Origin of the sequence: Nonomuraea sp. NPDC050783 (assembly GCF_040802095.1) — a bacterium.
Classification (GTDB): domain Bacteria; phylum Actinomycetota; class Actinomycetes; order Streptosporangiales; family Streptosporangiaceae; genus Nonomuraea.
The window spans coordinates 1-57,671 of record NZ_JBFAHK010000015.1 but is presented as its reverse complement, the minus strand read 5'-3'; the positions used below and the strand labels follow the sequence as shown (position 1 = coordinate 57,671).

Below are 57,671 nucleotides of genomic sequence, written 5' to 3'. Positions count from 1 at the left end.
GTCCCACGCCGACGCCTTCTGCTCCTACTGCGTGGACCGCGACGGCGTCCGGGCGGGCTTCGAGGCCAAGTACCGCCGGCACGCGCCGGAGCTGCGCGCGCTGGTGCGGGCCCGGGTCGCGGAGGTGGACGACGGCCGCGCGCCCGCGCACGTACGCGACTGGCTCGACTACATCGCGCGCAGGAAGGCCATCGCCGAGCCGCTCATCGCGAGCGGGGTGATCGACCTGGAAGCCCCCACCCCCGAGCCCGAGTGGCGGCAGCTCCACACGATCGACTTCCACGAGATCCTGCTGGCCACCGGCCGTTACCGGAGCGAGGTGCTCGGGTCGCCCTGGTTCCTGAGCCACCGCCTGGCCATCAACATGCTCTACACGCACCTGGCCAGGCTCGGCCTCGCTCCGCTCCAGCGCTACCTGTTCTGCCACCTGATCGCCTCCGCCGTGGAGGAGGAGTACGGCGTGTCGGCCGTGGACAGGGCCCGGGCCTGGGCGCGGGGGGCGCGGCCCGCCCCCGTCCCCAGCGCCTGAGCCCCGGTCACCGCCGTGTTCCCGGTCACCGCTGTGTCCCCGGTCCCTCAGGGTCGTCCTCGTCCTCGGTGGCGAAGCCGTGGAGCTGGGCGCGGGTGGAGATGCCCAGCTTCGGGAAGATCCGGTACAGGTGGGTGCTGACCGTGCGGTGCGACAGGAACAGGCGCTCGCCGATCTCCTTGTTCGACAGCCCCCGCGCGGCCAGCCGGACGATCCGCCGCTCCTGCGCGGTCAGCCGGCCGAGCGCCGCCGGCTCCGCGGGCCGGGCGGGCCGCGCCGCCTCCGGGGGCTGCGAGCCGTCCGGCCGCACGCCGCTCGCCTGGAGCTCCGCCCTGGCCCGGGCGGCCCACGGGCGCGCCTCCAGCCGCTCGAAGACGGTCAGGGCTTCGGTCAGCTGCCGCCTGGCCGCGGCGATCCGGCGCCCACGGCGCAGGCGCTGGCCGTACTCCAGCCGGGCGCGGGCGCGCTCGAACGGCCAGGGCTCGCCCGCGGGGTCGTCCAGCACGGCCGCGAAGTGCGCGACGCCCTCCTCGAACGAGGAGGCCAGCAGCCCGCGTGCCGTCCGCGTCAGCAGGTTCAGCCGCGCGTTGGCGCGTACGCGGGGCTCGGCGGCGTCGAGCACGAGCGCGGCGTCCCGCGTGTGTCCCGTGAGCGCCGCCGCGGCGGCCAGGTCGGCGAGCGCGTAGAAGGAGTGGTGGTCGTGCACGGGCGTGCCGTCGGCGGCGAACAGGCGCCGGAAGTGGTTGTGGGCGACCTCGGGGTTGCCCTCCGCGGCCGCGGCCAGGCCGAGCGCCCGCCCGGCGCGGACGGCCACGATGCGGCTCTGGGCGTCCGCCGTGGTCAGCGCCCGGTGGGCCAGGGTACGTGCCTCCTCGCCACGCCCGCGGAGCGCGCAGAGCATCGCCTGCAACGACAGGGCCATCGCCGTGGACAGGCCGGGATTGCTCTCGTGAGAGATCCGGACGGCGTGCGCGGCGACCGACCCGGCCTCGCGCCACCGGCCGGCGTCCAGGCAGGCGAACCCGTAGAAGGTGAGGAACACGCTGTTGCTGTCGGGCAGCGCCGCGTCGCCTTCGGGGTCCAGCAGCGGCCCGAGCAGGTCGATGGCCGCCTCCGGGACGTCGGCCAGCGCCGCCGCCAGGCCCAGCGCCAGGCGACCGGCGAAGTCCCGCCGCGGAGCGGCGCGCTCGCGCTCGACCGCCGCGCGGACCTCCTCCTGGCGGCCGAGCGGATCCGCGCAGACCGAGACCCAGAGCCGGACCGGGTCGTCCGGACCGGACGGCGGCGGCAGGCAGCGCCCGATCTCCTCGCGGTGCCCGCGGAGACCGGAGTGGAACGCGGCCAGGCCGGCCACGGCCAGCATGCCGACCGCCGCGCACGGCATGCCGGCCGCGGCCTCTCGCGCCGCCGGCACCAGCAGGGCCACGGCCGCGTCCTGCCGCCCGCTGTTGGAGATGGCCCAGCCCACCAGCGGCGGCAGCGCGGCCAGCACCTCGGGGTCCTCGGTCAGGGCGGCGGCCGCGGCCGTGTAGTCCTCGACCTTGCCGACCCGCTCGGTGAAGAGGGCGTAGCGGGCCGCCTTGACCAGCCGCCCGGCCTGTGTCGCGCTGTCGGGGGTCAGCCGGGCGGCGCGTTCGGCCGCCGCCAGGGCCCGCGCCGGCGCGCCCCGGCGCCCGGCCCTGTCGCCCGCGGCCTCCAGCAGGCCCGCGATCTCCTCGTCCGGTCCCGCGGCGGCGGCCCCCAGATGCCAGGCCCGCCGGTCGGGGTCGTCCGCGACGCGGGCCAGCTCCAGATGCGCCGCGCGGCGCCGCTCGAACGGCGTGGCCTGGTAGAGGGCCGAGCGGATCAGCGGGTAGCGGAAAGCCGGCCGGTCGCCGCCGAGGTCGAGCAGCCCGGCCCGTTCCGCCTCGGCCAGCGCGTGCGACCGGTCGCCGGGGGCGGCGCGGAGCACGGCCGGCCATTCGGCGTCGTCTGCGGCCGCCATCAGCACCAGCAGGTCACCGGCCGCCGGCGGCACCCGCGCGAGGAGCGTGGCGTAGGTCCGCTCCAGCCGCTCGGTGACGGGGAAGTGCTCGCCCGGCCACAGCGCCGTGGCGCCCGTCATCGCGGCCAGCTCGATCACGGCCAGCGGGTTGCCGCCGGCCTGGCGCAGCAGCCGCCGCCCGAGCGGCCCGGCCGGCGGGTTCGGCTGCCGGCTCGCCAGCAGCTCCGCGGCGTCCGCGGGCAGCGGGCCCAGCTCCACCTCGGCGACCCCGGTGCCGAACGCGCCGGGCACGTCGCCACGGGTGCAGGCCAGAACGGCGATCCGCCGCCCCACCGTCTGCCCGGCCGTCTGCCCGGCCGCCTGTCCGGCCGTCTGCCCCACCGCCTGCCCGGCCGTCTGCCCGGCTGCCTGTCCCGCCACCTGTCCCGCCGCGCAGGCGATCGCCTCCAGCGAGGCTGGGTCGTACCAGTGCAGGTCGTCGGCCACCACCAGGACCGGTGCGCGGCGGGCCAGGCCGGACAGCAGCGCCGCCGTGGCCCGGCCGACCGGCTCAGGCGGCGGCGTCGCGGCGCCGTCCAGCGCGAACGCGGCCCGCAGCGCCTCCCGCGGCCCGTCCGGGAGCCCGTCCAGCTCCGCGAGCACCGGGTGGAGGATCTGGTGGAGCGCGGCGAAGGCCAGCCGGGTCTCGTCCGGGTGGCCGCGCGCCCGCAGCAGGACGTCGCCGTCCCGGCGGTGCCCGCGTACGGCGTGGTCGGCCAGCAGCGTCTTGCCCATGCCCGCGTCGCCCCGTACCACCAGGGCGGCCGGCGAGGAGCGGCCGGCCCGCCACCGCCGCAGGAAACCCTCGATCAGCGCCAGCTCGCGTACCCGGCCCACGATCACTGTTCACCGCCGAAGTCGTCGCGACGATTTCCCCGGGAACCCGACTTACAGTATGGGTGTCGCCGCCCGCCCTGGGAGGAGCCATGGAAACGGGTCTTGTGGGCAGGGACGCCGAGCTGGCGGCTCTCGCCGCCCTCCTGGGGCGGCTGCCCGGCACGGGAGGCACGCTGGTGATCAGGGGCGAGCCGGGCATCGGCAGGACCGCGCTCCTGGCGGCGGCGGAGGAGGGCGCGCACGCGGCAGGCTGCCGCGTCCTGCGCGCGGCCGGGGTGGAGTCCGAGGCCGGGCTGCCGTACGCCGGGTTGCACCGGCTGCTGTGGCCGGTGGTCCACGGGCCGGGCCGCTCGCCCGTCCCCGAGGCGGCGGCCCTGCTGCGGAGGCTCGGCGACGGCGCGCCGCCCGAGCCGTTCCGCGCCGGCCTGGCGCTGCTGGAGCTGCTGGCCGGGCTGGCCGGGCTGGCCGGGCTGGCCGGGCAGCACGCGGTGGTCGCGGCCGTCGACGACCTGCACTGGCTGGACGAGCCCTCCCAGCAGGCACTGGCCTTCGCCGCCCACCGGACCGGCCCGCACCCGGTCCTGATCATCGGCACGGTACGCGACGGCCACGCGGGCCCGTTCACCGCCGGGGGCTTTCCCGAGCTGCCGCTCACCGGGCTGGACGACGCCTCGGCCGGGCGGCTGCTGGCCGGCCGGGCCGCCGGGCTCGGCACCGCCGGCCGGGAGAGGATCGTCGGCGCGGCCAGGGGCAACCCGCTGGCCCTGGTCGAGCTCGGCGACGCGGCGCTGACGGGCGAAGGCCCCGGCGCCGCCCGGTCCGGGGCGCTGCCGGCGCGGCTGGAACGCGCTCTCACCGACCGGCTCGCCACGCTGCCGCCCGCGACCAGGGACGCCGTCCTCGTCGCGGCGGCCGCTCACGGCGACGACCTGTCGGAGCTCCTGGCCGCCGCGGCCGACCTGGCGGGCGTCCCGCTCACCGCGACCGTCTTCGACGCCGCGGTCGAGGCCGGGCTGCTGCGGCTGGACGGCACGCGCCTGCGCTTTCGCCATCCGCTCCTCCGGCCGGCCGTCCTCCAGGCCGAGCCGCTGGGACGTAGGCTGGCCGCGCACGCCGCGCTGGCGCGGGCGCCGGCCGGCGACCCCTGCCGCCGCTCCTGGCACCGGGCCCAGTCGGTGCTCGGCCCTGACGACCCGATCGCCGACGAGCTGGCGGCCGGCGTCGCGGTGTCGCTGCGGCGTGGCGCGGTGGCCGCGGCCGTCCAGGGGCTGGAGCGCTCGGCGCAGCTGACCACCGATCCCGTGGCGCGGCGGCGCAGGCTGCTGCTGGCCGCCGAGCACGCGTTCGGGCTGGGACAGGCGGAGCTGGTCTCCCGGTTGCTGGGCGAGGCGGCGGGGGGCGAGCTGTCCGGGCTGGACCGGGCCAGGCTGGAGTGGCTGAGGGAGATCTCCGGCGACGGGGTGCCCGGGGACGCCGGGCGGGTGCTGGAGCTGTGCGCGGCGGCCCGGCGGGCGGCGGGCTCGTCCGACGCCGATCTCGCGCTCAACCTGCTGCACGGCGCCGCGCTGCGCTGCTGGTGGGCCGACCCGGGGCCGCGGGCCAGAGCGGAGGTCACCGCGACGGCCGACGCCCTGCTCGCCACCGGGACGAGCGCCAGGACACCTCCGGAGCACCCCGCCATGCCTTCAGGGAGCCCCGCCATGCTTCCGGAGAACCCCGCCATGACCGCCTCCAGGAGCGTGGCCCGCCAGGTCGTGGCCGTCGCGCTGGCGGAGCCGGTCCTGCGCGGCGCGGCGGTCTCCGGCCGGCTCTCGGCGATCCCGCCGGCCAGTGCCCTGGACGGGGTCGCGCTGTGCCTGCTCGGCCAGGCCGCGTACGCGATCGGCGACCTGCCCAGGGCCGCGGACCTGCTGAGCAGGGCGGAGCTGCGCCTGCGCGAGGAAGGTCGCCTCGGCCTGCTCGCGCAGGCGCTCACCCTCCAGGCCGGCGGCTGCCTCCTCATGGGCGAGTGGGACCGGGCCGGCACGGCGGCCGAGGAGGCGCACCGGGTGGCGACCGGCAGCGGCCAGCCCCTGTGGGCGGCGGGCTCGACCGCCCGGCTCGCCGTCCGGTGCGCGCTGCGCGGCGAGAGCGAGCGCGCCGTGGAGCTGGCGGGCGCGGTGGAGGCGGCGGCCGCGCCGGGCCGGCTGGCCGCCCTGCTGAGCTGGGCGGTGCTGGCGCGCGGCATCGCCCGGCTGGTGACCGGCGAGCACGAGCGGGCCTTCCACGTGCTGCGCCGGCTGTACGACCCGGCCGACCCCGGCCACCACCGGCGCGAGTCGTTCGGCGGGCTGCTCTTCTTCGCCGAGTCCGCGCTGCTCAGCGGCCGGGCCGCCGAGGCGCGGCAGGTCGTGGCCGGGCTGGAGCGGGTGGCGCTCGTCACGCCCGCGCCCCTGCTGCACGCGCAGTTGTTGTACGCGCGGGCCGTGCTCGCCGACACCGACGACGCCGCCGAGCGGCTGTACGGCGCGGCGCTCGGCCACGACCTGAGCCGCTGGCCGCTCGTCCGCGCCAAGGTGGAGCTCGCTCACGGCGGCTGGTTGCGCCGGCGGCGGCGCGCGGCCGAGGCCCGCCTGCCGCTGCGCTCCGCCCAGGTCGCCTTCGGCCTCATCGGGGCCGGCGCCTGGGCCGAGCAGGCGCGTTCCGAGCTGCGGGCGGCGGGCGAGCCGGCGGACGAGCCGCGGCCTCGCGCGCTGGACGCGTTGTCGCCCGTGGAGCTGCGGGTGGCCCGCCTGGCGGCGCAGGGCCTGTCGAACAAGGAGATCGGCAGGCGGCTGTTCCTGTCGCCACGGACGGTCGGCAGCCATCTGTACCGGCTCTTCCCCAAGCTCGGCATCACGGCCAGGGCCCAGCTCGCGGCGCGGCTGGAGCGGCTCGCGGCGGACGAGCCCGGCGGTTGAGGCGGGACGCATGCCACCCGGGCCGCGCGTACGTACGATCGAGGGCAGGCGGCGACGAGGGGAGTGCGATGCGCGGCACGAGCCTCCTGGGGCGGGATCGCGAGCTGGCCGTGGTGGGCGAGCTCCTGGACCGGCTGCCGGCGGCCGGGGGCACGATCGTGCTGGCCGGCGAGCCGGGCATCGGCAGGAGCACGTTGCTGCGGGTCGTGGCCGAGCGGGCCGGGTCGGCGGGCGCGCTGGTGTCGGCCGTCACCGGGGTGCCGGGCGGCACGCCGTACTCGGGGCTGCGCGAGCTGCTGGCCCCGCTCGCCGGCGCGCTGGCGGCCCTGACCGGGCCACCGCGCGCCGTGCTCGACGCCATGCGCGGGGAGGCCCCGGGCGGGGAGGCCCCGGGCGGGGAGGCCGCGCACGGGGAGACCGCGCACGGGGAGACCGCGCGCGGGAGGGCCGCCGGCCCGCCGCAGCCCTACGCGGTCGGGATGGCCACGCTGCACCTGCTGGCGGCGGCCGCGTCCCGGCGTCCGGTGGTCCTGGCGGTGGACGACGCCGACCGGCTCGACGGGCCCACCGCGGAGGTGCTCGGCTTCGTGGGCCGGCGGCTGGGCCACGACGCCGTCGTCCTGATCGAGGCGGTGCGCCCGCCGGGCACCCGCGCCGCGCCGCGGCTCGGCCTGCCCGTGCTGGAGCTGTCCCCGCTCGACGACGAGGCCGCCCGCGTGCTGGTGCGACGCCACGCGCCAGGGGCGACGGTCACGGCACGCGAGTGCATCCTGCGCACCGCCCGGGGCAACCCCCTCGCCCTGACCGAGCTGCCCCGCGCCTGGCGCGACGGCGGCCCGTCCGACTCCTGGACGCCGCCCCGGGTGACCGGCCGCCTGGCGGACGCCTTCGCCGGAGGGCTCGCCGCGCTGCCGCGCGACGCCAGGGACACCCTGCTCGTCGCCGCCGCCGACCAGGTGGGCGACCTGCCGGAGATCCTCGCCGCGGCCGCCGTCCTGGCCGGGCACGCGGTCGCGGTGGACGTCCTGGACGCCGCGGCCGACCTGGTCGGGCTGGAGGGCATCGGCCTGCGCTTCAGCCATCCCGTCGTACGCTCGGCCGTCCTGCGCGCCGAGACCCGGGACCGCCTGCGCGCCGCGCACGCGGCACTGGCACAGGTGCTGCGCGGCGAGCCGTACCGGCGCGCCTGGCACCTCGCCCATGCCACCGCTGCCCCGGCCGGCCCGTCGGTCGGCCCGTCGGTCGGCCCGTCGGCCGGTGAGCCGGCCGGTGAGCCGGCCGATGTGCTGGCGGACGTCGGGTCGGTCGCGTCGCGCCGGTGCGGCGTCGCGCTCCTCGTCCAAGGGCTGGAGCTGTCGGCCAGGCTCACCGGCGACCAGGAGGCGCGCGGCAGGCGGCTGCTGCACGCCGCGCGGTACGCCCAGGAGCTCGGGCAGCCGCACGTGGTGCGCGACCTCCTCGACGCGGCCGAGCGGGCCGGCCTGCCCGCCGGGGAGCGGATCAGGCTGGAGTGGCTGCGCGACGTCTCCGAGGAGGACACCAGTCCTGACCCGGCCCGGGTGGCGCGCCTGTGCGCCACGGCCGAGCGGGTCGCGGCCGGCGACCCCGGCCTCGCGCTCGACCTGCTGCTCGGCGCCGCGCAACGCGTCCAGCGCACCGCGCCGGGCCCGATCGCGCAGCGGCTGGTGGCCGGGACCGCCGACGCGCTGGGCCGGGCGATCCCCGGCGGCCGGGCCGACGCCCGCTGCCTGGCGGCGCTCGCGCTGGCCGAGCCCGTGCTCAGGAACCGCGAGGTGGCCGAGCGGCTGCCCGCGACGGCGGCGGTGGCCGACCTCCCCGACGAGGACGGCCTCCGCCTGCTCGGGCTGGCGGCGCACGCCGTCGGCGATCCGGTCAGGGCCGTCGCGCTGCTCGGCCGGGCCGAGGCCGGCCTGCGTGCCCAGGGCCGGCCGGGCCCGCTGGCCGAGGTGCTCGTCCTGCGGGCGGTGAACCTGTCCCTGCTCGGCGACTGGAACGCGGTCACCCGGGCGACGGAGCAGGCCCGCCGGGTGCTGTCCGAGACCTGCCGGCCCACCTGGGCGGACACGCTGACGGCGGCGGAGGCGGTCGCCGCCGGGCTGCGCGGGGAGACCGAGCGCGCGCTGAAGCTCGCGCTCAGGGCCGACGGCAGCCGCCGCTCCGACCTGGTGGCCGGGGTACGGCTGGCCCGGGGCCTGGGCTGGCTGGCCGCCAAGCGGCACGAGCGGGCCTACGAGGAGCTGCTGCCGCTGCTCGACAAGCCCGCTCGCGAGCTGGGCAGGGCGTCCTTCGCCGCCGTCATGCCGTTCTTCGCCGCGGCGGTGGCCGGCGAGCGGGTGGGCCGGGCCCGCGCCGTGCTGGCCACGCTGGAGGAGGTCGCCCGCCTGGCGCCGGCCCCGCTGCTGCACGTCCAGCTCCCCTACGCGCGTGCCGTGGTGGCCGACGACGCGGCGGCCGAGTCCCTGTTCCTGGACGCGCTCGGCCACGACCTGGCGCGCTGGCCGCTGATCCGGGTCGGGGTCGAGGTCGCCTACGCGGCCCGGCTGCGCCGCGAGCGCCGCGGCGCGGAGGCGGCGGCGCTGCTCGACCGGGCGCGGGTCACCCTCGGCCTGCTCGGCGCCCCGTTCTGGGCCGACGCCGAGGGGGCCGGGGGGGACCGGCGGGCCGACCCCGCCGCCATGCTGTCGCCGCGCGAGCTGGAGATCGCCCGGCTGGCCGCGGCCGGGCTGTCGAACCGGCAGATCGGGGCCGAGCTGCACCTGTCGCCGAGGACGGTGAGCACGTACCTGTCCAGGACGTTCCCCAAGCTGGGCGTGACCTCGCGGGCCGAGCTGCCGGACCTGCTGGTCAACAGGACGAGTACTCAATAGGACGAGTACTCAATAGGACGAGTACATCGTGACCTCGTCGATGGACCACCAGTGGTCGGACGTCCCGGTCTGGGTGATCCTCACGTACCTGGTGCTCTGCGGGGTGACGGAGATCGGGCGTTTCCAGCCGAACCCCGCCCCGGTCCCGACCGTGGTCCAGGTGGTGCCGTCGGTGGAGAACTCCAGCCGGTAGCCGCGCATGTAGTCGGTCGCGGCCGAGGCCGCCGGCGTCTGCACCGTCACCATGGCGACCGTCCGTACGGTGCCCAGGTCGATGCGGTACCACTGGCCGGGCACCTGGTCGGCGCCGCTGTTCCACTTGGTCGCGCTGTTGCCGTCGATGCCGCCCGACAACGTTCCGCTGCCGCCCGTGCCCGAGGCGGTGGCCGTCCAGCCGGTCCTGGGGACGGCGACCGGGTTGAAGGTCGACAGGCCGCCGGCGTATCTGGCGATGGTCGCCACCAGCCGCTCGTTCCGGGTGAAGGTGCTGGTCGCGAAGCGCTGGAGCTTCTCCACGAAGGTGGCGGAGCCGTCACTGTTGATCACGGGGAGGGGGGCGGGCCGGTCGTGGTACATGCCCCAGTAGCCCTGGCCGTCGTCGTCGCCTCCCCTGGTCTTGTAGGCCCAGTTCGACCAGGACTGCTGCTGGGCGTTGAGCCCGGCCATCCAGCGTGCCCACACGTCGTCGTAGTAGTAGAGGCAGTACTCGCCGAACAGGACGGGGACCCCGGGGGCGGCCAGCAGGCCGGGCAGGGCGTTGAGCCGGTCGGTGACGAGCTGGTTCTGGGCGGTCCAGTTCGTGGCGTTCGGCATGTCGTAGGGGTGGAGCTGGTAGACGACGTTGGTCCAGCCGTAGGTGGAGGGCGGTGCGATGGCGTTGTAGCCGAAGAACGCGCCCAGGACGATGACGTGGTCGGGATCGACGGCGCGTACGGCGTCGTAGAGCCGGTCGTAGTAGGCGCTCTTCCTGGCGACGTCGTCGCCGTCCTCGTTGAAGTCCAGGAGCGGCTCGTTGATCAGGTCGTAGCCCGCCACGGCCGGGTTGCCCTCGTACCGGGCGGCGATGGCCTCCCAGATGTCCTCCACCCAGTCCTGGTAGGCCGGCGTGCCCCAGAAGCCGTTGGGGTTGGGGCCGATCCGGCCGCAGCTCGCCCACGGGCAGCCGCCGCCGGGGACGGTGTGCAGGTCGAGCAGGGTGTAGATGCCGCGGTCCGACAGCTCGTCCACCAGCCAGTCGATCTTTTCCCAGGGGTCGGGCTTCCAGGTGCCGTCGGTGTTGAGCAGGGTCGTCCAGCCGATGGGCAGGCGGACGTAGGTGAGGCCCATCGCGTCCACGGCGTCGAGGTCGGCGGCGGTGATCCAGGTGTCCTCGTGGGCGTCGCGGATCGCCTGCGCGCCGCTCGCGCCGAAGCGCTGGTTCAGCGTGAGCTGGAGGTCGTAGTCGTCGTGGTTGAGCGCGACCGACAGCTCGCCGATCGACCACCACTTGTCGCCGGTGCCGGTCTGGGTGACGCGGACGTAGCGGCCCGCGGCGGCGGGGAAGCTGACGTTGGTGGCCTTGACCGTCCCGGTGCCCGAGGCCACCTGCGTCCAGGCGGATCCGTCGTCCGAGAGCTGGACGGTGTAGCCGCGCGGGTAGTCCTCCTCGGCCGTGGTGTTCTTCTCCGTGTCGAGCGTGACGTTGTTGATCGTCATCCGCGCGCCCAGGTCGAGCTGCACCCACATGCCGGGCACCTGGTCCGCGCCGCTCTTCCAGCGCGTGGTGACGGTGCCGTCGATCATGTTCGGGACGTCCACGCCCGTGGAGGCGGTCGCGGTCCACTGGGTGCGGTCGAAGGACGCGGCGTCGTTGAACACGTTGAACTCGCCGACCGACCACGGGTCGGCCGCGGTGGCGTTCTGCTTGACCTTGAGGTAGCGGGCGGTGACCGGGGCGAACGTGGCCGTGGTGACGGTGCCGGTGGCGCTGCCCGTCCCGAGGTAGACGTTCGTCCAGGTGCCGGAGCCGCCGGTGGGGGAGACGTCGATCTGGAACGCGCGGGGGTATTCGCCCGCGCCGAAGCGGGTGTGGTCGAAGGCGACGCGGTCGAAGCGCGAGAGCGCGCCCAGGTCGACGCGTAACCACTCGGAGCCGTTCTGCGGGGCGCCGGTGGTCCAGCGGGTGGTGCCGTCGCCGTCCAGGGCGTTGGCGGCGGTGCCCGCGGAGGCGGTGGCGCTCCAGCCGTTCCTGCTGAGCGCGAACTCCCCCAGAGGGGACATCCAGTCCTCGTGGGTGAGCCAGCCGCCGAAGTTGGTGCCGCGCAGGCTGACGGTGGCGCCCGTTCCCGCGGCGTTCTTCAGCACCGAGCCGCTGACCTTGAGGAAGTCGGCCGATCCGAGGGCGGCGGCCGGTCCGGCGAGCGCGATCAGGCTTCCCGCGGCGATCGTGAGCGTCAGGGCCGCGGCCCGCCATCGAGAGATCATGTCACCCTCCTCCGTGGGTTGCCGCCCTCGATGCTCCGCCCTTGCCACCCCTTTGTCTATGGCTTAGCCTAAGCCAATTGTTAAGAGTTTCCCGGGAGGTGGCGACCGTGAGGCCCGTACGAACCGACGCCGACGCCCTCCCCGCCACGTCCCCATGGAGACCCGGCCCTGCGGACGACCCCCACCGGTGGGAGGCCGCCCTCGACGTGCTCGCCGCGCTGGGGGTGACCGCCTACCGGCTGCCGGTGTCGTGGCCGCGCCTGCAACCGGCCGGGCGCGGGGAGCTGAGCCCGCACGCGGTGCGGCGCTACCGCGACCTGCTGGGCGGGCTGCGGGCCCGGGGCATCGAGCCCTTCGTCAGCCTGTGCCACGGTGACCCGCCGGGCGAGCTGGAGGCCCGGGGCGGCTGGACCGAGCGGGAGACCGCCGTGTCGTTCGCGGGCTACGCCCGCCGTACGGCCGCCGCGCTCGGCGACCTCGTGAGCCACTGGATCACGGTGAGCGAGCCGTGGCGCCCGGCGTTCCTCGGGCACGGGCGAGGGGCCCGCGCCCCGGGCCGCCGGAACCCGGACGACGCCGTGGCCGCCGCGTACCACCTGTGCCTGGCGCACGGCCTGGCCACGCTCGCCGTCCGCGAGGCCGCGCCCGGCGCCGTGGTCGGCGCCGCCAACCGGGTCACCGACATCGTCGCGGCCGGCGACTCCGCGCCCGACCGGGCGGCGGCCAGGCGGCTGGACGCCGTCGCCAACCGCCTCTTCCTGGACCCGATCTACCACGGCCGCTACAGCACCGAGGTGCTCGACTGCGTGGACCCGACCGGCCTGTGGGCGCTGGTGCGCACCGGCGACCTGGAGGTCATCAGCACGCCCACCGACTTCGCCGGCGTCGCCCTGAGCAGGCCGTCGATCGCCCGCCACGATCCGGGAGCGCCGTTCGAGGCGGGCGAGCAGCCGGCGGAGGCGGAGACGGGGGCGGAGGCGGGGGCGGGCCCCACGCACGCGGTGCTGACGCGGATGGCGGCCGAGTTCACGCCGCTGCCGCTGTACATGACCGAGAGCGGCACCACCCGCCCCGGCGGGACCGCTCCGGGGCCCGGGGAACGCGCCGCCCGGCTCGGCGGCGACCTCGCCGCCGCCGCCCGGGCGCTGGCCGACGGAGTGGACGTACGAGGTTGTTTCATCCGGTCGTCCACGGACGACTCCGCATGGACCGAGAGGTACGGCGAACGGCACGGCGTGCTCTACGTCGATTACCGTACGCGGGAACGCGCACCTCAGCTCAGCACGCCCTGGTACCACGACCCCGTCCTCGCGATGGACTCCGTACCCGCAGCTTGAGAGGTCTCCATGAGAAAGCCTCGCCGGGCGCTGGCCACGCCCCTCGCGGCGAGCCTCGTCGCGCTCGCCGCCTGCTCGACCTCCCCGCCGGCCGCCGGCCGGGAGCTCACCGTCTGGATCATGGGCGACGGATCGGCCCGCTTCCAGCAACTCGTCAGCACGTTCACCGCCAGGACCCGCGTCAGGGTGGACGCGGTGGCCGTCCCGTGGAACTCGATCGACCAGAAGTTCACCACCGCCGTCGCCTCCGGCAAGGGCCCCGACGTCCTGCAGATCGGCCTGTCCAAGTTACGCGCCTTCGCCGCCTCCGGCGCCCTGCTGCGCCTCGACCGCCGGACGCTGGACGGGCACCCCAACCTGGCCGCGGCCCGTTTCCTGGACGGCCTCGCGGGCGACGGGACCGCGGCGGGCGTGCCCTGGGTGAGCGACACCCGCGTGTTGTTCTACCGCCGCGACATCCTCGCCGCGCAGGGCATCACCCGCCCTCCGGCGACCTGGGAGGAGCTGCGCGCCACGGCCAGGACGCTGGCCGCGCGGGGCGGGGGCGCCTTCGGCTACCACATCCCGCAGTGGGACAACACGTTGCCCGTCATCATGACCTGGACCCGGGGCGGCGAGATCGTCGACGGGAACGGGAAGATCGACTTCGACACCCCGGAGTTCCACCGGGCCGTCGACACCTACCTCGGCCTCTACGCCGACGGCAGCGTGCCCACCGACGCCGATTTCGACCAGGTCCAGGGGTTCGTCACCGGCGCCACCCCCATGCTGGTCTCCGGACCCTACCTGGCCGACGCGATCGAGTCGGCCGCGCCGCAGCTCAAGGGCAGGTGGTGGGCCGCCCCGGTCCCCGGCGGCCACGCCCACACCTCCCTGCTGGCGGGCTCGGCCCTCGGCGTCTGGCGCGCCGGCGGCCGGAAGGAGGACGCCCTGCGGCTGCTGGACTACCTGTCGGAGCCGAGCACCCAGGTGGCGTGGTACCGGCTCAGCGGCCAGCTCCCCGCCGTGAAGGCCGCCCTCGACGACGCCGCGCTCGCCGCCGACCCGCTCGTGGCGGTCTACTCCCGGCAGCTGCGGGACGCCCGGCCCCTGCCACCGGTGCCCGACTGGGACGGCGACACCGGCAAGGCACTCCTCGACGCGCTGAACTCGATCGTCCTGACCGGAGCCGACCGCGAAGGCGCCCTGCGCGCGCTGTACGCGGCGACCGGCGGCACCGCGGCCCGCCCATGAGAGCCGCCGCCCTCGCCCCCTACGCCTTCATCGCCCCGGCGGCGCTCCTGCTGCTGGCCTTCGGGACGCTCCCCCTGGCACTGGCCCTGGGGGTCAGCTTCACCGACCTCGACCTGGCGGGCCTGGCCGACCCGCTCCTGATCCGCTTCGTCGGCCCCGAGAACTACCGCGAGCTGATGGCCGACCCCGCCTTCTGGCAGGCGCTGGCCAACACCGGCGCCTTCGCGCTGGTCGGCGTGCCCAGCGTGGTCGCCGTCTCGCTCGCCGTCGCGCTGCTGCTCAACAGGAGCGACCACCCCTTCTTCCGGGCGCTGCGGGCCTTCTACTTCGTGCCGGCCGTCACCGCGATCGTCGCCGTCTCCCTGGTCTGGGGCTACCTCTACAACGCCCAGTTCGGCCTGCTGAACCACCTGCTGTCGCTGGCCGGGCTGGGGCCGGTGCGCTGGCTCACCGACCCGGTCGTGGTGAAGCTCTCGGTGGCGCTCGTGGCCATCTGGCGCGGCACCGGGCTGAACATCGTCATCTTCCTGGCCGCGCTGCGGGCCATCCCGCGCGAGTACCTGGAGGCCGCCGCCCTCGACGGCGCGTCGGAGCTGCGCAGGACCGTCTCCATCGTGCTCCCGCTGCTGCGCTTCGCGATCCTCTTCGTCACCGTCACCACGACCATCGGCTGGCTGCAGTTCTTCGACGAGCCGTTCGTGCTCACCAGGGGCGGGCCGCTCGGCGCGTCCACGAGCGTCTCCCTGTTCCTCTACCAGGAGGGCTTCTCCGCCGGCCGGTTCGGCTACGCCGGCGCGGGGACGGTGGTGCTCCTGGTGGTCATCTCCGGCTTCACCCTCCTCCAGCTCCGCGGGCGGCGGGCCGATGCGAGACACTAGCTCGCGCGGGCTGACCGCGCTCATCGGAGCCGTCCTGGGCCTCGGCGCCCTGGTGACGGCCTTTCCGTTCCTGTGGATGCTGCTCGGCTCGGTCAAGCCGCGCCCGGAGACGGTCGCGTCCCCGCCGGCCCTCCTCCCGAGGGAGCCGACCCTGCGGTACTTCGGCACGCTGTTCGGCGAGCTCGACTTCGGCCGCTACCTGGTCAACACCCTCGTCGTGGTCGCGATCGGCATGGCGGGGGTGGTGCTGGCGGCGATGGCCGGGCACGGCTTCGCCACCTACCGCTTCCGCGGGCGCTCCGCCCTGTTCCTCCTGGTCCTGACCACGATGATGATCCCCGTACAGGTCACCATGATCCCCACCTACCTCCTGCTCGACGGCGTCGGGCTGACCGGCACCCTGGTCGGCGTCGCGTTGCCCTCGCTGGTGTCGGGGTTCGGGGTGTTCCTGTTCCGGCAGTTCATGTCCACCATCCCCGCCGAGATGATCGAGGCGGCCCGCATCGACGGGGCGGGCGAGGCACGCGTCTTCTGGCGCATCGTCCTGCCGCTGTCCAGGCCCGTCGTGGCCGTGCAGCTGGTGCTCGCCTTCATCGCCGGCTGGAACAGCTTCCTCTGGCCGCTGGTCATCGCCGGCGACGACCGGCTCTACACCCTGTCGGTCGGCGTGTCGCTGCTGAACCAGCAGATCGCCACCGACCCGTCCCTCCAGATGGCGGGCGCGAGCCTGATGGTCGTGCCCGTCCTGATCGTGTTCGTCCTCTTCCAGCGCCACATCGTCCGGGGGTTCACCCTGTCAGGACTCACGTGAGGCAGGTTCCATGACCACTCGTTTCACCGGCTTCGTCCGCGCCGAGGGCGCCCGGCTGGTCGACGGCGCGGGCGTCCCCGTACGGCTGCGCGGCGTCGGCCTCGGCAACTGGCTGCTGCCCGAGGGCTACATGTGGAAGTTCGGTGACGAGACGAGCTCGCCCCGCCAGATAGAGCGGCACGTCGCGGCGCTGGTCGGCGCCGAGCGCGCCGCCCTGTTCTGGCGCCGCTTCCGCGACGTCTTCGTCACCGAGCGGGACGTCGCCGCCATCGCCGCCCTGGGCTTCGACCACGTCAGGCTCCCGCTCAACGCCCGCGACCTGGACCTCGCGCGCGTGGACGACCTGATCGGCTGGTGCGCGGCACACCGGCTCCGGGTGCTGCTCGACCTGCACGCAGCCCCGGGCGGCCAGACCGGCACCAACATCGACGACTCCCCGCGCGGCCGGCCCGAGCTGTTCATGGACGACGGCCACCGCGCCCGGACGGTCGAGCTGTGGCGGGAGATCGCCCGCCGCTACCGCGACGACCCCACCGTCCTCGGGTACGACCTGCTCAACGAGCCCCTGCCGAACGAGTGGCAGCACGTGTACGCCACCGAGCTGCTCCAGCTCTACCACGACCTGACGGCGGCGATCCGCGCCGTGGACCCGCACCACCTCATCGTCTACGAGGGCTCGCACTGGGCGACGAACTGGTCCATCTTCACCGACATCATCGATCCCAACTCGGCGCTGTCGTTCCACCGCTACTGGTGCCCGCCCGACCGTTCGAGCATCCAGCCCTACCTGGACGCCCGCGACCGGCTCGGCCTGCCCATCTACATGGGGGAAGGGGGAGAGAACGCCCCCGAGTGGATCTACACCATGCACCGGCTCTACGAGCGGCACGACATCGGCTGGAACCTGTGGCCGTGGAAGAAGCTCGACACGCTGACCTCTCCCGTCTCCGCCGTCCCGCCCGCGCGCTGGGGGCTGATCGCCGACCCGGCGGCCCCGGTGAGCGCCGGGACCGCCTGGGAGATCCTCCAGGAATACCTCGGCGCCGTCGCCCTGGACGCCTGCCGGCCCAGACCCGAGATCGTCAACGCCGCCTTCGGGCGGGCCCCGCTGCGCATCCCGGCCTGGGGGTTCACCGACGGCTCCCCGGAGCCGCGCGACCGCTTCGCCGGGCGGGCCGCCGACGGCATGTGGCACCGGACGGGCCCGTACACCTCCGAGGAGCTGTTCGCGGTGACCGTCCGCGCGGGGGAGGAGCTGCACTTCCCCCTGGAGCGGCGGCCGGGCGGCTGGCAGGCCGACGCCGACGAGCCGGAGGCGTTCGACATCGCGTGGCGGGACGGCCGCCTGGTGGCCCGCGCGAGCAGAACGGCCCAGCTCCGCGCCCTGAACGTGACCGTCACCGGCTGATACGATCGAGGACCCATGAGTGTCGTGCCCGGCGGTGGCCGGATCCCGCTCACCCTGCCCGAGGTGTCCACCGTCACCACCCTCCGGCAACGCAACCGGGCCCTGGCCCTCAAGCACGTGATCCTCGCCCAGGAGACCACCAGGGCCGCCCTCGCCCGGGAGACCGGCCTGTCCGTGGCCTCGGCGGCCAACCTCGTCACCGACCTGATCACCGCCGGGCTGGTGGAGGAGCGCGGCTCGATCTCCTCGCGCGGCGGCCGGCCCATCACGCTCATCGGGCCGCGGGCCGAGAGCGCGATCACCATCGGCGCCGACATCGGCGAGCGCGGCGTGGCCGTGCAGATGTTCGACCTGGCGATGAACCGGATCGACCTGGAGTTCCGCGGCGGCGCCGAGGAGGAGGACCCCGAGCGGATCGGCGCGGACATCCAGGAGGCCCTGGTGGCGCTGCGCGAGCGCAACGCCGAGCGCTGGCCGACCCTGCTCGGCATCGGCCTCGGCCTGCCCGGCGTCGTGGAGACCGCCCCCGACGGCGGCCAGACCCTCTACGCCCAGAGCCTGGGGTGGCCGCCCGTCCCGGTGTCGGCGCTGTGCGACGTCGGGCGCATCCCGGTCCTCGCGGAGAACGGCGCCAAGATGCAGGCCAGGGCCGAGCACTGGTTCGGCAGCGCCCGCGGCGCGGCCCACGCGGTGATCGCCCTGCTCGGCCGGGGCGTCGGGCTGGGCATCGTCACCGGCGGGCAGCTGCTGTTCGGCGCCCACTCCAGCGCGGGGGAGTGGGGGCACACGATGATCGAGCGAGGCGGCCGGCCGTGCCGGTGCGGCAACCGCGGGTGCGTGGAGGCGTACATCGGCTCCGACGCGATCCTGTCGGCGTGGCGGGCCGCGGGCGGCGTCTTCGAGGGCACCGGCTGGCGCGCCGTCGGCAAGCTCATCGCCGACGCGCACGCCGGCGACCCGGCCGCGGGCGCGATCGTGGACGAGGTCGTCGACTGCCTCGGCGTCGCGCTGGCCGGGCTGGTCAACCTCACCGGGCCCGAGCGCATCGTCATCGGCGGCTGGGTCGGGCTGCGGCTCATGGAGTCCCTGGGCGAGCGCATCGCCGAGGCCACCAGGAAGTACAGCCTGGCGCGGCTCGGCAGCCAGTTCGAGCTGCGGGTCGCCAGGTTCGGCGGCGACGCCGTGGCCACCGGCTCGGCCCTGCTGCCCCTGGAGGCCCTCATCGCCGCCGATCCCATGTCCCGGTGAGCCCCCGCGGGCCCATGTCCGGCGGGCCCGGCCGGGACGCGGGGCTCAGCTCCAGGAGCCCGCGGGGTCGAAGGAGATCCCGGCGGGCTTGGCGCGTCCGAGCTGGTACTCCATCGACGCGGTGCCGATCTCCAGGTGGGCCGAGCCGAAGTCGGTGTGGTAGACGAACGCGTTGCGGAAGCTCGGGTCGCCGGAGGCGGCACCGGGGTAGCCCTGCCAGCCGATCAGGCGCGGGTAGAACCAGCCACCCGTGTGGTTCTCCACGGCGTCGTCACTGGCGTTGGCGAACCGGAAGGCGTGGGTGCCCGCGCCGTCCTTGTGGTAGACGATCTTGGGGTGGGTGCCGCTCGGGTCGAAGCGCACGTTCGAGGCGGGCTGGGTGTTCCAGTTGCCGTGCGCCGACGCCGAGACGTACCTGGCCTGGTTGTTGTTCACCCACACGATGACGTGCTCCCAGTCGTGCCGGTGCCCGCACGTGGTCTCGGGGATGCTCCAGCAGTCCTGGTCCTTCTCGAAGTAGCTGGCGTACATGATCGCGCACCAGCCGTTGTTGCACTTCGCGCGCGCGTACTGGTTGGAGTTCTGCAGCCGGTCGAACTGGCGGCAGGGGACGTCCGGCGACCCGCTGGGGGACAGCCCGGGATTGGTCCGGTAGGGCGAGGTGACCGCCGCGGTGGAGTAGCAGCCGTCCCTGTCGTAGTCGAGGGCCGGGGAGAAGGTCTGCTCCAGGCCGCTGGCGTTCTGCGGTAACAGGGGCAGGACGTCGGCGCGGGCGGGGCCCGAGACGGTCAGGACGGTCGCCGAGACGCCGAGCGCGACCACGAGGGCCGCGTGCCACCGCCGCCCGCGGCCCCGCGCCGGGGGTACGGGACTGTCGTTCTTGCTGGTCATGGGAGGTTCCCTCCGTGGACGGAAAGCCAGGGCTTGCTGTCAGAACCGTACGGACGGAGGGGCGGGGCCGGCATGCGTCAAATGACGCAACGGGATGCGTCGCGGCGGCGCGTCCTCACGAAGGGCGGGTGAAGGCGCCCGCCCGGGCGGCCAGGGCCGCGGCTCTGGCCGCCTGGTCCGGCAGGCCGGGGTCGGGCGGCGTGCGCAGCAGCATCAGCTCGTGGTAGAGCGGCGCGGTGGCGGCGACGAGCAGCCGGCGCGCGTCGGTGCCCGGCGGCAGCTCGCCGCGCCGCACGGCCCGCTCGACGATGACCTCGCAGCGGGTGTACCGGTCGGCCCACAGCCGGTGCAGGCCGCGGGCGGCCTCCTCGGAGCGGAACGAGGCGGCGAGCAGGGCGGCGGCGATCGACGGCCGGGCGGTCAGCGCCGCGAAGTTCTCCCGGTTGAGCGCCGTGAGGTCGCCCTCCAGCGAGCCGGTGTCCTCGGGCTGCCAGTCGTCGTCGCCGGTGGCGGCGAGCAGGTCGGCGAGCAGGCCGCCGACGTCCCGCCAGCGCCGGTAGACGGTCGCGCGGTGCACGCCCGCGCGGGCCGCGACGGCGTCCAGGGTGAGCGCGTCGTAGCCGCGCTCGGCCAGCTCGGCGCGGACCGCGTCGAGCACCAGCGCGCGGTTGCGCCCGGTGCGGCCTCCCGGGCGGCGGCGCGGCGGCCGGCTGTCGGCTTGCTCGGCGGGCTGTGTCATGTCACCATCTTAATGTACACAGTGTCGCGTTAAGCGGCGCGGAGAGGAACGAACATCATGAACACCCTGATCCCGGCCGACCCGAACGTGGTCCACCCCATGCCAGGGCAGCCGCGGGTGGTGCTGCTCCGGCCGCTGGTCACCTCCCCGCTGATCGAGGTGGGGGAGTACTCCTACTACGACGACCCCGACGACCCGACCGCGTTCGAGACCCGCAACGTGCTCTACCACTACGGCCCGGACAAGCTGGTCATCGGGAAGTTCTGCGCGCTGGGCGCCGGGACGCGGTTCATCATGAACGGTGCCAACCACCGCATGGACGGCCCCTCGACCTTCCCCTTCCCGATCATGGGCGGTTCGTGGTCGGAGCACTTCGACCTGATCACCGGCCTGCCCGGCCGCGGGGACACCGTGGTCGGCAACGACGTCTGGTTCGGCAACGACGTGACGGTGATGCCCGGCGTGCGGATCGGGCACGGCGCGATCGTCGCCACCGGCTCGGTGGTCACCGCCGACGTCCCCGACTACGGGATCGTCGGCGGCAACCCGGCCCGGCTGATCCGTCGCCGCCACAGCGACGCCGACGTCGCCCGTCTGCTCGCGCTGGCGTGGTGGGACTGGCCGGTCGAGCACATCACCGCGCACGTCCGCACGATCATGTCCGGCGGCGTCGACGACCTGGAGAAGGCGGCCCCCGCGCGGGCCTAGCGGCCCGCCGTCCGGTCGCACCGCCGTACGGGCCGGGTACGGCGGGACGGGTGGTCCCCGTCTCGCCGGGCCGGGGTCAGGTGCGCACGATGGCGACGGTGTCGACCCAGTTCCACGCCAGGTTGGCGTTGTCCAGCAGCAGCTTGTCCACGTCGATGGAGTGCTCGCTCGCGTCCCCGGGGTCGGCGACCTTGAACGTCGAAGGACGTACGGACCCGTCGGGGCCGACCGCGCCGCCGTACCCGTGGATGGTCACGTAGTGCCGCAGGAGCGGCGTGGAGGAGTTCCACCAGGGCAGCTTGCCCGGGATGACCAGGACCATCACCGGCCTGCCGCGCGACAGGGACGTGACGATCCGGTTGATGCCCGCCTCATAGGTCTGGCCGTTGGAGACGACGATCTCCTCCCACTTGTACTGCCAGTCGGAGTCGGGGATGTAGGAGTTGATCGCGCCGGGGATCCTGCCCGGCATGGTGGCGCCGAAGAGGGTCTCGTCGGTCTGCAGCTTGCCGGCCAGCTCCGACTGCGGCGGAGCCGAGATCCCGATCGTGGCGAGCGTGGTCTGCACGACGCCGGGCCCGCACCAGTTGTCCCGCTCCTGCTGCTTGGCGGACAGCTTCATGTCCAGGGCCCGGACGGGAAGCTGCCACGTCCCGGCGATGCCGAATTTGGCCTCGGTGACGACGTAGGGGCGCCTGAGGTCGGTGAACGCGGTGTAGCAGGCCCTGCTGGCGTTGGTGGTCATCGTCGGGCACGCGTCGGAGATGTCCGGGCCGTTGCCGCCGAACCAGAGCCGCAGGTTGACCTGGAAGTTGGTGTACGCGCCCGGGTTGACGAAGGCGACGGCGCGGACCTGCGTGCGGGCGTAGTTGAACTCCAGGCACACCTGGTAGGCGGTGCCGTTGTGGACGCGGGACTCGCTGCAGGTCCTGTTGGCCGCCGGCGGGTACTCGTGCCAGATCCCCGCCTGCGCGGGGAGCGCGGGCACGGCGACGACGGCGAGCGTCGCCCCCGTCAGGACCGCGAGCAACGCGGTGAGCGTTCTTCGGAGGATTCGTCGCACGGGGGTGCTCCCTTGGAGGCGCGGAGGGTGGTCGGTCATGTCAGCGCGAGCCGGTACAGCCGCTCGTTGATCCTGTAGTAGAGGTTGCCGAAGCCGTCGGCCGTCAGCCCCTCCATCCCCGTCATCGTCAGCAGCACGGTCGCCGTCCTCGTGGACCTGTCGATCCTGAAGATCTGGTCGCCGAGCGTGCCGTACACGTGGTCGGGGTCCTGGGCCACGGTCAGCAGCGCCCCGTCACGCCAGGCGAGGCTGGGCTTGGCGGCGTAGTCGGGGTCGGGGAACAACCGCTTCGTGGTGATCGTCCCGGGGCGTGCGGGGTCGAGGGTGAGCAGCGTGCCGCCCGCCAGGCCCCACAGCTCGCCGCCCACCTCCCTGAGGGCCGTGACGGCCTTGGGCGCGGCCAGCGGGAGCGGGTGCAGGCGCAGGGCGCCGGTGGCCGGGTCGTAGGAGAAGAGCGTGGCCGACGCCCCCGGCGCGTAGACCGGGTCCACGCCCAGCGCGCCGCGCGTGGACGTGCCGCCGAACAGCTTGCCTCCCGCGTAGGCCAGCGAGACGACCGACTGGCCAGGGGCCACGCAGAGGGTCCGCCCGGCCGTGCCCTCCTTCCAGACGGTGAGGGCGCCGCTCCGCTTGCCGTACTTCGGCACCGTGCCCATGTAGACGGCGCCGTCCGGGCCGCCGGCCAGCGCGTACGGCCGGTCCTGCGGCGGCGGGCCCTCGCCCGGCCCGCAGTCGTCGGCCCGGTCGCCCGCCTCCCCGCCGGTGTACAGCAGCGCGGGCGGCCAGGAGCCCCCGGGCTCGTAGCGGTAGAGCTTGGCCGACGGGTAGGCGCCGATGTAGAGCCTGCCGCCGTGCGCCAGGAGGCTGTCGGTCTGGCTGAGCCCGCCGAGCGCCGGCGTGTCGGGCCTGTCGTCGTCGCCGTCGCTGCGCAGCGGGTCGTGGACGCCGGTGCCGCCGGTCAGGTAGCCACCGGTGTAGATCCGGCCGTCGGGCCCGGCGCCGAGCGCGTTGATCGCCGCCGGCAGCACGGGGGCGCCGGAGACGGGCCTGTTGTCCCAGGCGCCGCTCGCCGGGTCGTAGGTGAAGATCCTGGTGCCGTCCACGGCCGCGCCGAGCCCGACCAGGGTGCCGCCGGACCAGGTGTAGCCGGTGACGTCGAGGCCGGGCCGGACCGGGGTCGCCCGCACGGAGCCGGTGCCCACGTCGTAGGAGTGCAGCAGCCCCTCCTTGACGAACCAGACCTTGCCGTCGCGGGCCGGCGAGTGGTGCAGGTCCACGTCGGTGATGGTGGCGTCGGTGACGGCGGTGTACGAGCCGCCGGCCTGGCGGACGACGCGCAGGACGAGCAGCGTGCGGTCGAGCCAGGCGAACAGCCTGCCTCCGGTCCAGGTCAGGCCGCCCACCATGGAGTAGTGGGCGTAGGCGGCGGGGAGCAGGTCGTCCACCCGGCCGGTGGCGTTGTCGTACCTGACCAGCCCGGCGTTCGTGCCGGTGCCGAGGTAGGTGGCGTCGGCCTCCGGGTCGTGGGCGAGGCTGCGCACGTTCTGCGCGCCGGGCACGACGGGGACGGCCCCGATCGTGGTGAAGGCGCCGTTGTGGTACGTGAAGTAACGCCCGTCGTTGTGCGTGCCGCCGTACACCCTCCCGTCCGCTCCGGGCTCCAGGTCCCAGATGAACGAGTAGCCGCCCTCCGCGCGCCCGAGGTCGGTGACCGCGGACTGGCCGGGGACGTACCGGTAGAGCTTGGAGTTGGGATAGGTGCCGAGGTAGACGCTGCCGTCGGTGGCCGTGGCCGCGGCCCAGCCGCCGACGGTGGGCGTGGCGGCGCTGTCCGGGATGGTGATCTTCCTGGTGACCTTCCCCGCGGCCAGGTCGATCACCGCGAGCTGCGGGTTGACGTCGGCGGTGCCGGTGTAGAGGGCGTAGGCGTCGCCGCCCGCGAACGTGGTGGCGTTGGGCGCGCTGCTCTCGATCTGCACGCCCAGGTCGGTCAGATCCTTGGTGATCAGCACCTCGTCCCAGTAGGCGGTGCCCACGTCGGCCACGCCCGAGTAGATGAGGGCCGAGACGGTGGCGGTGCCGGCGGGGGCGACGCCGGAGGCCGTCACGCGGTTCCACCGCCGGCCCGTCGCCGGGGCGTTCGCGCCGCCGGCGAGCAGGCGGCCGGAGGCGTCCCTGAAGCGCAGGTACAGGTACGCGGTGCCGCTCTCGGCCCACACCTGGGCGTTCAGGGTGTAGCGCGTGCCCGCCGCGGCGGGCAGGCCGGGCATGCTCTCCCGGCCGTAGGCGGCGCCCGGGTCGGCGTCGGCGACGCGCGCGGTGGTGCGTCCCTGCCAGGTCACGGGATCGACGCCGCCCGCGGTGTGCGAGCCGCTCCAGCCGGTCAGCCCGTCGTCGAAGCCGTCGTTGACGATCCGCAGGTCGGCCGCGGACGCCGGTGTGGGCGGCGCCGCGAGCAGCGCCGCCAGGAGCGCCGCGGGAAGCGCCGCCGCGACCGCCGCGCGCAGGACGCGTCCCACCCGCGGGGCACGTCCTACCCGCGGGGCACGTCCTACCCGCGGGGCACGTCTCACGCGCCTCCGCCTTCCGCGCGGGCGGGACGGCGCCGGACGCGCCGCCGCGGCCCTGCCGAGGGACTGTTCATGAGGATCTGCACAGCACCACCTCCGTGATGGTGTTCAGTCGTGCGCGATAACGGCCCCGACCGTAACCTGGTGAGCGGAGCCCGTCAATGTTCTGATCACGCCCGTCCGCATCGGCCCGGGGAACGCGAGGGGCGGGCGGCCCGGCCCGGTCCGGCCCGGCCCGGCCCGGTGGCTAGGCTTTCGCGCGACCGTCACCGGACACGGAGGTACAGATCGTGCGCATCGCACTCGCCGGGCTCGCCACCAGCCATCCCTACACCGACGCCCGCACCCTGTCCCGCCACGCCGAGCTGGTGGTGTGGGAGCCGGACCCGGAGCGCCTCGGCCGCTTCACCGGCGAGCACCCGGGGGCGAAGGTGGCGGGCAGCCTGGAGGAGGTGCTGGCGGGCCCGCTCGACGGGGTGGTGCTGACCGTGCCCAACCCCCAGATCCCGCGGGCGCTGGCCAGGGTGCTGGAGACCGGCCTGCCCTGCTTCGTGAACAAGCCCGCCGCCGCCAGCCGCGCCGAGCTGGATCAGCTCGACCGGTTGCCGGTGCACGACCGCGTCCTGTCCGGCTCGGTGCTGCGCTTCGCCCCCGCCTTCGCGGGGACGCGGGTCGAGCGCGAGGAGGTGCTGGCGGTGCGGGCGACCGTACGGCACGACGTGGGCCTGTGGGCGACCGGCTACAACGCCTGGCAGGACACGCCGGGGGAGGGCGGCGGCACGATGGTCACCATGGGCGTCCACGGCGTGGAGCTGCTGGTGGCGCTGCTCGGCCCCGACGTGCGGCTGGTCGGCGCGGCGGGGGCGAGGCGGCACTACACGACGCTCCGCTCCGAGGACACCGCGGTCATGGCGCTGCGCTGGGACGACGGCGTCACCGGCACCGTCGAGGTCCTCGGCGTGTCCGGGCCGGAGTCCTACGCCGTCACGCTGCACCGGCGCGACGGCAGCGAGACGGTCGTGATCGAGGGCGGGGACGACCCCGTCCGCGGCCTCGGCTACGAGGGGACGATCGAGGCGTTCCTCGCGATGGTGGGCGGGGCGCCCAGCCCGGTGCCCTGGAGGGAGACCAGGGCCATCCTGGAGGTGCTGGTCCGCGCGCGGGAGGACTTCTGAGCAGGTCCCGCCGTTGACAGCCGGCACTTCGGCCAGTTACGGTCTGGGCCGTAAATCGAAAACGGAGGAGACCGCGTGCGGACGACAGCGGAGCTGGAGGAGCGGCTGGCCCGGCCGAGCCCGGGGCTCGTGGCGGACCTGGGCAAGCTCGACGGCGACATCATGATCCTGGGAGCCGGCGGCAAACTCGGCCCGAGCCTCGTGCGCCTGGCGCTCAACGCCACCGGCGGCGACAGGCGGATCCTCGCGGTGTCCCGCTTCTCCGAGCCGGGCCTGGCCCGGTCGCTCCAGGACGAGGGCGCCACGGTGATCGCCGCCGACGTCGCCGACGAGGCGGCCCTGCGCGAGCTGCCGGACGCGCCCAACGTGGTGTTCCTGGTGGGCGCCAAGTTCGGCACGAGCGGCCGCGAGCACACCGCCTGGTTCACCAACACCTACCTGCCGGGCCGGGTCGCCGACCGGTTCGCGGGCAGCAGGATCGCCGCGCTGTCCACCGGGAACGTCTACCCGCTCGTCCCCGTCGCCGGGGGCGGCAGCAGCGAGGGCTCGCCCACCGGGCCGGTGGGCGATTACGCGATGAGCTGCCTGGGCCGGGAACGCGTGCTGACGCACTTCGCCGAGAAGAACCGCACCCCGATGTCGCTGCTGCGCCTCAACTACGCGGTCGAGCTGCGCTACGGCGTGCTCGTCGACCTCGCCCAGAAGGTGCTGGCGGGGGAGCCCGTGGACCTGACGACGGGCCAGGTGAACGTCGTCTGGCAGGGCTACGCCAACGAGGTGGCGCTGCGGTCGTTGCTGCTGGCCGGCGTGCCTCCGTACGTGCTCAACGTCACGGGCCCCGAGCTGATCTCGGTACGCCAGGCGGCGCTGGCGCTCGGCGAGGCGCTCGGCAAGGAGCCGGTGTTCACCGGCGAGGAGGCGCCGACGGCGCTGCTGTCGAACGCCTCCCGCTGCCACCGCCTGTTCGGCTACCCCGAGCTGACCCCGGCCGAGCTGATCGAGCACACGGCGCGCTGGGTCGCCGGCGGCGGGCCGCTGCTGGGCAAGCCCACCAAGTTCGACCGCCGCGACGGACGTTTCTGACGCGCGTGCTCACTCCACCAGAACTCACTCCACCAGAACGCACTCCGCACGGTCTCATTCCGCACGGCAACCAAGGGGGATCTCACGTGCTCGGCACGGCTCCAGAGGCGCAGACGTCCGTACGCGACCTCTTCAGACGCGGCCTGGTGATCCCGGCCCACCCGCTGGCCCTGACGGAGGACCGGAAGCTGGACGAGCGCCGCCAGCGCGCCCTGACGCGCTACTACGTCGAGGCCGGCGCCGGCGGGCTGGCGGTGGGCGTGCACACCACGCAGTTCGCCATCCACGGCACCGGCCTGCTCGCGCCCGTGCTCGAACTGGCCGCGGGCACGGCGAAGGAGTCCGGCCGCGCGGTGGTGCTGGTGGCCGGCGCGACCGGGCCCACCGGCCGGGCGGTGGCGGAGGCGGAGCTGGCCCGCTCGCTCGGCTATCACATGGTGCTGCTCAGCCCGCACCGGGAGCTCGACGAGGACGCGCTGATCGCGCGGGCCAGGGCCGTGGGCGAGGTGCTGCCGGTGATCGGTTTCTACCTCCAGCCCGCGGTGGGCGGGCGGCCCCTGTCGCGCGACTTCTGGACGCGGCTGGCCGGCATCGAGTCCGTGGTGGGCGTCAAGGTCGCGCCCTTCGACCGGTACCGGACCCTCGACGTGCTGCACGGCGTCGTCCGGGCGGGCCGGGCCGGGGAGGTGGCGCTCTACACGGGCAACGACGACCACATCCTGGCCGATCTCGTCACCTCGCACCGGGTGGTCGTGGACGGGCGGCAGGTGGAGGTGGAGTTCGTGGGCGGCCTGCTCGGCCAGTGGGCGGTCTGGGTGCGGCGGGCGGTGGAGTTGCTGGAGGAGGCCACGCTGGCGCGGTCGGGCGACGACGGCGCGGTGCGCCGGCTGCTCGGACTGGACGGCCACCTCACCGACGCCAACGCGGCCATCTTCGACTCGGCCAACGGCTTCCGCGGCTGTATCCCCGGCATCCACGAGGTGCTGCGCCGCCAGGGGCTGCTGGCGGGCCGCTGGTGCCTGGACCCGAACGAGGACCTGTCGCCCGGGCAGCTCGCCGAGATCGACCGGATCTGGGCCGCCTACCCCTGGCTGCGCGACGACGACTTCGTCGCCCAGGGGCTGGACCGATGGCTGTCCTGATCGAGGGCCGGCGCGGGACGGCAGGCGGGGCGGCGGCAGGCGGGGCGGCTAGAGGGTGAGGCGGTAGAGGGTGAGCGGACGGCCGCTGGACCCGCTGGTCAGGTTGCCGGTGCGCTCGGCCAGCCCGGCCAGCTCCAGCCGGTGCAACATGCGCCGGGCGGTGCGCTGCTGGACGGCGAGCCGCTCGGCGATCTCGCGGGTGGTCAGCGCCTCGCCGCCGGCCGCGTCGCGCGCCTCCAGCAGCTTCTCCAGCGTCGGCACCGACAGCCCCACGCGGCGCGCGATCATCGGCAGGCTCTGCTCGCCGGAGGGCTCGCTGATCACCGACTCCAGCACGATGTCGGTGTCGGCGCGCAGCGACAGCACGGCGGCGACGTCCCCGATGCGCCTGGCCCTGGCCAGGGCGCGGCGGGCCAGGCTCTCGGCCTCGGCGGCGCTGCGCCCGAGGCCGAACCCCACCCGCGTCACGCTGCTGTGAGCGGCCAGTCGCGCCAGCATGGGCAGGCCGGTGAAACCGCCCGTGGCCTCGTAGAGCGGGCCGCGGGTGGTCACCAGCAGGTGCCTGCCCCCGCGGAAGCCGGCCAGCGTGCCGGCCAGCGCGCCGGCCTCGCGCAGCAGGCCCTCCTCGCTGTCCACCTCCACCAGTCCGAGCGCGATCTGCGCGTCCTCCTGGGCCTGCCCCTCGGCGGTGAGCAGGAGCTGGCGCAGCGCCGCGCGCACCGAGTGCTCCGACGGCGCCAGCCGCAGCACCTTCATCTCGCCGCGCAACGCCTCGTGCACGGAGCTGAGGCAGGTGATCACGGGGTGGTCGGGGGAGCGGCGGTGGAAGGCGATGATCTTCTTGGAGGTGGTCTCCGGCCGGTAGCCGAGCGCGCGCAGGCCGCCGGTGGGCAGCCCGGCCTCGACGAACGTGGCGGTGACATCGGCGGGCGAGATCGTGTCGATGGACAGGCGGGTGATGTCCTGGCCCTCGTGCTGGAGCCGCACCAGGGCGCTGAGCAGCGTCGCGCCGGAGTAGTCGACGAACACGGCGGGGCGGGTGAGCGCGTCGGCGCCGCGTGCCAGCATGTACGGCACGATGCCGGTGAACAGCCAGCCCTCCACCGAGCCCGCGTGGGCCTCGACGATGGCCGGCGCCTGCGACTCGTGGTCGTAGTCGAGCCGGAGCGTGCTCACCCCGGGCTGCTCCTCGCAGGTGGACGCGACGTCGTCGACCAGATCGTGCGGGCCGACGACTCCGATGACGAAACCCACCCGCGTCTCCTCTCCTCTTTACGGTCTAGACCGAAAGGCTATCCGGTGACCCTGCACTTTCCCAACATGGCCGAGCCCGCGGGCCGCACCCTCGGCGACGAGGAGGTGGCGGCCCTGGACCGGGTCATCCGCTCCGGCATGCTCAACTCCGTCTGGGGGACCGAGGCGCGGGCGCTCGAACGCGAGGTCGCGGAGCTGTACGGCTCCCGCCACGCGATCGCGTGCGCGTCCGGCACCGCGGCCCTCCATCTGTCGGTCGTGGCGGCGGCGCCGGATCCGGGTGACGAGATCATCACGACGCCGATCACGGACTTCGGGACAGTGGCCCCCATCTTGGCGCAGAACGCGGTTCCTGTCTTCGCCGACGTGGATCCCGCCGACGGCAACCTCGATCCCGACGCCGTGGCCGCGCTCATCGGGCCACGCACCCGCGCCATCATGGTGGTGCACCTGTTCGGCGCGCCGGCCAGGGTCGGCGAGCTGCGCGACCTGGCCGACCGGCACGGCCTCACGCTCATCGAGGACTGCGCGCAGGCGTGGCTGACCGAGCTGCCCGGCGGCCGGTACGCCGGCACCGCGGGCCACGTCGGCACGCTGAGCCTGCAGCAGTGGAAGCACATCACCTGCGGCGACGGCGGCCTGGCCCTCACCGACGACGGCGAGCTGGCCAGGAGGATGCGGCTGTTCGCGGACAAGGGCTGGGACCGGGCCGCGGGCCGCTCGCACGAGAGCCTGGGCCTGAACTACCGGATGACCGAGCTGCAGGCGGCCGTGGCCCGTGCCCAGCTCGCGAAGCTGCCCGGGGTGGTCGGGGCCAGGCGCCGCACCGCCGCCGAGCTGATCGCCGCCCTGCGCGCGCTCGGCACGGACCTCGTGCTGCCGCGGCCGGACGGGCACGCGTGGTGGTTGTTCCCGCTCGTCCTGCCCGGCGGCGGCGCGCCCGAGCTGGCCGCGTGGCTGAGCGCGGCCGGGATCCCGGCGCGGGCCGGCTACCTGAAGGAGCCGCTCAACCGCGCCCCGCTGTGGGACCGGCCCGTCTACGGCTCCTCCCGCTACCCCCTGGAGGGTTACCGACCCGCGCCCTGCCCCGAGGCCGAGCGGCTGGTCGCCGCCACGCTCCTGACCGTCGACTGGAACGAGCACTACACGTCGGAGCACGTCAAGGTCATCGTGGAGGCGGTCGCGAGCCACCGCGCCCGGTCGTAGTCACGTTCATGTATCAGGCATTGACCTGGCCAGCCCCTGTCACTAGGTTTCGGTCAGGACCGGTATTCAGGAAAGGAAGCCGCCGATGAGAAACCTAGCGGCAGCCGGCGTCGCGATCGCCCTCAGCGTCGTGGCCGGCGGGTGCGGATCCGGTGGCTCGGGCTCGGACAAGAGCGCGGTGACCCTCTGGATGTACCCCGTGATCTCGGACCAGGCCAGGAACAAGGCGTTCTGGGACAAGGTCGAGAAGGACTTCGAGGCCAAGAACCCGGCGATCGACGTCACGATCGACCAGCAGCCCTGGGACAGCCGCCAGGAGAAGGTCACCACGGCCCTGGCCTCCAGGAAGGGCTTCGACCTGACCCTGCTCGGGCCGGACCAGATCCCGCAGTTCGCCCAGCAGGGCACGCTGGAGCCCGTGGACGACGTGGTCGCGGCCGACAGGAAGGGCTACCTGCCCAACGCCCTCACCGCGCTGAGCGTGGGCGGCAAGCTCTACGGCGTGCCCATCTACCAGACGATCACGGCCCCCATCTACAACAAGAAGCTCTTCGCCGACGCCGGCGTCACCAAGGTGCCCGAGACGCTGGCCGAGCTGAAGGAGGCCGCCCCCAAACTGGCCGCCAAGAAGGTCGCCGTCCTCGACTACCCCGGCAAGCCGGAGATCTCGCTCAACCAGAGCTTCTACCCCATCCTGTGGGCCAACGGCGGCTCGGTGTTCTCCCCCGACGGCAAGAGCGTGACCGTCAACAGCAAGGAGGGCGTCGCCAGCCTCCAGTTCCTGCTCGACCTCAAGGCGCTCGGCGGCCTGCCGGAGAACGCCGCCAGCAAGGGCAACGACATCGAGGGCGGCGCGCTCGCCGCCGGCCGGACCGCGATGTACCACGCGGCCACGGCGCTCAACGCCGACCAGCTCGGCGCCGCCATCGGCGCGGAGAACGTCGGCGTCGGCCTGCCCCTGGAAGGGGCCAAGCGGGTCGCGTTCGGCATCTCCGGCGGCCTGGTCCTCGCCAGGCACTCCGAGAACAAGGACGCGGCCAGGAAGCTCGCCGCCTACATCGCCTCGCCCGAGGTCGCCGGGTCGCTGGCCAAGGAGTCCGGCTTCTTCCCCGCGCGTACCGACGTGACGGTCCCCGGCCAGTCGGCCACGTCCAAGGAGTTCGCCAAGGCGCTGCAGTACGCCTTCCCCGGCGACGCCCATCCCAAGGCCCGCCAGGTCATGGCGATGGTCGCGGCGCACGTCCAGGCGGCGCTGATCGGCAAGGAGGACGCCAAGACGGCCCTCGACGCCGCCGCCAAGGAGGGCGACGACCTGCTGGCCAGCGGTGGCTGACCGGACCCGGGCCGCTTCGGGGGCGGCCCGCCCTCCCCGCAAAGGCACGGAACCCGCGCGCCGCCGCCTGCGTGACCCGATCACGGGGCTGCTGTTCGTGCTCCCGATGCTCGTGCTGTTCCTGATCTTCAAGATCTTCCCCACGCTCGGGGCGGCGGGCATGAGCCTGACGAACTGGAACATCGGCGGCGACTGGAGCTTTGTCGGCGCCGACAACTACGCGCGGCTCGTGAACGACCCGAACTTCTGGTCCAGCCTGCGGGCCACGCTGGTGTACACCGCCATCTACGTGCCGCTGGTCATGGCCGTCGCGCTCGGCAGCGCCCTGCTGCTCAACGCGGTCGTCTTCCTGCGCGGGCTGTTCCGCGGCATCCTCTTCCTGCCGTACGTGACCAGCTTCGTGTTCGCCGGGCTCATCTGGCGCTGGATCTACGAGTTCGACGGCCTGATCAACGGGGTGCTGGCCAAGCTGGACCTCGGGCCCGTCGGCTTCATGGAGCGGACGGAGCTGGTGCTGCCCGCCCTGGCCGTCGTCTCCTGCTGGAAGGGCTTCGGCTACTCCATGCTGATCCTGCTGGCCGGGCTGAAGGCCATCCCCGGCTCGTACCTGGAGGCCGCCAAGGTGGACGGGGCCGGCCCGTGGCAACGCTTCCGCGGCGTCACCCTGCCGCTGCTCAAGCCGGCGATCTTCTTCGTGCTGGTGATCGAGACCATCGCCTCGTTCCAGGTCTTCGACACGATCTACGTGATGACCGGCGGCGGCCCCGCCAAGGCCAGCTACACCCTCATCTACGGCATCTTCGAACGCGGCTTCAGGTTCTGGGAGTTCGGCTACGCGGCCACCTGGGGGATGGTGCTCTTCGCCATCGTGCTGGCCGTCTCGCTGATCCAGCGCCGGTTCGTCGGCAAGGAGAACACATGACGATGACGGCCACGCGCCCCGCCGCCGTCCGGGACCGGCGGGCCGCCCCCGCGCCCCGCCGCCACGGCCGGCGGTGGCCGCTCTACGCGCTGCTCACGCTCATGTCGCTGCTGACGCTCGGCCCGTTCGCCGCGATGGTCGTCGTGGCGCTGTCGCCCAGGGGCGAGCCCACCGTGCCGGCGCGGTGGCCGGACTCGCTCACCCTCGACAACATCACGCAGGTCCTGAGCGCGTCGGGGTTCGCCGGGTGGACGCTCAACTCGCTGGTCTACTCGGGCGTCTCGGTGGTGGTCGTCCTGCTCACCGCGTCGATGGCCGGTTACGCGTTCGCGAAGAAGCGCTTCCCCGGGCGCGACACCCTGTTGTGGACGTTCCTCGCCACCATGATGGTGCCGTTCCAGGCCACGCTCATCCCGCTGTACGTGCTCGTCTCCGACCTCGACGGCGCCGACACCTTCTGGGGGCTGATCGTCCCGACGCTGGCCAACTCGCAGGCGGTCTTCCTGATGCGGCAGTTCATCCTGGGGCTGCCCGACGAGCTGTTCGACGCCGCCAAGGTCGACGGGGCCTCGGAGCTGCGCGTCTACTGGACGATCGTGGTGCCGCTGACCAGGCCGATCCTGGCCACCCTCGGCGTGTTCGTCTTCCTGTGGCACTGGAACGACTTCCTGTGGCCGCTGGTGATCTCGCAGAGCGACGCCACGCGGACGCTGACCGTCGGGCTGACGGTGCTGAAGACGGAGGAGCTGCAGTGGTCGATGCTCATGTCCTCCGCCGCCGTCTCGGCGGTGCCGTGCCTGGTGGTCTTCTTCCTGTTGCAGCGCTACCTGGTCAACAGCATCGCGATGACCGGCCTGAAGTGACCGGCCTGAAGTGACCGGCCTGAAGTGATCGGGCCGGGGTGACCGGTTCCCCGTCGCCAGGACGGACGGCCTACGCTTGTCGCCCGGAACGTCCGGTGAGGGGAGCGAGATGAGCACGCCGATCGACCCGCGGGCCGCCGGGCTGCGTGACCGCCTGCGCGGGAGCCTGGCCGCCGCCGCGCTGACGCCGATGACCAGGGCGGGCGAGGTGGACCTCGACGTCGCGGAGGCGTACTTCCGGCGGCTGGCCGCCTCGGGCGCCGACGCCCTGGCCGTCCTCGCCCACACCGGCCGCGGGCCCTTCCTGCCCGCGCCCGTGCGAGCCGGGCTGATCACCCGCGCCCGCCGGGCGGGCGTCCCGGTCATCGTCGGCGTCGGCGGCGGACCGGCCACGGGCGGCACGCGGGACGCCGGCGCGGCCGGTGGCGCGAATGGCGGCACGGCCGGTGGGACGGCCGGTGGGACGGCCGGTGGCATGGCCGGCGCGGTCGCGGACGCCCGGATGGCGGCCGAGCTGGGGGCCGACGGGGTGCTGGTGTTCCCGGAGCCGGGTGACCGGGTGGCGCTGCACGAGGCGGTGTGGTCGGCGGCCGGGCTGCCGATGATCGCCTTCGACCTGTACACGAACCCGTGCCCGCCCGCCACGCTGCGCCGGATCCTCGCCCTGCCCGGCGTCGCCGGCCTCAAGACGGCGCTGCTGTCGGACGCCATGGGCTGCCAGGAGACGATCGCCCTCACCCGCGAGGCCGGCAGGCTGGCGATCACCGGCGAGGACCGCATGTTCGCCCCCTCGTTGTTGTGGGGCGCGCAGGCGGCGCTGGTGGGCGTCGCGGCCGCGTCGGTGGGGACGACGGCGGCGGTGCTGCGCGCGTACGAGGGCGGGGACCTGCGCGGCTTCGAGAAGGCGGCCGCGCGGCTGGACCGGCTGGCGGCGGCCACGTTCACCGCGCCCATGGAGGGCTACGTGCAGCGCATGGCCTGGCTGGCCGCCGCGGAGGGGCTGGTCCCCGAGGAGCACGCCCACGACCCGCACGGCCCCGCGCTGCCGGACGGCGAGCGCGCCAGGGTGCTGGCGGCCCTCGCGTAGCCCCCTCAGATGGCGATCCGCACCAGGTCGCGCCCCTTGAGCGCGTAGAGCGCCCTGCGGGAGGGGTCGATGTTCAGCCGGGCGCCGCCGCCGAACCAGTCGCTCGCCAGCCCCTCCACGAGCGTGCGGGAGGTGAGCTTCACCAGGTCGATCTCGTAGACGGCGTCCTCGTCGCAGGTGTACGCGTGCCGCCCGGCGAGCACCAGGTCGCCGCCCCGGTCGTAGACCTTCAGCGTGCGCGTGACCCTGCGCCGGAGCAGGTCGTACTCGAACAGCACGCCCGTGTCGGTGATCCCGTACAGGGCGAGCGCGGTGTGCTTGAGGCTCGTGACGGCCCGCGCGCCGGCCACCGGCTCGATCTCCCACCGCACCCGGCGGCGGCGCAGGTCGAACGCGGCGAGCCGGGCCGTGGAGGTGACCGGCGGCGCGCCGAGCCCTTCCTGCGTGCTGGTGCCCATGTAGAGGGTGCCGAGCAGGGCGGTCAGCGAGAAGACGGTCTGGCGCTCGACGACCGGCCGGTAGGTGTCGAGCCTGCCGGTGCGCGGGTCGTACACGTCGAGCGCGCCGTTCTGGTGCCCCGGCTCCGGCTGGGTCGACATCGCGATCAGGCCGGTCAGCTCGTCGTGGACGAGGTCCTTCGGCCGGTCCTGGTTGTGGCCGGTGCGCAGCAGCAGCTTGGCCTCGGGGTCGCCGGCGCGGTGGGAGTAGAGGGCGGCCTGGGTGTAGACCCCCAGGTAGGTGGTCGTCCCCGCGGTCATGATGGTCTTCGGCTCGCCGGGGACGGGCAGCCGGGTGACCCGGCCGGTGGCCAGGTCGTGCAGGTCGCAGCCGCCCTTGCCGCCCACGTAGACGCGCTCGCCGTCGCAGTGCACGGACATGGGCTCCTCGGGGGCCGCTCTGAAGCCCTTCTGCACGTGGCTCAGGTAGCCGAGGTCGCCGGTGGCCGGGTCGTAGACGAAGACGCCCGTCTCCTGGACGCCGTAGACGCGGCCGCCGTGCTCCAGGATCCGGACGGTCTGCGCCTCCGGGAACGGCACGCCGAGCACCTCGTACGCGCCGGTGGCGAGGTGGTAGCGGTAGAAGGTCCCGGAGGGGCGGCCGGCGAAGTAGACCCAGCCGTCGTGGATCAGCACCGAGACGATGTACTTCTCGCCCGGGGCGGTGGCCTTGACCACCCTGTACGCGGCCGGGTCCGCCTTCTCCAGCACGAGCAGCTCCGCCAGCGAGTTCATGCCGCCCGCCACGTGCGTGTCGCTGATCGACATGCTGGACACCCAGTCGCGGTCGGCCACCTCGGCGGGCAGCAGGTCGCGCCGCTCGCCGGTGCGCCGGTCGATCGCGACGAGGTGGGCGTTGGTGCCGACGCCGGCGTAGACATGGGTGGCGTCGGCCTGGACGCTGCGGACGTACGCCTCGCCGGGGGCGGGCTGGCCGAGGTCGCGGGTGGCGCCGGTGGCGGGGTCGTACTCCAGCACGCGGCCGGGCTGCGAGGTGCCCAGGTAGACCTTGCCGTCGGGGGAGGCCGCCATGGTCCAGACGTAGTCGTCGGGGTAGCGGGCCAGCAGGGTCGTGGTGCCGGTGAGCGTGTCGATCCTGTAGAGGTCGGAGCGGGTGTGGGTGCCGACGTAGACGTCGGTGCCCACCTTGCACATCGCCCAGATGCCCACGCCGGTGGGGATGTCGTGGTGCGCGGTGATCCGGTCCGCGCCCAGGTCCCAGGCGCCGACGACGTTGGGCGCCAGGCCGCGCGAGCCCAGGTAGAGCACGTCGCCGACGAACTCGGCGTTGCCGAGCGGAGCGGCCACGCTGGCCGGGCCGAGGTCGGTGACCGTGCCCTTCGGCTCGCGGGCGGCGGCCGACGCGGAGGCGGCCGACGCGGAGGCGGCGGGGAAGGTCGCGGGGAGCGCGGCGGGAAGGGTGACGGAGCCTGCGGAGGCGACTGCGGAGGCGGCTGCGGCCTGGAGGAAGCGGCGGCGGGGGATCATTCGCGGGTCACTCCTTGTGAGGGGTCGCCGCACGCTATAACGGCCCCGTCCGTAATGTCCAGACCGAAGAGCCGGGCGGCGTTGCGCCACGCGACCAGCTCGGCCGTCTCCGCGTCCAGGCCCGCCGCCGCGACCGCGCCGAAGGCCGAGGCCGGGTCGATGAGGGTCGAGTCGGTGCCGAAGAGCAGCCGCGTGCGGTCCACCGCGGCCGCCACCTGCGCGACGCGGCCGGCGGGGGCGTGGGAGTAGCACGGTTCGAGGTAGAGGCGGTCGCAGGCGCGGGCGGCCTCGATGGCGTGGGCGTGACCGTCGGCGCCCATGTGCCCGGCGATGACCCGCAGGCCGGGCGTGTCCAGGCAGACCTCGGCCAGGTCCAGCACCGTCGTGCCCCACGTGTGGACGAGCGCGGGCACCCCTGCCTCGGCGACCATGGCCAGCGCCTCGCGCGTCTGCGGCGAGGAGGCGGGCGACCGGGTGTAGTCGGTGTGGATCTTGACGCCGACGAACCTGCCGGTGGGCAGGTACGCCCGCAGGTCCCGCTCGGCGTCGGCCTGCCTGCGGGGGTTGACGGTGACGTAGCCGAGGTGGCGGTCCTGGCCCTCCAGCCAGGCGGCCAGCGCCCGGTTGCCGGCGGGCGCGTCGTAGATCACCGCCTCGGTGGCCGAGACGATCGACAGGTCGATGCCGTACCGGTCCATGGCGGCCAGGTTGGCGCCGGCCACGTCCATGGTGAAGAACCAGGGGCCCCAGTGGGCGTGCACGTCGATGATCATCCGAGCAGCCTCCTCGCGTTGCCGCCCGCCACGGCGGCGATCTCCTCCGGCTTCAGCCCGCTGGTCGCCAGGCGCAGCAGGGGGACGACCGGCTCGTAGTGAGGGGTGCGCGAGCCGTACAGGAGCCGGTCGGCCGGTACGGTCTCCAGCGCGTCGGGGGAGTTCAGCAGGCGGGTGGAGGTGTGGAAGCCGGGCTCGTCGGCGGCGACGACGAGGAAGTCGCCCAGGTGGTAGAAGTGCGTGTCGAGGAAGACCACCGTGGCGCCGAGGCCGGAGAACGGCTGCCAGAAGCGCCGCACGTCGCCGCCGGTCAGCACGACGAGGCCGAGCTCGGCGGCCTTCCTGGCCACGTGGCGGACCGAGGGGAAGCCCGCCTCCACGCCCTGCTCGTCGGGGAAGAGCCGGACGGCCCGCACGCCCAGCCCGGCCAGCCGGTCGAGCTCCCGCGCGGCGCCGACGGGGTCGCGCAGGTCCACGGTCCCGACCGGGACCGCCGGCGGGTCCAGCGCCAGGACCTCGTCGTTCCCCGAGCGCACGTCGAACAGGGCGGCGCGCAGGGACGCGACCGCGCCGGCCCGGATGCCGTGCGCCGCCAGCGTGCCGAGCACCGCGCCGGGCGTGCCCGGCGGGCCGTCGCGGTCGGGGTAGGCGCCGACCAGGACGTCCACGTCGAGGCTCACCTCAAGGTCCCCGATCAGCTTGCTCGCCTCGAATGCCGTCACATCGCCTCCATTGACTTATTCAGCTCAGCACATTACGGTCTGGGCCAAAATTGGGCAATACGCTCTTGTGGAGGTGCGGCCGTGCCGCGGAAACCCCTCGCAGTCCTCGCGGCCCTGGTCGCGAGCCTGCTCCTGCCGGTGCTCCCGGCCCGGGCGGCCACCCCGCCCAAGGCGCCCCCGTGCGCCGGGCCGCGGGTGGAGACGTTCGGACCGGCGTCCCTGACCGGGGCCATCGTGGGCGCCGTGGTCCACGAGGACAAGGCCTACGTCGTCACGCGCGGCCAGAAACCGCCCGTACTGGCCGAGATCGACCTGAACAGCCGCAAGGTCGTCAGGAGCGTGCGCCTGCCCGACGGCCCGGCCGCCGGGGAGCCGGAGGGCGGCTGGGCCACGGCCGTGTCGGGCGGCAAGGTCTACGTCGGCACCTATCCCGTGCCCGACCTCTACCGCTTCGACCCGGCCACCGGCGAGGTGGAGCGCCTGGCCTCGTTCGGCAAGAACGGCGGCTACATCTGGTCGCTGGCCGCCGCCCCTGACGGCACGATCTACGCGGGCACCTACCCCGACGGCCGGGTCAGGGAGTACGTCCCGGCCACCGGCGCCGTGCGCGACTTCGGCGTGCTGGCCGCCGGCGAGCGCTACGTCAGGGCGGTCGCCGCCGACGCCGACAACGTCTACGCGGGCCTGCTCGACAAGGGCAAGCTCGTCGCGATCAACCGGGCGACCGGCGCCGTCAAGGAGCTGGCCCAGGGCGGCACCGGCATCGGGGTGGTCGCCGAGCACGGCGACCGGATCCTCGCAGTGAGCGGCCAGACCCTCATCGACGTGCGCAAGGACGGCACCGACGCGCGGAACGTGCCGCTCGGCGGCAGCCTGGACGCGCTCACCGTGGCCCCCGACGGGACCGTCTACGGCACCTCGCGCCCCGACGGCGCCGTCCACCGCTACCGCACCGGCGACAGCGCGCCCACCAGGATCGCCGATCCGCCGTCCCAGGACGACGAGACCAGGCGGCTCGCGCTGACCGGCGACGGCACGCTCGTCGGCTTCTCCGGCAGCGGCGGCATGTGGTCGCTGGACCTCGCCACCGGGCGGTCGCGGTTCACCGACCTCATCGAGGCCGGCCTGCCGGCCGGCGCGGAGCGCCCGCAGAGCATGCTGCTGGTGCCCGGCCGCGCCGTCTACGTGGGCGGCCACTTCTTCATGGACGTCCGCGACCTGCGGACCGGCGAGCAGCGCCGCTTCCGCGTCCCGGGCGAGCCCAAGGACCTGGTGCGCCGCGGCAACAAGATCTACGCCGCCGTCTACCCGAGCGGGAACATCATCTCCATCGACCTGCGCACCGACGAGGTCCGCAGCCTCGGCTACCTCGGGCACGGCCAGCAGCGCCCCTGGGACCTGGAGTACGACCCGGTGCGCGACAAGCTGCTGGTCGCCTCCGCCCCCCTGGGCGCCGAGCTGGAGGGCGCCCTGTCGATCGTGGACCCCGACACCGGCCACATGGACGTCTACAAGGGCGTCATCCCCGGCCAGAGCCTGATGAGCCTGTCGCTGGACGCCCGCGAGGGCGTCGTGTACCTCGGCGGCGACGTGCTCGGCGGCGGCGGCACCCCGCCGGTGCACACCTCGGCGTCGGTCGCCGCCTTCGACCTGCGCTCCCGCACGGTGCTGTGGCAGGTGGAGCCGGTCGCCGGCTACCGCACCTTCCAGGACGTCAAGGTGCACGACGGGCTCCTGTACGGCGTGTACAAGCGCAACTCCGGCGCCTGGATCGCCCTGGACCTGGCCACCAGGACCGTCAGGCACCAGGGCACCCTGTCCGGGTACGGCGAGCTGACCACGCACCGCGGCCGGGTGTTCGTCAGCACGTTCTTCGGCGGGGGCAACGCCTACGAGCTGAGCGACCACGCCACCCAGCTCGCCACCGGCCTCGGCGACGAGTGGTACACCAACCCGCAGCTCCACTTCGAGCCCGGCTCCTGGAAGGCGTGGGCCCTGAGCGGCCGGCACCTGGCCAGGATCGACCTCGACCCGAGCTGCCCGCCGCTCACCGTCACCCCGCCCCAGGGCTGACGCCGTGCCCGCGACCCCGGCCGGGGTCAGTTCCGCCGCAGCGTCTGGGACATGGTCCGGCCGGGGTCACGCGGGTCCTGCGCGCTCACCCGCAGGCTGTCGCCGTCCGCGCTGAGCGTGAAGGTGGCCGCGCCCCACTCGAAGCCGCAGTCCTTGCCGTTGACGCCGTAGATCCAGCGGATCTCGCCCTGGTAGGTCGGCGGCTGCCCGAACAGGTGCACCTCCGGGTCGCCCGAGGGATAGGTGCAGCCGCTGTGAGGCTCCACCCAGTCGGGCCCGTACCGGGTGCCCTCGTAGGAGCCGCCGCCCACGTCCCGGAAGGTCAGGTACCCGCCCCAGCGGCCGGACAGGTCGGGCGGCGGCTTCGGGGTGACGGTCAGCAGGGTGCTCGCGGAGCGGTCGCCGTCCCGGCCCGTGACGGCCAGGCGGTAGGTGGCCGGGCCGGCGGGCGCGTCACCGCGCAGCGTCACCTGGCCGCCCGCGCCGGCGGCGGCCCTGGCGAGGGAGGCGTCCCCGAGCGTGAGCCGCACGCTCTCGCCCGCGTCGAACCCGGCCGCGACCACCTCGAACGCCGCCTCGGCCGGCACCGACGACGGCACGCGGACGAACCTGATCCGGGGCGCGGGACGCTCCCGGATGGTGAGCGTGGCGCCGGCCCGCCGGTCGGGGCTCCCGCCCCGGGCCGTGATCGTGTAGCGGCCGGCCGCGGCGCCGGCGGGCACGGCGTCGGCCAGCACCGCGACGCCCCGGCCGTCGGCGGTCCGGACGCCCAGCTCGCCGCCGCCGCCCGGCCCGGCCCAGGTGAACGTGACCCTCTCGCCGGGCTCGAACCCCGTGGCGCGCGCGCCGGTCGAGCCGCCGCGCTCGATGGCGCCGTCCGAGAGGATCAGCCGCGGTGTCCCGGGGCGCGGCGTGGCGGGGTCGCGGCCCCGGTCCCGCATGGTGTCCCGCCCCGGGCCGTCCCGCCTGGAGCCGGACTGGTCACGGCGGGCGGTGTCGATCGGTGGATGGGTGTCGATCGGTGGACGGGTGTCGATCGGCGGGAGGCCGCCGGCCGGCGGGCGGGTGGTGGCCGGGGGTCGCGGCCGGGCCGCGAGGGGGGTGATGACCGCCGCCGACGGCTCGGCAGCGCCGGGGGTGGCGAGGCGGACGCCGGCGACGGCGGCCGCCGTCACCGCCACGGTGGTGGCGGCCGCGATCACCAGCGCCTGCGCGCTGAAGGCGGATCCGCCCTTGCCCAGGAACGCGACCGCCCCCGCGGCCCCGAGCCCGCCCCCGCCCAGCCCCAGCAGCAGGCCGAGGGCGCGCTTGCGTACCTTCTCCTCCTCCTCGAAGTAGGCCACGTCGTCGGCCGCACCGGCGTTCGCCGCCGCCGTCAGGCCGAAGGCGAGCACCTGGCCCCAGGCGCCCCAGCGCAGGGAGCGGCCGAGCAGCGGCGCCGCGGCCCGGGCCAGGGCCCGCGCGGGGTCGTGCGCCTCCTCGCGCACCGCGGCCCGCAGCACGGCGACGACGGCGGCGGCGCCCGCCGCCACCTCGGCGCGGGTGGCGTTCCGTACCCAGGAGGTGAGCCGGGCGGCGTAACCGGCCGCCTCGTTCCTGCCGCGCGGGACCGGCGCGCCGGCCGTCAGGAGGTGGCCGGGGCCGGCGGGCTCGGCGAGGCGCAGCCGCCGCAGCCCGGCCAGCGCGGCGTCCGTCCCGTCGGGGGAGAGGCCGGCCAGCGCGCCGAGCACCGGCGCGGGGACCGGCACGCCCGGCAGCGCGGCCAGCGCGCGGGCCGCCGCGGACCCATCGCCGTCCAGGGACGCCACCAGGGCGCGGGCGGCGGTGCCGGGATCGGCCGCCACCGGCAGCACGCCGGACGCGCGCATCAGGGCGGCCGCCTGCAGGAGCGTCCTGGGGTGGCCGTTCGCGGCCCGGCACAGCTCCCGGACGGCGGCGCTCTCCTCCTCGCTCAGGGGGCGGGCCGGGTCGGGGACCGCCTCGGCCGTGGTCAGGGCCACGGCGTCGGCCTCCGCCAGCCCGCCGAGCGGGAGGACGTGGCCCTCCGCACCCAGGAGCCGCCGGGTCGAGGCCAGCAGCAGGCCGGCGCCGGGGACCACGTCGAGCAGCTTCTCCAGCGACTCGGCCGAGCCCTCGTAGCCGTCGATCACGACGAGCGCCCGCACCTTGCCCATGAGCCGGCGCAGCCGCCCGGGCGGCGGCAGGTAGCCGGGGCTGTCGTAGCAGGCTTCGAACAGCTCCTGGACGATGTCCTCGGTCTCCAGCCCGGCGGCCGACAGGTACACGACGTCCTCGCCGGCGTCCGCCGCGTCGCGGGCGATCCGGGCCAGCACGGCCGACTTGCCGATGCCCGGCGGCCCGTACACCAGCACGGGGGCGCCGCGCTCGGCGAGCCGGCCGCGGATCCGCGCCAGGTCGCGGTCCCGGCCGATCAGGGGCGCGGCGCTGTCCGGCAGCCAGCGCCGGTCGGGGTGCTCCCGCAGGCGCACCGGGACCGGGCCGCCCTCGCGCTCGGTGACGATCGTCCGGTTCTCGGTGTAGTGGACGACATTGTGGTCACCGACCAGAACGGTGCCGTTGTTGTCGCCACCGAAACTCATCCGGACGGCGTCCGGCGGCGTCATCGCGTCTCCGACCGGCGAATTCCGGCGATGTTGTGGTCGCCGACGATGAGATTGCCGTTGTTGTGCCCGCCGACGCGCACGCTCGCCGGGCCCGTGGCGCTTTCCCGCAGATCGCGCAGCAGGCCCGTGATCTCGCCCGCGCGTTCCGGCTGCCGGGCCAGCAGCTCGGCGATCCGTCCCTGCCAGTGGCCCGCCAGGACGGACGCGGGGAGCTCGCGCTCGCGCAGGGCCTGGCCGGAACGTTCCAGCTCGGCCTCCTCCGCCGGTACGCGCTCCGGGTCGCCGCCGCCCAGGACCCGGGCGATCCTGGCCCGCGCGCTCGCCCAGCCGTCGGAGACCATCGCCTGGAGAAGGGCCTCCGCCGCCGCTCCGGCGAGGGCCAGCACCTCGACGTCCATTGCCGCCGCCTTTCCCTTTTATCGGTATTTACCGAAAAATTTGAATAATTCTCATCTGTCCGCTTTTCCCGGCGCCTTCCTATCGGAATTCAACCTCGTGCCCGGCGTACGGTAAGGCTGTGGCGAATTACCCGTACAACTCCGTACGGGCCCGTTAGCATGAGCGGCGGCGGCGCCCCCCGAGAGGACGTTCAGGAGACGCTCGATGCAGCAGCGGCCCCCCGGCGGTCCCCCCGCCGATCCTCCCGGCCCCGCCCTCGTCACCACCCGCGAGGAGTTCGCCGCGGCGCTCAGCCGCCTGCGCGAGCGCGCCGGCATCTCCGTGCGCGCCCTCGCCGCGGCCGTCGGCGGGCAGAGCGGCACCATCGGCGACTGGCTCTCCGGCCGCGGCCTGCCCGCCACCTCCTCGCGCGAGCTGCTGGTCAAGGTGCTGCGCGCGTGCGGGGTCACCGACGAGGCCACCCTGGAGCAATGGCTGGCCGCCTGGCTGCGGGTCCGCCGCCAGCCCGGCCCCCGCCCGGCGGGCCCGGAGCCGTACCGGGGCCTGGACGGCTTCGACCGCGAGCACGCCGGTTGGTTCTTCGGCCGCGAGAAGGTGACCGAGCGGCTGGTCACCGAGCTGACCCGCTCGCCCGCGCCCGGCCGCCCCCTGGTCGTGGTCGGCGCCTCGGGGTCGGGCAAGTCCTCGCTGCTCCAAGCGGGCGTGGCGGCCCGGCTCGCCGGCACGGGCCGCCGGGTCGAGACGTTCACCCCCGGCGCCCGCCCGCTCGACGCCCTCGCCGCGCGCGCCTCCGGCCCGGATCCCCGCCCGGCCGTGCTGATCGTGGACCAGTTCGAGGAGGTCTTCACCCTCTGCGAGGACGCGGCGGAGCGGCGCCGCTTCATCGAGGAGGTGTGCGCGGCCGCCGCCGCCGGCCCGGTGGTGCTCGGCCTGCGCGCCGACTTCTACGCCCACGCGATGCGCCACCCGCCGCTCCTCGCCGCGCTGCGGGAGGGGCAGGTCACCATCGGTCCGATGAACGAGCGGGAGTTACGCGACGCCATCGAGAAGCCGGCGCTCAAGGCCGGCGTCGAGCTGGAGAAGGGCCTGGTCGAGCTGGTGCTGCGCGAGGTCGCGCCGCCCGGCGGCGGCGACGGCGGGGCGCACGAGGCAGGCGCCCTGCCACTGGTGTCCCACGCCCTATGGTCCACCTGGCGCAAGAGCCAGGGCCGCAGGCTGAGCATCGCCGCCTACCGCGAGGCCGGCGGCATCGACGGCGCCGTCGCGGAGACCGCGGGCCAGGTCTACGGGTCGCTGACCGGGCCGCAGCAGGTCCTGGCGCGGCGGCTGTTCCTCACGCTGGCCCACCTCGCCCCCGACACCGCGGTCACCCGCCGCCGCCTCCCGCTCCCCGAGCTGCTCGCCGAGCTGCTCCCGGGCCCGGACGACGGCACGCGGGCCGGCGAGATCGAGGACGTGCTCGGCCGCTTCGTCGCCGAGCGCCTGATCACGGCCGACGAGGAAAGCGTGCGGATCAGCCACGAGGCGCTGCTGTCCGCCTGGCCCGAGCTGAGGTCCTGGCTGGAGGAGGATCGGGCCGGCCTGGCCGTCGGGCGCGACCTCGCCGCGGCCGCCACCACCTGGGACAGGGCCGACCGCACGCCGGACGCCCTCTACCGGGGGACGCGCCTGGCCGTCGCCCGCGAGTGGGCCGAACGGGTCGCCGGCCACGCCGCGCCCGGCCGCCTGGCCCGCGAGTTCCTGGACGCCTCCCTCGCCCTGGAGCGCGCGCGGGCGGACGCCGAGCGCCGCGCGACCCGCCGCCTGCGCCTGCTGGCCGCCGTCCTGGCCGTGCTGCTGGTGCTCGCCGGCACCGCCGTCGTGGTCGCGGTGCGCCAGCAGTCGCTGGCCGCCCGGCAGCGCGACGCGGTGCTGTCGGGCAAGGTGGCCGACGACGCCGTGGCGCTGCGGGCCGGCAACCCGGCGCTGGCCGCGCAGCTCGCCCTGGCCGCCCACCAGGTCACGCCGACCCCCGAGTCCCGGGGCGCCCTGCTCAGCGCGCTCGCCGCCCCGTACGCCACGGTGCTCGGCGCGCACACCGACGCCGTCTACGCCGCGGAGTTCAGCCCCGACGGGCGGCGCCTGGCCAGCGTGAGCCTGGACGGGACGCTGCGGTTGTGGGACGTCACCGACCGGCTCCGCCCGGCCGCGTCGGCCACGGTGACCGGCGATCCGTCCGGCCTCGCGGCGGCGGCGTTCAGTCCCGACGGCCGTGCCCTCGTCACCGGCGGCAACGACGGGATCGCGCGGCTGTGGGACCTGACCGCGCCCGGCGGGCCGGTACGGCCGGTGACCCTGGCCGGGCACACGGAGGGCATCATCGGCGTGGCCTTCGCCCCCGACGGCCGGACCGTGGCGACGGCCGGCTACGACCGCACGGCCCGGCTGTGGGACGTCGCGGACCCGCGCGGCCCTCGCCCGCTGGCCACGCTGGAGGCCGGCCCCGCGCCCCTGTCGGCAGTGGCCTTCGGCCCGGACAGCCGGACCCTGGTGACCACCGCCTTCGCCGAGCGGGTGTCCGTCTGGGACGTCGCCGACCCGCGCCATCCGCACCGCCTGCCCGACCTGACCGGCCACACCGGCAACGTGCTGGCCGCCGCGATCAGCCGCGACGGGCGGCTGCTGGCGACCGGGGCGTTCGACAACACCGTGCGCCTGTGGGACTTCCGCGACCCGCGGCACGTGCGCCACCTCGCCACGCTGACCGGGCACGGGAACGGCGTCGTCGCGATCGCGTTCGCCCCCGACGGGCGCACGCTGGCCACCGGCGGCTACGACCGCACCGTCCGGCTGTGGGACATCTCCGACCCCGGGGACGCCGGCGACCGCGACCCCGCCGTGCTGGCCGGGCACTCCGGCACCGTCTACTCGGTGGCCTTCCACCCCGACGGGAGGTCGCTCGCCACCGGCGGCGGGGACGACACCGTCCGGCTGTGGGACCTGCGCAGGCCGATCCTGGCCGGCCAGAACGGCGACGTGGCGGCGCTCGCCTACCGCCCCGACGGCCGCGTCCTGGCCACCGGCAGCTACCGGAGGACCAGGCTGTGGGAGGTCTCCGGCCCGGCAGGCGCCCGCCCGCTGGCCGTCCTGACCGCCCAGCCGAACGTCGTCACGGCGATCGCCTTCTCCCCGGACGGGCGGCTCATGGCCACCGGGAGCCTCGACTTCACCGTGGCCCTGTGGAGCGTGCCCGATCCCGCCCGGCCACGGCTGCTGAAACGGTGGGACGCCGGGACCGGTAACGTGCTGGCCGTGGCGCTCGCCCCCGACGGGCGCACCCTCGCCGTCGCGGGCGAGAAGTTCGACGTCGGCCTGTGGGACATCGCCGACCCGGCCCGCCCCCGCCTGCTCGCCCGCGCCACCGGGCACCGCGACGCCGTGAACGCGCTGGCGTTCGCCCCGCGCGGCCGGGTGCTCGCCTCGGGCGGCGGCGACCGCACGGTGCGGCTGTGGGACGTGGCCGACCCGGCCCGCCCGCGCCCGCTCGCCACCGTGCGGGCGCACGACAAGGGCGTGCTCGCGCTGGGGTTCCGCGGCGACGGGCGCGTCCTCGCCTCCGGCGGCGCCGACCGCACCGCCCGGCTGTGGCGGGTGGACGACCCGTCCCGCCCGGCGCCGGAGGCGACGCTCGGCGCGCACACCGACAGCGTGACCGGGGTCGCGTTCCAGGCCGGCGGGCGCGTGCTGGCGACCGGGAGCGACGACGGCACGGCCCGGCTGTGGGACGTGGCCGACCCGGCCCGCCCTAGCGTCTCGGCCACGCTCACCGGCCACGCCGGCACGGTCAACGCGGTGGCCTTCGCGCCCGGCGGGACGGTCCTGGCCACGGGCGGCGAGGACGCGGCGGTCCGCCTGTGGGGCACCGACCCGGGGCGGGCCGCCCGGGACGTCTGCGCGCTGGCGTTCCCCGCGATCACCCGGGCGGAGTGGCGCCGCTACCTGCCGGGGCCGGCGTACCGGCCGCCCTGTTCATGATCTTTCTCACACCAACCTGATGGTGATCTTCGACGTCTCTGTGAGTATGAAGAAAATGAAGCAGCTCGGCGTCACCGCGCTCGGCCTGGCCGTGGCGCTGGCCGGCACGATCGCCACCAGCGGCCCCGCGGCGGCGGCGTCCTCCCCGGTCGAGGCGTGCGGCGGCGGCAGCTACCACGTCATCGACAGCCACGCCTTCGGCTCCAGCGCCGTGGCGTACCTGCTCTACAACGGCACGACCAACTGCGTGGTCACCTGGAAGACGGGTGCCAGGGGCAACACCAAGTACGTGGAGGCGCGGCTGCGCCACAGCAGCATGTACTTCCGCGTGGACGGCAAGAACTACCAGTACTACGCCGGACCGGTGAAGGTGGACGCGCAGGGGCGGTGCATCCAGTGGGGCGGCGGGTACGCCGACGCCTCCTACGTCAGCGGCTGGGAGCACTGCGGCTGACAGCCCCTGCTACAGGTGCGGGCCGAGCAGGGTGAGGTCGGCCGGGGAGAGGCGGTCGGAGGCGGTCGCCGCCTGGTGCCAGTACGGGTAGAGCAGCGGCTGCCGGCTGACCTCGTCCAGCCGGGCGCGCTCGTCGTCCGACAGCTTGAGGTCGGCCGCGGCCAGGTTGTCGGCGAGCTGCTCGCTCGTCCGGGCGCCGATCACCAGCGAGGTGACCGCCGGCCTGCCCAGCAGGTACGCGAGCGCCACCCGCGCCGCCGAGACGCCGTGCCCCTCCGCGATGTCGAGCAGCACCTCCACCGTGTCGTAGAGCTGCTCCTCGTCGCGGACCGGCGGCTCGTTCCACTCGGTGAGCTGGCGGCCCTCGGACGGCCGCACGCCCCGCCGGTAGCGGCCGGACAGCAGCCCGCCCGCCAGGGGGCTCCACACCAGCACGCCGAGGCCCTGGTCGACGGCGGCCGGGATCAGCTCGTACTCGGCGTCGCGGGCCTGCAGCGAGTAGTAGATCTGCTGGCTGACGAAGCGCGGCAGGCCGAGCCGGTCGGCGATGCCCAGCGCCTTCATGAGCTGCCAGCCGGCGTAGTTGGACACGCCGACGTAGCGGACCTTGCCGGAGGTCACCAGGTGGTCCAGCGCGGCCAGGGTCTCCTCCAGCGGGGTGCGGCCGTCCCACTCGTGCACCTGGTAGAGGTCGATGTGGTCGGTGCCGAGCCGGCGCAGGCTCGCCTCGGCGCCGGTGATGACGTGGTGCCGGGACAGCCCGGCGTCGTTGGGGCCGTCGCCCATCGGCATGCGGACCTTGGTGGCCAGCAGCAGCTCGTCGCGGCGCCCCTCGATCGCCTTGCCGACGATCTCCTCCGACAGGCCGGCGGAGTAGACGTCGGCGGTGTCGATGAGGTTGACCCCGGCGTCCATGCACATGTCGATCTGCCGGCGCGCCTCCTCCACGCCGGTGGACCCGACGTAGGCGAACTTGCCCGTGCCGCCGAAGCTCATGGTGCCCATGGTCAGCACCGACACCCGCAGGCCCGACCGTCCCAGCTCGCGATATTCCATGGCGCCATTATCGCGGGCGCCGTCATCGCGCCACCCGCGGCCGTTCCCGTGGCCGTTCCCGTGGCCGTTCCCGCGGCCGGCCTACCGGTCCCGGGCGGGGCAGGGCGGGTACAGCGGCCGGGTGCCGGTGGAGCGGGCCGACGGGTCGGTGAAGCGGCACCCGTAGTCCGGGGCGGCCAGCGCGAGCGGGTCGCTCACGTCGTCGCCCGGCGGGCGCCTGCCGGTGCGTTCCCAGCGGACGAGGTCGTCCCACGCCGCCCCGGCCTCCGCGTCGCTGAACTCGCAGTGCCCCGCCGCCCGGATCGCGCGCTGCACCAGCAGCCCGGAGCGGCCGTGCCGGGCCACGTCGGCGCGGTAGTACTGCTCCATCGAGAACGGCACGAAGCCGTCGCCCAGGTCGTGCAGCGACAACACGGGCACGTCGATCCTGCCGGAGACGGCCGGCACCTGCGTCAGCCGCGCCGTGCGGCGCGCCGCCGGATCGGCGGGATCGACCCGCCGCACGCTCGCGTCGACGTTCACCGGCGTCGCGGGCCGGTAGACGGTGCCGCGGTTGGTCGCCACGCGGCCGGGCTCCTGCGCGAGCGTGCCGCCCTCGTCGGGGTCCGCCAGCCCGAACAGGAAGTCCTGCCAGTACGCGAACGCCGCCGCCGCTCCCGGCCGCTGCCCGCCGCCGCGGTTGACCATGATGTCGCGGAACTGCCTGCCGAGCTGGTTGCCCGGCTCCGCGCCGCCCGTCAGGCCGAGCCGTTCCTTGATCTTCGGGACGGCCGAGGTCGCGTAGTCGGCGGGGATCGGGTAGGCGGGCACGTCGGCCAGGTCCTGCGCGACGAGCTGGTGGTCGAGGAAGTAGTCGAACAGCTCGTGGTCGCCGACCACCCCGCACATCGGCAGCGCGGCGTCGTACACGCCGGGGTACTGCTCGATGGAGCGGGCCGTGACGTGACCGCCCATCGACACGCCGGCGAGGAACGTCCGGCGCGGCCGCGCCACCTCCCGCGCGAAGCGGGTGACGAGGGCGCGGGTGCTGAGCACGCCGGCCCGCACGTCGTAGGCGTTGGCGTAGTAGGAGGAGGCGGCCCAGGCGTACCCCTGGTCCAGCAGGCGCTGCCGCAGGCCGTAGCCGGGCGGCTCCACGGTGAGCACCGTCGTGTCGCCGCGGTAGCCGTGGGCCCACATCACCAGCTCGCCGTTCCAGCGTGGCGGCACCTCGATGTCGAACGCCGCGTGCTCGTGGACGCCCTGCACCACCCGGCTCGGCCTGCCGCCCACGGTGGCCGGGGCGAGGGGCGGGTTGTCGACGGTGTAGCCCGGCAGGGGCCGGTCGTCAGGGACGTCGGTGGTCGTTCCCGCGGCGGGCATGGCCGATGACGCGCACAGCACGGCGGCGAGAACGACCGAGGAGAGGGTGCGCATCGGTCGTCACCTTCCTTCGCGGGCACGCCGGAGGAGGGGTCCCCCGGCGGGAGCCGGTGAGGGCGTGCCCCTCCCCATGAGACACCAGCGGGCGGCGCGGCTCCAGGGCCCCGGCGGGGTCATCGGGGCGGCCTGACCTCGCGGTGCCGTACGGCAGGGGTGCCGCCCAGCTCGTCCAGCAGCTCCGCGAGCAGCGCCCGGCACTCCTCCAGCCGTCGCTCCCCGGCGCGCCCGGCCAGCCGCGCCTCCAGCTCCCGGCGCGCCCGCCGCGCCGCCGCCACCGCCTCCTGGCCGCGCCGCGTCAGGTGCACGCGCCGGATCCGGGCGTCACCCGGGTCGGCCAGGCGCTCCACGTAGCCGAGGTGTTCGAGCTCGGCGACGGTCTTGGACGCGGCCTGCTGGCTGACGCCCAGCTTGGGGGCCAGCTCGCCCACCGTGGGCCCGTCGCCGCCGACGAGGTGCTGGAAGAGGTATCCGTGCGAGAAGCGCAGCCCCGCGTGACCCTGGTCGGCCAGGCTCCGCTGCACGATCTCGGCGGCCGCGAAGCCCACGAACAGGGCGAGCGTCCCGGTGTCCAGGTCACCGGTCAGGACAGGTCGCATGCCTTCATTCTGCACTTGACAACCAAGGTTGTACAACTACGGTTGTGGACATGGCGAACCTTCAACAGCACCCCAACGTGGATCTGGCCGTCCGCTACCACGAGGCGGTGGCCAGAGGCGAGAGCGCCGACCGGTTCCTCCACCCCGGCGTCGTGCACCAGGAGCTCCCCAACGCGCTGTTCCCCGACGGCGTCGTCCGCGACCTCGACGGCCTGCGCGCCGCGGGGGAGCGGGGCCGCACGACCATTCGCGACCAGCGCTTCGAGGTGCTCAACGCGGTCGCGGCCGGCGACCAGGTCGCCCTGGAGGTGCTCTGGACCGGCACCCTGGCCGTCCCGCTGGGCGACCTGCCGGCCGGTCACACCCTGCGCGCCCACATCGGCACGTTCCTGCGCTACCGCGACGGCAGGATCGTCGAGCAGCGCAACTACGACTGCTACGAACGCCTCACCTCGCCCGTCAGGGCGTAGACAGTGTCTACGTACTCTGGTAGACAGTGTCTATGCACGAGGAGGACGCCGGGCTGCGGGCCCGCCTGATCGAGGCCGGCGTGGAGCTGGTCGCCCGCGAGGGGACGCAGGCGCTGTCGCTGCGCGAGATCGCCCGGCGGGCGGGCGTCTCGCACGGCGCGCCGCGCCGCTACTTCCCCACCCACCTGGAGCTGCTGTCCGCCATCGCCCGCGAGGGCTTCAAGGCCCTGGGCGCCGAGATGGCCCGGGTGCTGGGCGACGGCCGGGCGGACCCGCGTACGCAGCTCGCCGAGCTGGGCCGGGCCTACCTGAGCTTCGCGCTGGCCAACCGCGGCATGTACGAGCTGATGTTCCGCCACGACCTGCTGGAGAGCAACCACCTGGGCCTGCGGGAGGCCAGCCTGCCGCTGTTCCGCGCCCTGACGGAGCTGCTGGCGCGGGCGGGGCTGCGGCCGGGCGTGGACCCGCGGGTCGCCGCGGGCGCGCTGTGGGCGAACGCGCACGGCCTCGCCCAGCTGTGGAGCTGGGGCAGCCTGCAGGTGACCACCGGCTCCGCCGAGCTCGAACCGCTGCTGCACGCCACGCTGGAGGCGCACCTCGGGCCGGTGCCGCGATGAGGCCGGGACCCCGCCGCCTCACGCTGGCCGCCAGCGTCACCGGAGCGGTCGTCGTCGCCCTCGACGGGACCGTGCTCACCATCGCCCAGCCCGCCCTGCAACGGGACCTGCGTGCCTCGTTCGCGCAGGTCCAGTGGACCAGCACCGGCTACCTCATCGCCGTGGCGGCCCTGCTCGTCCTCGCCGGCCGGCTCGGCGACCGCTACGGGCACCGGCGGGTCTTCGCCGCCGGCACGCTGGGCTTCGCCGCCACCTCGGCGGCGATCGCGCTGGCGCCCGGCATCGGCTGGGTCATCGGCCTGCGCGTCGCCCAGGGGGTCTTCGGCGCGCTGCTGCAACCGGCCACGCTCGGGATGCTGCGCGCCGCGTTCCCGGCCGACCGGCTCCCGATGGCCGTCGCGGCGCGCAGCAGCGCCATCGGCCTGGCGGCCGCCGCGGGCCCGCTGGTCGGCGGCGCGCTGACCGCCCACTTCGGCTGGCGCTCGGTGTTCCTCCTGAACGTGGCCCCGGCGCTCGCGATCGGCGTGGCCGTGCTGGCCGCCCGCACCCCGGCGCCCCGCGAGACCGCCCCCGGCCCCGGAACCGGCCCCGGAAGCGGCCCTGGAACCGGCCCCGGAAGCGGCCCTGGAGCCGACCCCCGCACCGGTCCCGGCCGGCTCGGGCTGGGCGGGGCCTGCCTGCTGGCCGTGGCGCTGGCGGGTCTCGTCCACACCCTGGTGGAGCTGCCGCGTACGGGATGGACCGCCGCCACCGCGCTCGGGCTGGCCGCGGCCGTGGCGGCGGGCGGCGCGTTCGCGCGGCACCAGCGGACCGCGGCCCATCCGCTGGTACCCCGGCAGGTGCTCGCGGTGGGGCCGCTGACCGCGGCGCTGGCCGTCCTGCTGGCGGCCTCGGCGGCGATGTTCGGGGCGCTGTTCGTCGGCAGCTACTTCCTCCAGGAGGTGCTGGCGCTGGACCCGCTGCAGAGCGGGCTGCGCGTGCTGCCGCTGGCGGTGATGATGGTGGCCGGCGCGCCGGTCGCCGCCGTGCTCCTGCGCCGGCAGGGTGCCCGCCGGACGGCCCTGGCGGCCACGGCCCTGATCGGCTCGGGCATGCTGCTGCTGGCCGGCGCCGACAGGTCGGCGGCCTCGCCGGCGATGGTGGGGGCGTTCCTCCTGCTGGGCGCCGGCTTCGGCACGGTGATGGTCACGGCGACGGCGGTCGTGGTGCGGCAGGCGCCCGCCGGCGACGTGGGGGTGTCCGGCGGGCTGAAGCAGACCGTCCTGAACATCGGCCCGGCGCTGGGCATCGCCCTGGCCACCACGTCGATCACGCTCGCCGCGCCCGGCCCGGCCGGGCAGGCCGTCGGCGGGGGCTCGCCGTGGACGGCCGCGGCCTTCGGCGGCGCGATGGGGCCCACGCTGCTGCTGCTCGCGGGCGTCGCCGCGCTCGGCGTGCCGGCCGCCGCCAGGCTGCCCCCGCGCGCCGCCGCCGACCCGGTGCCGCGCCGGGCCTGATCGTTCCGCCGCGCCACGGGCGAGGCGAGTACGCTGGCCGCGGCCGCCGTCCCGACGAAGGAGCCGCCCGTGATCACCGACCCGACGCTTCTGCGGATCGGCCAGGGAGTGGAGTTGCACCACCACCGAGGTCAGCGTGAGGCCGCGCGCGACCTGTTCGCGCAGGTCTGGCACGACATCGGCGGCGAGCAGGGCGACCCGCTGCACATCTGCGTCCTGGCCCACGCGATGGCCGACGTGCAGGACGACGCGCACGAGGAGCTGGCGTGGGACCTGCGCGCGCTCGCCGCCGCCGACCTGGTCACCGACGAGCGGGCGGCCCAGGCGGGGGTGGCGCTCTCCGTGGCCGGCCTGTACCCGTCGCTGCACCTCAACGTCAGCGACTGCTACCGCAAGCTGGGCGACCTCGCCCGCGCCCGCGAGCACCTCCAGCGGGCGCGGGCCGGGATCGACGCGCTCGGCGACGACGAGTACGGCCGGCTCATCAGGAACGGCCTGGAGCGGCTGACCGAGCAACTGGACGAGCGCACCTGACCGCGAGCCCCGGCCCAGGCCGGGGTCCGGTCACAGCTCGATGACGGTGGAGTAGTCGAGGCGGTCGACGGTCAGCCTCAGCGTGCCGTGCCGGCAGGAGAACGCCGGTGACTTCGTCTGCGGGAAGTCGGGCGAGATCGCGGTGACGCGGCGCGGGCAGGAGCCCACGTCGGCCTCCACCGTGAACCCCGAGCGGGGCATGATGCCCCGGTCGTAGGTGTGGTTGACCAGGTGGATCGAGCGCCTGCCGGTGCCGCGCCGCACGAGCAGGCTCGCCGCGACGCCGGCCACCCCGACCCGCACCTCCTGGGCGCCGATCGTGTTGTCCTGGAAGAGCGCGCGGTGGTCCTTGTAGAAGCGGGTGTAGGTGGTGAAGAAGTCCATCATCCCGAGGTCCGTCGCGGTGGGGTCGCCGACGGTGTCCTTCAGGTGGAAGGCGGGGAAGATGCCGTTCGCGTACGCCTCCGCGCCGAAGATCCGCCAGTAGTCCTCCCTCTCGCGCGGCGGCAGGCCGAGGTAGGCGGTCATCATGTCGCTCGGCCAGTCGATGAACACGACGACCGGCACGGGGCCGGCGATCCGGGCGCTCTGCTCCTTCAGGTAGCGGTACTGCGACTGGAGCGACTTGGCGCCGTTGAGGTGGCCGCCGGCCACCGGCACGTAGTCGGCGCCGCGGAAGTCGGGAGTACGCTCGTCCGGGTTCCACGGGTACATGCCGACGCTGTTGAAGTCCACGTAGGGCCACAGCCCGTTGGAGGAGACGAGGACGCCGCGGTGCCGGGTGCGCCAGGCGTGGGCGCGGATCGCGTCGACCAGCTCCTTCCAGTACCGGCGCAGGTACGTGGCGGTGAACGAGGTGTCCTCGGCGTACATGCGGTTGGCGACCACCCGGCCCCACTCGGGCGCGAGCGGGTTGGCCGCGTTCAGGGGGTCCAGGTTCCAGCCGCCGGCCCGCAGGTAGTCGCGGTAGTTGAAGTTGGCCGACAGGTCGCCGGCCGGGACGTCGCGGCGCGGGACGTTGCCGTCGGTCATGCCGAAGCGCGCCTTCCAGTCGGCGGCGGTGAAGCCCGGGTACTTCGCCAGGAGGTAGCGGTTGAAGTCGGCGATCGTGTAGTCGTCGAAGCCCTCGTTGCCGTTGAAGCCGTACTTCGACCCGCCGCTGAACCCGGCGTTGACCTCGTCGAGGTTGATCCCGTCCACCCCGCCGTCCACCTGGACGCGCGCCCACGAGAGCAGGTACGCCCGGTAGCGGGGGTTGAAGAGGTTGCCCCGCCGCGCCGGCTCGGGGAAGCCCAGCTCGTCGTGGGGCACCGGGTCGCCGTTCGCGTCGCGCGTCGACATGTCGTCGAAGACCTCGGCGGAGGGGAAGTCCTTCGGGAAGATCACGCTCGCGGTGCCGCTGCCCATGAAGGTGACGCCCCGGGCGTGGTAGCGGCCGATCTGCGTGAAGTCGTAGTCGGCCGCCTCGTCCCCGGCCGTGGACCACTTCCCGATCGCGCGGACGGTGGTGTCCGGGCGGAGCCGGTAGACCTGCGGGTCCTCCTCGTCCACGTCCGACTGGCTGAACGCGTACACGACGAAGTCCCTCACCCCGGACGGGCCAGCGGCGGCGGGCGCGGCGGCCTGCCCCCACGCGGCGAGCGCCACCGCCGCGACGCCCGCCGGCCAGCGCGGTGCTCCGGATCGCCGTGCCATCATGGCCCCCCTGGGAGCTTCGGCGCCGCTCGTCGGCAGATCCGCGCCAGCATATGCCGGGGCCCCCGCCGGGGGAAGCGCCCCGGGGTCAGAGGTCGCTGGCGGCCACGTAACCGAAGGTCATGGCCGGGCCGATGGTGGAGCCCGAGCCGGCGTAGCTGTGGCCCATGACGGCCGCGCTGGCGTTGCCGGCCGCGTACAGGCCGGGGATGACCGAGCCGTCGGCCCGCAGCACGCGGGCGCGGGCGTCGGTGCGCATCCCGCCCTTGGTGCCCAGGTCGCTGGGGACGATCTTGAAGGCGTAGAACGGGGGCAGCCACAGCGGGGCCAGGCAGGGGTTGGGCCGCACGGCGGGGTCGGCGTAGTAACGGTCGTAGGCGCTGTCGCCGCGGTGGAAGTCCTCGTCCCTGCCGGTCGCGGCGAAGGTGTTGAAGCGGGTGACCGTGGCGCGCAGGGCGGCGGGCGGCACCCCGATCCGCTGGGCGAGCTGCTCGACGGTGGCCGCCTTGTGCACGGCGCCGCTGTCGTACCAGGAGGCCGGCAGCGGCAGCAGCGGGGCGACGTCCTTGAACAGGTAGCGGTTGCGGTACTGCTGGTCCACGATCAGCCAGGCGGGGATGTGCGGCGTGGACGGGGAGTGGCGGTCGTACATGACGTGCACCACGTCGCTGTACGGCGCCCCCTCGTTGACGAAGCGCGCGCCGCCGCCGTTGACCATGACGCAGCCCGGCAGGGTGCGCTCGGCCAGGCAGAAGTACGCCTCGCCGGGCAGCGGGACGGCCGGCCCCCACCAGGCGTCGTCCATCAGCTCCAGCGCGGCCCCGGCCCGCTCGCCCGCCCCGATGCCGTCGCCCGTGTTGGACGCGGCGCCGAGCGTCCAGTCCGTCCCGACGGGCTGGCGCTGGTACTCGGCGCGCATCGCCGCGCTGTGCTCGAACCCGCCCGAGCCCACGATCACCCCACGCCCGGCCCTGACCAGCCCGGACGGGGTGACCACGCCGGCCACCCGGCCCGCCTCGACGTGCAGGTCGAGCAGCGGCGTGTTCAGCCGCACCGGCACCCCGGCCGCGAGCAGCCCGGCACGCAGCCCGCCGGCCAGGGCCTGTCCCATGGTGAGCGGGCGCTCGCCGCGCAGCGCCGCCTCCGTCCCGCGCAGCAGGCAGGCGGCGGCGACCTGCGCGCCCTTGACGCTGACCGCGCTGAGCGTCAGCCACTTGTAGTCGGCGCTGTGGACGACCATGCCGGCGGGCGACGGGATGTACGGGGGGTTGAGCCGGGCCAGCTCGGGGCCGAGGAGGTTGCCGTCGAGCTGGGCGGGCTCGATGGAGCGGCCGTCCGGCATGCCGCCGGGCAGCTCGGGATAGTAGTCGGCGTACCCCTGCATGAACCGGAAGCGCAGCGGGCTGTTGCGCATCACGAACGAGATCATCGGCGGCCCGGCGGCGAGGAACGCCTGCTGCCGGGCGAGCGGCACCGTGTCGCCCACGACGCGGGCGAGGTAGGCGGCGGCCTTGGCGGGCGTGTCCGGCACGCCCGCGGCGAGGATCACCTCGTTGCACGGGATCCAGATGCCCGCGCCCGATCGCGCCGCCGACCCGCCGTAGGTGGCGGCCTTCTCCAGGACGACCGTACGCAGGCCGCGCCGGGCCGCGGTGAGCGCGGCGGTCATCCCGGCCGCTCCGGCGCCGACGACCACCACGTCGTACTCGTCGTCCGCGGCCCGCGCCCGGGCGGAGCGCGCGGAAGCGGCCCCGGCGGGGACGGCGGGGCCGAGGGCGGCGCCGGTCGCCGCGATGCCGCCGGCGACGAGCAGGGAGCGGCGGCTGGGCCCGGCGGGCGTGGGGGCGTGAGCGGCGGGCGGTTCCATGGACGTGTCCCTTCGGCGGGGGCCTCACACGGAACCCGAGCATGCGCTTGGTTGGTAACCCTGTCAATGACCCGGGCCCGGCTCGGAAGAGCCGGGCCCGGGTGATCGTGCCGTCAGCGTCGAGATGTCAGCCGCTGGGGTGTCAGCGTTGGAGGGTCAGCAGGCCGGGGCGGTAGGGCAGCAGGCCGTAGTCGCCGCCGGAGCTGGGGCTGCGGCCCTGGTAGAGCAGTTGCAGGTTGCAGGG

Annotated in this window: 42 protein-coding genes (1 of these 42 running past the window's edge); 25 read left to right on the top strand and 17 right to left on the bottom strand. The window is 74.8% G+C overall.

What is annotated here, in order from left to right; all coding sequences use genetic code 11:
• On the top strand, positions 1 to 529 hold the final stretch of the coding sequence (locus tag AB0H75_RS33065; protein ID WP_367803242.1) for a thiopeptide maturation pyridine synthase. It extends 596 nt beyond the left edge of the window; the window shows 529 of its 1,125 coding nt (coding positions 597–1,125); its start codon lies off the left edge, out of view; it ends in the stop codon at positions 527 to 529.
• A 25-nt stretch (positions 530 to 554) separates the two neighbouring features.
• On the opposite strand, the gene AB0H75_RS33060 is transcribed toward AB0H75_RS33065, so the two are convergent.
• Entirely contained in the window at positions 555 to 3,395 is a 2,841-nt protein-coding gene (locus AB0H75_RS33060; RefSeq protein WP_367803240.1) for an AAA family ATPase, read from the bottom strand.
• Between the two features lie 83 nt (positions 3,396 to 3,478).
• Between AB0H75_RS33060 and AB0H75_RS33055 the strand changes: the two genes are divergently transcribed.
• Together AB0H75_RS33055 and AB0H75_RS33050 are read left to right on the top strand one after the other, a co-directional pair.
• A complete protein-coding gene (locus AB0H75_RS33055; RefSeq protein ID WP_367803238.1) occupies positions 3,479 to 6,328 on the top strand; it encodes an AAA family ATPase in 2,850 nt (949 codons plus the stop codon).
• Between the two features lie 68 nt (positions 6,329 to 6,396).
• On the top strand, positions 6,397 to 9,216 hold the full coding sequence (locus AB0H75_RS33050; protein ID WP_367803236.1) for a LuxR C-terminal-related transcriptional regulator: 2,820 nt from the start codon (positions 6,397 to 6,399) through the stop codon (positions 9,214 to 9,216).
• Between the two features lie 9 nt (positions 9,217 to 9,225).
• Here the strand turns inward: AB0H75_RS33050 and AB0H75_RS33045 are convergent, their stop codons facing one another.
• A complete protein-coding gene (locus tag AB0H75_RS33045) occupies positions 9,226 to 11,679 on the bottom strand; it encodes a discoidin domain-containing protein (protein WP_367803234.1) in 2,454 nt (817 codons plus the stop codon).
• Positions 11,680 to 11,786: 107 nt separating this feature from the next.
• Here AB0H75_RS33045 and AB0H75_RS33040 point away from each other — a divergent pair, with 107 nt between their 5' ends.
• The 6 genes from AB0H75_RS33040 to AB0H75_RS33015 are packed head-to-tail and all read left to right on the top strand — an operon-like array spanning position 11,787 to position 18,594.
• Complete coding sequence (locus AB0H75_RS33040; protein ID WP_367803232.1) at positions 11,787 to 13,016, top strand: family 1 glycosylhydrolase; 1,230 nt, start codon at positions 11,787 to 11,789, stop codon at positions 13,014 to 13,016.
• Between the two features lie 9 nt (positions 13,017 to 13,025).
• Complete coding sequence (locus AB0H75_RS33035) at positions 13,026 to 14,249, top strand: extracellular solute-binding protein (protein WP_367803230.1); 1,224 nt, start codon at positions 13,026 to 13,028, stop codon at positions 14,247 to 14,249.
• Positions 14,246 to 15,127 (top strand): carbohydrate ABC transporter permease, encoded by an 882-nt coding sequence (locus tag AB0H75_RS33030; protein WP_367803228.1) that lies wholly within the window; start codon positions 14,246 to 14,248, stop codon positions 15,125 to 15,127. Before AB0H75_RS33035 ends, AB0H75_RS33030 begins: the two co-directional genes overlap by 4 nt.
• Positions 15,114 to 15,938: a carbohydrate ABC transporter permease gene (locus tag AB0H75_RS33025; protein WP_367803226.1), complete on the top strand. Its 825-nt coding sequence runs from the start codon at positions 15,114 to 15,116 to the stop codon at positions 15,936 to 15,938. The genes AB0H75_RS33030 and AB0H75_RS33025 overlap by 14 nt, the downstream gene beginning before the upstream one ends.
• Before the next feature lie 10 nt (positions 15,939 to 15,948).
• Complete coding sequence (locus AB0H75_RS33020) at positions 15,949 to 17,346, top strand: glycoside hydrolase family 5 protein (RefSeq protein WP_367803224.1); 1,398 nt, start codon at positions 15,949 to 15,951, stop codon at positions 17,344 to 17,346.
• A 15-nt stretch (positions 17,347 to 17,361) separates the two neighbouring features.
• Positions 17,362 to 18,594, top strand: coding sequence for an ROK family protein (locus AB0H75_RS33015; protein WP_367803223.1), 1,233 nt, complete (start codon positions 17,362 to 17,364; stop codon positions 18,592 to 18,594).
• Positions 18,595 to 18,639: 45 nt separating this feature from the next.
• Here the strand turns inward: AB0H75_RS33015 and AB0H75_RS33010 are convergent, their stop codons facing one another.
• Both AB0H75_RS33010 and AB0H75_RS33005 read right to left on the bottom strand, forming a co-directional pair.
• A complete protein-coding gene (locus AB0H75_RS33010) occupies positions 18,640 to 19,485 on the bottom strand; it encodes an NPP1 family protein (protein WP_367803221.1) in 846 nt (281 codons plus the stop codon).
• Positions 19,486 to 19,600: 115 nt separating this feature from the next.
• Positions 19,601 to 20,224 carry a TetR/AcrR family transcriptional regulator gene (locus AB0H75_RS33005; RefSeq protein WP_367803219.1) on the bottom strand — a complete coding sequence of 208 codons (624 nt, stop codon included), beginning with the start codon at positions 20,222 to 20,224 and terminating at the stop codon, positions 19,601 to 19,603.
• Positions 20,225 to 20,281: 57 nt separating this feature from the next.
• Between AB0H75_RS33005 and AB0H75_RS33000 the strand changes: the two genes are divergently transcribed.
• Positions 20,282 to 20,932 carry a CatB-related O-acetyltransferase gene (locus AB0H75_RS33000; protein ID WP_367803217.1) on the top strand — a complete coding sequence of 217 codons (651 nt, stop codon included), beginning with the start codon at positions 20,282 to 20,284 and terminating at the stop codon, positions 20,930 to 20,932.
• A gap of 76 nt (positions 20,933 to 21,008) precedes the next feature.
• On the opposite strand, the gene AB0H75_RS32995 is transcribed toward AB0H75_RS33000, so the two are convergent.
• Both AB0H75_RS32995 and AB0H75_RS32990 read right to left on the bottom strand, forming a co-directional pair.
• Positions 21,009 to 21,995, bottom strand: a complete 987-nt coding sequence (locus AB0H75_RS32995; RefSeq protein WP_367803215.1) for a C39 family peptidase — start codon at positions 21,993 to 21,995, stop codon at positions 21,009 to 21,011.
• A 35-nt stretch (positions 21,996 to 22,030) separates the two neighbouring features.
• Positions 22,031 to 24,514 carry a hypothetical protein gene (locus AB0H75_RS32990; protein WP_367803213.1) on the bottom strand — a complete coding sequence of 828 codons (2,484 nt, stop codon included), beginning with the start codon at positions 24,512 to 24,514 and terminating at the stop codon, positions 22,031 to 22,033.
• Between the two features lie 341 nt (positions 24,515 to 24,855).
• Between AB0H75_RS32990 and AB0H75_RS32985 the strand changes: the two genes are divergently transcribed.
• The 3 genes from AB0H75_RS32985 (at position 24,856) to AB0H75_RS32975 (ending at position 27,965) form a co-directional block, all read left to right on the top strand.
• A complete protein-coding gene (locus AB0H75_RS32985) occupies positions 24,856 to 25,740 on the top strand; it encodes a Gfo/Idh/MocA family protein (RefSeq protein ID WP_367803211.1) in 885 nt (294 codons plus the stop codon).
• Positions 25,741 to 25,815: 75 nt separating this feature from the next.
• Complete coding sequence (locus AB0H75_RS32980; protein ID WP_367803209.1) at positions 25,816 to 26,823, top strand: NAD-dependent epimerase/dehydratase family protein; 1,008 nt, start codon at positions 25,816 to 25,818, stop codon at positions 26,821 to 26,823.
• A gap of 86 nt (positions 26,824 to 26,909) precedes the next feature.
• Positions 26,910 to 27,965, top strand: coding sequence for a dihydrodipicolinate synthase family protein (locus AB0H75_RS32975; protein WP_367803207.1), 1,056 nt, complete (start codon positions 26,910 to 26,912; stop codon positions 27,963 to 27,965).
• 48 nt (positions 27,966 to 28,013) lie between these two features.
• Here the strand turns inward: AB0H75_RS32975 and AB0H75_RS32970 are convergent, their stop codons facing one another.
• A complete protein-coding gene (locus AB0H75_RS32970; protein ID WP_367803205.1) occupies positions 28,014 to 29,219 on the bottom strand; it encodes a hypothetical protein in 1,206 nt (401 codons plus the stop codon).
• A 45-nt stretch (positions 29,220 to 29,264) separates the two neighbouring features.
• On the opposite strand from AB0H75_RS32970, the gene AB0H75_RS32965 reads away from it, so the two are divergent.
• The 5 genes from AB0H75_RS32965 (at position 29,265) to AB0H75_RS32945 (ending at position 34,630) form a co-directional block, all read left to right on the top strand.
• Positions 29,265 to 30,425: a DegT/DnrJ/EryC1/StrS family aminotransferase gene (locus tag AB0H75_RS32965; RefSeq protein ID WP_367803203.1), complete on the top strand. Its 1,161-nt coding sequence runs from the start codon at positions 29,265 to 29,267 to the stop codon at positions 30,423 to 30,425.
• 85 nt (positions 30,426 to 30,510) lie between these two features.
• Positions 30,511 to 31,758, top strand: coding sequence for an extracellular solute-binding protein (locus AB0H75_RS32960; RefSeq protein WP_367803201.1), 1,248 nt, complete (start codon positions 30,511 to 30,513; stop codon positions 31,756 to 31,758).
• Positions 31,751 to 32,680: a carbohydrate ABC transporter permease gene (locus tag AB0H75_RS32955; RefSeq protein WP_367803199.1), complete on the top strand. Its 930-nt coding sequence runs from the start codon at positions 31,751 to 31,753 to the stop codon at positions 32,678 to 32,680. Before AB0H75_RS32960 ends, AB0H75_RS32955 begins: the two co-directional genes overlap by 8 nt.
• Complete coding sequence (locus AB0H75_RS32950; protein WP_367803197.1) at positions 32,677 to 33,543, top strand: carbohydrate ABC transporter permease; 867 nt, start codon at positions 32,677 to 32,679, stop codon at positions 33,541 to 33,543. Before AB0H75_RS32955 ends, AB0H75_RS32950 begins: the two co-directional genes overlap by 4 nt.
• Before the next feature lie 109 nt (positions 33,544 to 33,652).
• Positions 33,653 to 34,630, top strand: coding sequence for a dihydrodipicolinate synthase family protein (locus AB0H75_RS32945; protein WP_367803195.1), 978 nt, complete (start codon positions 33,653 to 33,655; stop codon positions 34,628 to 34,630).
• Between the two features lie 5 nt (positions 34,631 to 34,635).
• Here AB0H75_RS32945 and AB0H75_RS32940 read toward each other — a convergent pair whose 3' ends face one another.
• From AB0H75_RS32940 to AB0H75_RS32930, 3 genes are read right to left on the bottom strand one after another with little or no spacing between them, the layout of a single operon-like run.
• Positions 34,636 to 36,615: a hypothetical protein gene (locus AB0H75_RS32940; RefSeq protein WP_367803193.1), complete on the bottom strand. Its 1,980-nt coding sequence runs from the start codon at positions 36,613 to 36,615 to the stop codon at positions 34,636 to 34,638.
• Positions 36,612 to 37,388, bottom strand: a complete 777-nt coding sequence (locus AB0H75_RS32935) for an amidohydrolase family protein (protein ID WP_367803191.1) — start codon at positions 37,386 to 37,388, stop codon at positions 36,612 to 36,614. The genes AB0H75_RS32940 and AB0H75_RS32935 overlap by 4 nt, the downstream gene beginning before the upstream one ends.
• Positions 37,385 to 38,110: an amidohydrolase family protein gene (locus tag AB0H75_RS32930; protein ID WP_367803189.1), complete on the bottom strand. Its 726-nt coding sequence runs from the start codon at positions 38,108 to 38,110 to the stop codon at positions 37,385 to 37,387. Before AB0H75_RS32930 ends, AB0H75_RS32935 begins: the two co-directional genes overlap by 4 nt.
• 81 nt (positions 38,111 to 38,191) lie before the next feature.
• Between AB0H75_RS32930 and AB0H75_RS32925 the strand changes: the two genes are divergently transcribed.
• Positions 38,192 to 40,183, top strand: coding sequence for a PQQ-binding-like beta-propeller repeat protein (locus AB0H75_RS32925; RefSeq protein WP_367803187.1), 1,992 nt, complete (start codon positions 38,192 to 38,194; stop codon positions 40,181 to 40,183).
• Positions 40,184 to 40,209: 26 nt separating this feature from the next.
• On the opposite strand, the gene AB0H75_RS32920 is transcribed toward AB0H75_RS32925, so the two are convergent.
• Both AB0H75_RS32920 and AB0H75_RS32915 read right to left on the bottom strand, forming a co-directional pair.
• Positions 40,210 to 42,807 (bottom strand): AAA family ATPase, encoded by a 2,598-nt coding sequence (locus AB0H75_RS32920; protein WP_367803185.1) that lies wholly within the window; start codon positions 42,805 to 42,807, stop codon positions 40,210 to 40,212.
• The gene (locus AB0H75_RS32915) at positions 42,804 to 43,205 is read right to left on the bottom strand and encodes a hypothetical protein (RefSeq protein ID WP_367803183.1); all 402 of its coding nucleotides are present in this window, start codon (positions 43,203 to 43,205) and stop codon (positions 42,804 to 42,806) included. The genes AB0H75_RS32920 and AB0H75_RS32915 overlap by 4 nt, the downstream gene beginning before the upstream one ends.
• Positions 43,206 to 43,410: 205 nt before the next feature.
• On the opposite strand from AB0H75_RS32915, the gene AB0H75_RS32910 reads away from it, so the two are divergent.
• Both AB0H75_RS32910 and AB0H75_RS32905 read left to right on the top strand, forming a co-directional pair.
• A complete protein-coding gene (locus tag AB0H75_RS32910) occupies positions 43,411 to 47,220 on the top strand; it encodes a helix-turn-helix domain-containing protein (protein ID WP_367803181.1) in 3,810 nt (1,269 codons plus the stop codon).
• A gap of 55 nt (positions 47,221 to 47,275) precedes the next feature.
• Positions 47,276 to 47,674, top strand: coding sequence for a spore-associated protein A (locus AB0H75_RS32905; protein ID WP_367803179.1), 399 nt, complete (start codon positions 47,276 to 47,278; stop codon positions 47,672 to 47,674).
• Positions 47,675 to 47,683: 9 nt separating this feature from the next.
• Here AB0H75_RS32905 and AB0H75_RS32900 read toward each other — a convergent pair whose 3' ends face one another.
• The 3 genes from AB0H75_RS32900 to AB0H75_RS32890 all read right to left on the bottom strand — a co-directional run bounded on the left by AB0H75_RS32900 (position 47,684) and on the right by AB0H75_RS32890 (position 50,748).
• Entirely contained in the window at positions 47,684 to 48,730 is a 1,047-nt protein-coding gene (locus AB0H75_RS32900; RefSeq protein ID WP_367803177.1) for an aldo/keto reductase, read from the bottom strand.
• An 81-nt stretch (positions 48,731 to 48,811) separates the two neighbouring features.
• Entirely contained in the window at positions 48,812 to 50,146 is a 1,335-nt protein-coding gene (locus AB0H75_RS32895; protein WP_367803175.1) for a hypothetical protein, read from the bottom strand.
• A gap of 119 nt (positions 50,147 to 50,265) precedes the next feature.
• Positions 50,266 to 50,748 (bottom strand): MarR family winged helix-turn-helix transcriptional regulator, encoded by a 483-nt coding sequence (locus AB0H75_RS32890; RefSeq protein WP_367803173.1) that lies wholly within the window; start codon positions 50,746 to 50,748, stop codon positions 50,266 to 50,268.
• A 50-nt stretch (positions 50,749 to 50,798) separates the two neighbouring features.
• On the opposite strand from AB0H75_RS32890, the gene AB0H75_RS32885 reads away from it, so the two are divergent.
• From AB0H75_RS32885 to AB0H75_RS32870, 4 genes are all read left to right on the top strand, one after another.
• Positions 50,799 to 51,218, top strand: coding sequence for a nuclear transport factor 2 family protein (locus AB0H75_RS32885; RefSeq protein WP_367803171.1), 420 nt, complete (start codon positions 50,799 to 50,801; stop codon positions 51,216 to 51,218).
• 32 nt (positions 51,219 to 51,250) lie between these two features.
• On the top strand, positions 51,251 to 51,835 hold the full coding sequence (locus tag AB0H75_RS32880) for a TetR/AcrR family transcriptional regulator (RefSeq protein WP_367803548.1): 585 nt from the start codon (positions 51,251 to 51,253) through the stop codon (positions 51,833 to 51,835).
• On the top strand, positions 51,832 to 53,331 hold the full coding sequence (locus tag AB0H75_RS32875; protein WP_367803169.1) for an MFS transporter: 1,500 nt from the start codon (positions 51,832 to 51,834) through the stop codon (positions 53,329 to 53,331). Before AB0H75_RS32880 ends, AB0H75_RS32875 begins: the two co-directional genes overlap by 4 nt.
• A 69-nt stretch (positions 53,332 to 53,400) precedes the next feature.
• Entirely contained in the window at positions 53,401 to 53,865 is a 465-nt protein-coding gene (locus tag AB0H75_RS32870) for a hypothetical protein (protein ID WP_367803167.1), read from the top strand.
• 30 nt (positions 53,866 to 53,895) lie between these two features.
• Here AB0H75_RS32870 and AB0H75_RS32865 read toward each other — a convergent pair whose 3' ends face one another.
• Positions 53,896 to 55,563 (bottom strand): hypothetical protein, encoded by a 1,668-nt coding sequence (locus AB0H75_RS32865; RefSeq protein ID WP_367803165.1) that lies wholly within the window; start codon positions 55,561 to 55,563, stop codon positions 53,896 to 53,898.
• Positions 55,564 to 55,648: 85 nt separating this feature from the next.
• Positions 55,649 to 57,427: a 3-oxosteroid 1-dehydrogenase gene (gene kstD / locus AB0H75_RS32860; protein WP_367803163.1), complete on the bottom strand. Its 1,779-nt coding sequence runs from the start codon at positions 57,425 to 57,427 to the stop codon at positions 55,649 to 55,651.
• Between the last annotated feature and the right edge of the window lie 244 nt (positions 57,428 to 57,671).

Coding starts and splice junctions, on each gene's coding strand:
- AB0H75_RS33020 (WP_367803224.1), top strand. CDS start 15,949: ATGACCACTCGTTTCACCGGCTTCGTCCGCGCCGAGGGCGCCCGGCTG.
- AB0H75_RS32935 (WP_367803191.1), bottom strand. CDS start 37,388: ATGATCATCGACGTGCACGCCCACTGGGGCCCCTGGTTCTTCACCATG.
- AB0H75_RS33035 (WP_367803230.1), top strand. CDS start 13,026: ATGAGAAAGCCTCGCCGGGCGCTGGCCACGCCCCTCGCGGCGAGCCTC.
- AB0H75_RS33055 (WP_367803238.1), top strand. CDS start 3,479: ATGGAAACGGGTCTTGTGGGCAGGGACGCCGAGCTGGCGGCTCTCGCC.
- AB0H75_RS32940 (WP_367803193.1), bottom strand. CDS start 36,615: ATGATCCCCCGCCGCCGCTTCCTCCAGGCCGCAGCCGCCTCCGCAGTC.
- AB0H75_RS32880 (WP_367803548.1), top strand. CDS start 51,251: ATGCACGAGGAGGACGCCGGGCTGCGGGCCCGCCTGATCGAGGCCGGC.
- AB0H75_RS32865 (WP_367803165.1), bottom strand. CDS start 55,563: ATGATGGCACGGCGATCCGGAGCACCGCGCTGGCCGGCGGGCGTCGCG.
- AB0H75_RS33045 (WP_367803234.1), bottom strand. CDS start 11,679: ATGATCTCTCGATGGCGGGCCGCGGCCCTGACGCTCACGATCGCCGCG.
- AB0H75_RS33025 (WP_367803226.1), top strand. CDS start 15,114: ATGCGAGACACTAGCTCGCGCGGGCTGACCGCGCTCATCGGAGCCGTC.
- AB0H75_RS32915 (WP_367803183.1), bottom strand. CDS start 43,205: ATGGACGTCGAGGTGCTGGCCCTCGCCGGAGCGGCGGCGGAGGCCCTT.
- AB0H75_RS32885 (WP_367803171.1), top strand. CDS start 50,799: ATGGCGAACCTTCAACAGCACCCCAACGTGGATCTGGCCGTCCGCTAC.
- AB0H75_RS32960 (WP_367803201.1), top strand. CDS start 30,511: ATGAGAAACCTAGCGGCAGCCGGCGTCGCGATCGCCCTCAGCGTCGTG.
- AB0H75_RS32920 (WP_367803185.1), bottom strand. CDS start 42,807: ATGACGCCGCCGGACGCCGTCCGGATGAGTTTCGGTGGCGACAACAAC.
- AB0H75_RS33010 (WP_367803221.1), bottom strand. CDS start 19,485: ATGACCAGCAAGAACGACAGTCCCGTACCCCCGGCGCGGGGCCGCGGG.
- AB0H75_RS33005 (WP_367803219.1), bottom strand. CDS start 20,224: ATGACACAGCCCGCCGAGCAAGCCGACAGCCGGCCGCCGCGCCGCCGC.
- AB0H75_RS33000 (WP_367803217.1), top strand. CDS start 20,282: ATGAACACCCTGATCCCGGCCGACCCGAACGTGGTCCACCCCATGCCA.
- AB0H75_RS32900 (WP_367803177.1), bottom strand. CDS start 48,730: ATGGAATATCGCGAGCTGGGACGGTCGGGCCTGCGGGTGTCGGTGCTG.
- AB0H75_RS33050 (WP_367803236.1), top strand. CDS start 6,397: ATGCGCGGCACGAGCCTCCTGGGGCGGGATCGCGAGCTGGCCGTGGTG.
- AB0H75_RS32890 (WP_367803173.1), bottom strand. CDS start 50,748: ATGCGACCTGTCCTGACCGGTGACCTGGACACCGGGACGCTCGCCCTG.
- AB0H75_RS32905 (WP_367803179.1), top strand. CDS start 47,276: ATGAAGCAGCTCGGCGTCACCGCGCTCGGCCTGGCCGTGGCGCTGGCC.
- AB0H75_RS32895 (WP_367803175.1), bottom strand. CDS start 50,146: ATGCGCACCCTCTCCTCGGTCGTTCTCGCCGCCGTGCTGTGCGCGTCA.
- AB0H75_RS32950 (WP_367803197.1), top strand. CDS start 32,677: ATGACGATGACGGCCACGCGCCCCGCCGCCGTCCGGGACCGGCGGGCC.
- AB0H75_RS32875 (WP_367803169.1), top strand. CDS start 51,832: ATGAGGCCGGGACCCCGCCGCCTCACGCTGGCCGCCAGCGTCACCGGA.
- AB0H75_RS32945 (WP_367803195.1), top strand. CDS start 33,653: ATGAGCACGCCGATCGACCCGCGGGCCGCCGGGCTGCGTGACCGCCTG.
- AB0H75_RS32910 (WP_367803181.1), top strand. CDS start 43,411: ATGCAGCAGCGGCCCCCCGGCGGTCCCCCCGCCGATCCTCCCGGCCCC.
- AB0H75_RS33015 (WP_367803223.1), top strand. CDS start 17,362: ATGAGTGTCGTGCCCGGCGGTGGCCGGATCCCGCTCACCCTGCCCGAG.
- kstD (WP_367803163.1), bottom strand. CDS start 57,427: ATGGAACCGCCCGCCGCTCACGCCCCCACGCCCGCCGGGCCCAGCCGC.
- AB0H75_RS33030 (WP_367803228.1), top strand. CDS start 14,246: ATGAGAGCCGCCGCCCTCGCCCCCTACGCCTTCATCGCCCCGGCGGCG.